The organism is Vibrio sp. S12_S33 (assembly GCF_963889785.1).
GTDB lineage: Bacteria > Pseudomonadota > Gammaproteobacteria > Enterobacterales > Vibrionaceae > Vibrio > Vibrio aestuarianus.
The window spans coordinates 1-57,671 of sequence record NZ_CAWPQZ010000019.1 but is presented as its reverse complement, the minus strand read 5'-3'; the positions used below and the strand labels follow the sequence as shown (position 1 = coordinate 57,671).

The window sequence follows — 57,671 nt, the reverse complement described above, 5'->3', positions numbered from 1 at the left end:
CACTGATAAGCAAACGTAGTGCTTGGTCTTTCTTGGTTTGGCTGACTTTACAATAGTCAATCACCTCATCAACCAGTAGCTGCCCTTCTCTATCTGGGTCACCGGCATGAATGATTTGTGTGGCATCTTTTAGCAGCTTACGAATAACCGTCAGTTGTTTGCTCGATGTTTTACGCGGCCGAAGTTGCCATTGTGCCGGAATAATCGGTAGATCGAGCATATTCCATTTTTTGAAGCGTTGATCGTAAGCGTCTGGCTCAACTTGTTCTAGTAAATGCCCGATGCACCAAGTTACGATATCGCCATTGGCGCAACGAATAAAACCTTGATCTTTTTTATGCGGCTTAGGCAGGGCATCAGCAATCGCTCGCCCTAAGCTTGGCTTTTCGGCAATAAATAAACGAGTCATAAACACATTCGGCAAATACAATTAAGGCCACATTAACCAATGTGGCCTTAAAAAATCAAGAAAAACTGTGATTTTGTACAGTGTTATTCTTCATTTCCTGCACGTGCTGCTGCTTCTTTGATCAATGGCTGCAATTCGCCTTTTTGGAACATCTCTAGAATGATGTCACAACCACCGATAAGCTCGCCTTCGATCCACAACTGTGGAAACGTTGGCCACTGTGCATATACAGGAAGTTCAGCACGGATATCTGGGTTTTGTAGAATATCTACATAAGCAAACTTTTCGCCACACGCCATTAAAGCTTGTGCCGCTTGCGAAGAAAATCCACAACTTGGTAATTTTGGAGAACCTTTCATATACAGAAGGATAGTATTTTCTTCAAGTTGCTGTTTGATTTTGTCGATAGTTTCCATTGCTTCCTCTTCATGGATGGAGATTGTCTCTACGCCATTCTAAATCATTAGTGGAGAATATAAAGCACATATTATTTGTGGATATGTGGGGTATTTTCGTTGAAATAGCCACATTCACCAGTTTTGCTCATAAGCCAAACTTAAAAATATGAAAACTATCAATAGCAACTTAACCGTGACGCCAAACTTTTATACTCACGATAATGCAACAATTTTTAAAAATTAGGGTTTTAATAAAGTAAAAAGTTGCTAAAATGATTTGCAAGTCAGTCATATCGACGAATATCACAATAACATTGGAAGCAACCGAAAGAGAAAGCTCTTTCTATACTATGGAGAATCGAGCAATGGCATTTGAATTACCAGCTCTTCCTTACGCTAAAGACGCTCTAGAACCACATATCTCAGCTGAAACTCTAGATTTCCACCACGGTAAGCACCATAACACTTACGTTGTTAAGCTAAATGGTCTTATTCCTGGAACTGAATTCGAAGGCAAATCTCTAGAAGAAATCATCAAAACTTCTACTGGTGGTGTTTTCAATAACGCAGCTCAAATCTGGAACCACACTTTCTATTGGCACTGTCTAGCGCCAAACGCAGGCGGTGAACCAACTGGCGCTGTTGCTGACGCAATTAATGCTGCATTTGGTTCTTTTGAAGCATTCAAAACAAAATTCACAGACTCTGCAATCAACAACTTTGGTTCTTCTTGGACTTGGTTGGTTAAAAAAGCAGATGGTTCTCTAGATATCGTTAACACTTCAAACGCAGCGACACCGCTAACTGAAGAAGGTGTAACACCACTGCTGACGGTTGACCTATGGGAACACGCCTACTACATTGATTACCGCAACCTACGTCCTGATTACATGAACGGTTTCTGGGCACTGGTAAACTGGGCATTCGTAGCAGAAAACCTAGCAAAATAATCCTTTCCCTAGGATTTACATTTAGTCATATGATAAGCCTGCTTCCCCGCAGGCTTTTTTATTATTTAATCTAAAGTTATCTGCATCCTAGCCGTTAAAAGTGCATCGGTTGGAGAGGCAAATGCAAGTACATACATTAGATAAAGCCAGTATTATTAACGAGCTTCAATTCGGCACAGGCCTCAGTCATGCCGTACAGCAAGGGCGTCGGGCTGATTTTGCTCTCATCTTGTCAATGTTCTCTAACGATGTTCGTGATAATACCCCAGTGGAGCGAATAGAGAACCCGCCCACTAGCGATGAATTACTACGTAAAAGGTTTGAGCTCTGCGATCCTCAAGCCTTGCGCTCTGACTCTACGTCCTACACGGTTTCCGCAAAGCAAGCCGAATTGTTTCATCACGGTGGGCTAGCTAGTGCTAAGCTGAGTCATTACTTAAAGCCTGAAGTGCTCACTTATTTACCTGAAGATACACATAATTTCCCGGAAGAGGTTTATTTGAATTTGTCTGGGCATGAACGGCGCCATCTATCAGCACCTAAAACTGAATTGCTTGCTGCAGATTTATATGTCCAGTTAGCGGTCGCACATCGACACGATCAGATCCGTACTCAAGTTTAGTATCTTAGGTACAATACCAAACGACATTATCCATTGTAGAATGTGAGACCGAGCAAAAAAACAGCACACCATACCTCTTCAGAGCGCGTTATTTGATGCTATTCACATCGCGACCATAACTAATCAACCATCCTATACAGACGAAATCCATCGAGAACGACAACACAAATAATAGGGTGAGGCACCCAATGGATATAAAAAGTGCAATTGTATTAATCACTTCAGCGAGCTCAATACTAGGCAGTACTCTGGCTGTTCATTTTGCCCATTTAGGTGCAAAAATTATTTTATGTGACCAAGATGAAAATGGGCTAATAGAAACATTCACTCGTTGCCATGCGATATCGAATGATGTGCATTACTATCATACGCCGGACTACTCCTTAGATAGCATCAATCAACTTCTTGACTATATTAATGATACGTACCAAAGTGCACCAGATGTTCTGGTCAATAACTGGCCAAATGCCCCTTTACCATCTCTGATAGGGGAACAGCATGCCGAGCTGTTCATCCAGAAACTGGCCATGATGGCATCAACGCTGTTTATCTTTGGTCAAGTCAGTGCTGAGCGAATGCGCCAAAGCAATAAACATGGGGTAATTGTTAATGTGGTTTCACAAAATGAAGAGTATGACTTGTCGGGGATTGAAAATGCGAAATCAATGGTGTCTGGCTTTACCCAAAGTTGGGCCAAAGAGCTAACCCCGTTCAATATAAGAGTTGGAGGCGTGGTAGCTACATCAAACAGCAATCTTGGTGAGCAAATTCATTGGGCTGAAATGCAAGACGAATTAATTCGTAATACAGAATATATTGTTGCTAATGAATATTTCAGCGGTAGAGTGATGTCGGCATAGTTGTATGGTTGTATGCCATGCCGACATCGAATATACGGACAATCAAAAACCTTCTTCTAAATAATCATCAAGGTAATCTTCTTCTGATTCATCAAAGGTTTGGTTGTCAATCTCGGCTTTGAAATCTTGTCTTTGTAGATAGACATCACGTGTCAACGAGTAAGGATCTGGTGAATTCTCAAGTGTCGATTCTTGTGATACGAGCAACGCCCGTTTTTCCATTCCCTCAAATGCCCATTTGCCTAAGCTTGCCCATATATTCAGATAGGATAACGGGACATACATACCGTCTACGACATCCGTTATTTCACGGATAGTATAGGGACCATAAGCAGGTATCATTACATAGGGGCCATTCCCTACCCCATAGTGCCCTACTGCGTCACTGAATGCTTTCTCATTGTGTTTAGTGATACCTGCTTCAGAAGCGATATCTATCATACCAAGTAAGCCAAGTGTACTGTTCAGCCAAAAGCGATTTAAGTGGTCAACGGCTTTTTCACCATTACCCATTAGTAAATTATTGATAATGCTTGATGGCTCATCAAGGTTAGATAACACGTTGGCAATGACATTCCTTATTGGTACCGGAATGTAACCTACATAAGCAATGGAGATCGGACGAACAATATAAGGATCGAGGTAATCGTGGTTAATAGTCCACATTGAACGATTAAAACTTTCGAATGGATCTTCAAGGCTGGATTCACTTAATTGCGGTGAATTTGAATCTGGCGCACTAGCACATCCTACTAGAAGGAAAAATAGTAGAGTAATATATGTGGCTCGGCCTATTCGGCTTATCATATTCAATTTCCATGTCAAAAGGCCGATGACTGCATCGGCCTATCCTGTTCTAAGTATATTCGGTTGTAGTTAATATTGCTTATTAATTACAACTTCGACGGACTGCCCCATCTCAACAACCGCACTCTCGCCAAACCAATCGCCAGTTTTTGTGCTGACATTACCGTCACTATCAACACGAACTCGAACAATAAATTGTGCTAAATCGGACAACTGACGTCCTTGCACCATGCTGTTACTATTATCCAACGCCACTTTAAGTGGAAATTGCGAAAGAGGATAACGTGCAGCGGCAACTGGCATAGGTGCGCCATCAACACTATGTACTGAAACAATTAAGACAGCATTTTGCGGCAAGGTTACTGAACTGTCCAATGCAATAGTGACTGGCACGGAAACAGCGTCAGTATCAGGTTGCTGCATTTTGCCTTGAGCACTTTCAATACTGCGCGCCAACATTTCATAACGACTATCTTGGGGACCGATCATCTTCTGCATTAAGCTCCAGTATTTGATCGCTGCTGGGTAATCCTGACGCTCAAAGGCATCAAATGCAAGTAATGAAAAGACTCGCAAATCAACGTAATCTTGCTGAACTAGCCCTGTGAGTATTGAACGAGCTTGATTTTGATCAATTTCATCTTGAGACAACATCAATGCTTGCGCATAACCTAGTTTCACATCGGCGTCTTTAGGCTCTAAACGATACGCTTTTTTCATTGAACCAATCGCGGTTTCGATTTCTCTATTTGCCAATGCAATACGCCCAAGCAGCAACCAACCGGTTGCATCATCTGGTTGATAATGGAGACGTGTGCGCAGAGCCAACGTTAGATCTTCCATTTCATCATCAGTTAACGCTTCCCCATTGGGTGACATTAGCTTTTTCGATAATGCAGGTAAGTTAGCATTCACTTGCTGCCACTGCTCGACCTGATCAGCAGCACCTAATTTTATATAAACAGCGTAACTTAGCACCACCACCAGTAAAATTGATGGAATGAGTACCAACGCTGGTGAGATATAAGAAGAACCATTCACTTTAGACTCAGCCGGAATATCATCAAGCAAGGACTGTTTTAGATCTGAAATCAGTTCTTGTTCATTATCCACAAGCCCTTCTTCAGTTTCTACTTGCAGCTCAGATAGGCGATCTTTAAAAAGAGCTTTGTTCAGTTCATCGCGCAATGCCACATCATCATTAGATTTTTGTTTGATAATAGGCAGTATGATAAACACACAACCGATGAAGGTAAGAATGAGGGTCGATAACCAAAAAAACGCCATTATTGCTTGTCTCCATTCTTCTCATCAAGAGCTTCATTTTCTAGTAACTGCTTTAGTCTCGCTTCCTTTTGAGCATCCCAATTTTCAGCTTGCTCTGTGACAGAAGCTTTACTGCGACGGGTTCTTAAGACGATAAACCCAAAACCAAACACCACCACGGCCAATGGCCCCAACCATAAAATGGAGGTTGCTACCGTGAATGGTGGGTTATATGTCACAAAGTTACCGTAGCGTGCGATCATATAGTCAACGATTTCCTGCTCTGATTTGCCTTGTTTTGTCATTTCGTACACTTTATGGCGCAAGTCCTGAGCAAGCGCGGCATTCGAGTCGCCAATCGTATTATTTTGGCATTTAGGGCAGCGTAACGTGTTGCTTAAGTCTTTAAACTGCTGCTCTTGCTGCATATTATCAAATTCATACACCTCAATCGCAGCTTGAACGGATAAGACCAAGGCTAAACTGGCAAGGATTGATAGAACAAAGCGCTTCATCATTTTGCCTCCTCAAGCAGTTTTTGATACATCGGCTGCAAGGTATCTTTCCAGTTGGTTGGGTTAACATCACCCACATGGCGGTAACGAATCACACCATCAGAGTCAATTAAGAACGTTTCCGGTGCACCATATACGCCAAGATCGAGCCCTAACATACCATTACCATCAAATAAGCTAATCAAGTAAGGATTGCCCAGCTCATTTAACCATTTAACCGCTTTGTCACGTTGATCCTTATAGTTCAGACCGATGATTTTCACACCATCACTGGCTAACTTATTAAGGTATTGATGCTCGGCATAACAAGTTGGACACCAAGTCGCCCAAACATTAAGTAGCAGTGGCTCACCTTTAAAAACGGACTGATCATAAAGTTTGCCTGGTTCGGCCAGATCTTCCAAACGAAATTCTGGTACCTGCTTACCAATCAGGACTGACTCCAATTTGGTTGGATCATCCCCTTCGGTATTTTTCACTAATTGGGTGGTGAACACCGCAACCAAACCAAGAAAAGCAAGCAGTGGAATAAATAAAATCTTTTTGTTCATTTAGGCCTCCTGCTGGGTGTTTTTTCTAAAGCGGTAACGTTTATCACTGATCGCAATCGCGCCACCAAAAGACATCAACAATGCTCCAGCCCAAATCCAACGAACAAACGGCTTATAATAGATTCGAATTGCCCAAGAATGGCCATCTTCTAATCTTTCACCCATTGCGATGTAAAGATCGCGAGTAACACCACGATCGATGGCTGCTTCTGTCATCATCGATTTAGCAGTTCTGTAGAAACGCTTTTCAGCGTGCAATGTATTGACATATTTGCCATCTTGAGTGATTTCAAAGTCTGCAATATAACCGTCATAGTTCGGGCCATCTTTATCTCTTAAACCCTCAAAATAAAAATCGTATTGCTGAATTTTAAATGACTCCCCTGGAGCAAGACGCACATCACGTTCAATACTGTAGTTTTGTACCATCGCAATACCAATGACGGTAACAGCCAAGCCAATATGTCCTAGCATCATAGCCCAGTGACTGCGTTGCAACTTCTTCACACCGTCCCAGAAAGTATGGCGATGTGTCGCTCGCTCATACAGCTCTACACCATGTAGTAAAATAATCCACAGCGCCATCACCCAACCCATAAAGGCCATTAAGCTAAAGTGCTCGGACAATAAATAAACCATAGCGGCCGAAATAACGAGTGCAGCAGTTCCACACAGCAACATTGGCTTTAATAGCTTTGAGAAATTATCTCGCTTCCAACGGATAAGAGGGCCAATCCCCAATAAGAAGGCAAATGGCACCATTAACCACGCAAACAACATATTAAAGAAAGGCGCGCCGATAGAAACCGAACCAAGACCAATCTGTTTATGAACCAATGGCAGCAACGTTCCCACAAGCACTACAACCAGTGCAGCTATCAAGAGGATGTTGTTAGAAAGTAATGCATTTTCGCGCGAGACCAATTCGAAGTTGCCGCGAACCCGCACTGATGCCCCTTTCAATGCAAATAACAGCAGTGAGCCGCCGATAACAAAGACTAAGAACCCAAGAATAAACAACCCACGAGAAGGATCGGAGGCAAAGGCGTGTACCGACACTAAGATGCCGGAACGTACTAAAAAAGTGCCGAGCAAACTGAGTGAAAATGCGGAAATAGCCAGTAAAACGGTCCATGCTTTAAACGTGCCACGTTTTTCTGTCACCGCTAAAGAGTGCATTAAAGCCGTGCCAGCTAACCATGGCATAAACGATGCGTTTTCTACAGGATCCCAGAACCACCAGCCGCCCCAGCCAAGTTCATAGTAAGCCCACCATGAACCAAGAGCGATGCCAAGTGTTAGAAATAACCATGCAGCGGTTGTCCATGGGCGAGACCAACGAGCCCACGCTGTATCAAGGCGTCCAGTCATCAATGAAGCAATAGCAAATGAGAATGCAACCGAGAACCCAACATAACCCATGTAAAGCATCGGTGGGTGGATAATCAACCCAGGGTCTTGTAATAACGGGTTGAGATCGCGCCCATCAACAGGAAAGTAAGGCAGCGTGCGTAAAAAGGGGTTCGAGGTAACAATAATGAACAGTAAGAAGCCAACACTGATCAAGCCCATGACAGCAAGTACCCGTGCAACCGATTCTTGTGGCATACCACGGCTGAAAGAAGCCACGGCTACCGTCCAAATTGCTTGGATTAACACCCAAAGTAACAACGAACCTTCATGGGCTCCCCATACTGCAGTTAATCGGTAATACCACGGTAACTGGCTATTTGAATTACTGGCCACATATTGCACGGTGAAATCATTGACATAAAATGCCCACAATAAGACAGCGAACGAAAGCAGCAGTAATAGGAACATACCCCACGCTAGTGGACGCGCAGTATTCATCAGCATGGTATTGCTGCGAGACGCACCAACCAAAGGCAAGATACTCAATAAAATTGCAAGCCCTAAAGAGACAATAAGGGCAAAATGTCCAATTTCAACAATCATTGAGCGCTTCCTTGTTTCTGTTCCGCCGTATAGTCTAGCGGCTGATGTGTCTTTTTCATCGCCTCTGCTATTTCTGGTGGCATGTAATTTTCGTCATGCTTTGCTAGCACTTCAAAAGCTTCGACTGTGGTTGGGTCTTTAAGCACACCTTGAGCAACAATCCCCTGACCTTCACGGAATAAATCAGGCAAAATGCCTTCATATTCGACCGTTACATTCGGTCCAACATCGTGTAACTGAAAACTCACTCTTAATGATTCAGGGTCACGTGTCACTGACCCCACGACAACCATGCCACCAATGCGTAAACGTTGACCGACTTCAGGTTTCGTGCCGTCCGGTTTACCTTGAACTAGCTCTGTTGGCGTATAGAAAAGATCCATATTTTGATTTAGTGCGTACAGCATTAAGCCAATAGTGGCGCCAACCCCGATGAATAGTGCCAAAATAATCGTTAGCCTTTTTTTACGTCTTGGGGTCATAGTGTATTCTCCATATGCTTAGCGGCATCAATTCTTGCTTGACGATCCACTTTAGCTTGCACGTCTTGTAATAAGGTTTTTCCACGTTTCATACTAACGGCTAATAGAATTAGCATCGATAAAAAAGTGATACCAAAAGCACTCCAAACGTAACCGGCGTAGCCACCCATCGCTAAGAAATCACCAAATGAATCAAAATGCATATTAAATACCTTTCTTAATTTTGCTGGTTGCGAGTTCGATAACCCACGGGCGATGACTTTCTTTGCTAATGATTTCGTTACGCAAACGGATCATAGTAACGGCAGCAAAAAAGAAAGCGAAACCAAAGATATTGAGCAACAATGGCCACAACATGTCATTGGATATTGACGGTTTTTCAAATTTGGTAATGGTTGCACCTTGATGCAACGTATTCCACCATTCAACAGAAAAGTGGATGATTGGTAAGTTAATAACACCAACAATCGCCAATAAACCAGCAGCTTTCGCAGCAGTTTTTTGATCATCAAACGCGTGATAGAGCGCGATAACACCTAGGTAGAGAAACAGAAGAATAAGCTCTGAAGTCAAACGTGCATCCCATACCCACCACGTCCCCCACATTGGTTTTCCCCACACCGCACCAGTAATCAGAGCGATAAAGGTAAACACTGCACCAATCGGAGCCATGGCAGCAGCCGCCATATTAGACAGTTTCAATTGCCAAACAAGGCCGATAAACGCTGCAATTGCCATCGACATATAGATGCCCATAGACCAAATAGCAGCAGGAACATGGATATAAATGATCCTAAAACTGTCGCCTTGTTGATAATCAGCAGGGGCATAAGCTAAGCCTAAAACATTGCCGACCACTAAACATATCAACGCACTTATCGCAAACCAAGGTAGTAACTTACCGCAAAGTTGGTAAGCAGATTCAGGCTTAGCGTAGGGATGTAGCCATTTCCACATTATTATCTCACTCTCACTTCATTGCTCCTGAACATGTGTCTGCTCAGTTTATTGTTTGTACACTGAGCTGAAATTGGCCCAGATATGGTTAACTCAGATAAAATTAGTTGACGCTGACTCTTAATGCAGCGCTGATGGCAAAAGGAGTAAGTGTTATTGCCCCCATCAACATAGCTCCTAAAATCGCAAGTTGACCGTTATACGTCATTCCTAACGACGCGGCATCAATCGCCGATGTAGCAAAGATCAAAATTGGGATATACAACGGTAGAACCAATAAGCTTAGTAAAACACCACCTTTTTGTAGGCCGACCGTTAAAGCTACACCAATAGCCCCAATAAAACTTAACGTTGGCGTGCCTATGGCCAAGGTCATGACAACCGCAAGCCAGGTATTAAAGTCCAGTGAAAGTAGCACCGCAAGCAATGGACTGATCAAAATTAATGGCAGGCCTGTCAATAGCCAATGAGCCACCACTTTTGCTATGACAACAATAGGCAGAGGAACTGGCATCAACATCATTTGCTCTAGCGAGCCGTCCTGAAAGTCATCTCGAAACAGCCGTTCTAGCGATAACAGCGCAGATAACAATGCTGCTACCCATACGATACCAGCAGCAATGCGTGCTAATAAGCTGGGCTCAGGTCCAATACTCAACGGAAATAATGTAATCACGATAATGAAGAACCACAATGGATTAAAAACATCCGCTTGGCGACGAAACGCTATCAGTAACTCTCGACGAACGACCATACCTATGGCTGAGATCACAGTTAATCCCCCAACTTAATTTTGCGTAATTGCGGGTAGTCTGAAAACATATCTTGGTGAGTCGTTAAAATCACTATTCCGCCTTGCTGCGCATGCGTTAGGAATAATGTTTCTAGCACCTTAACGCCTTGTTTATCAATCGCTGTTAATGGTTCATCTAAAATCCATAACTTTTGTTCACTTAACCATAAACGAGCTAGTGCAACACGGCGTTGTTGTCCCGCAGAGAGTTGGGCAACCACAACATCTTCGCGACCGGCTAAACCCACTTGGGCTAACGCCTGATAAATATCATTTTTTTCTGCTTTTGAAGAATGTATTGATTGATAAAAATGAAGGTTTTCAAACGCGGTGAGATCGCGTTTAACGCCCGTTTGGTGACCAATGAAAAGTAGATCTTGATGGTACTCATCACGAGCCGATTCAATATGCTCGCCATTCCATAAAATAGAGCCTTCATCCCTATCACCTAAACCAGCAATAATGCGCAACAATGTCGTTTTCCCCGTACCATTGCGACCTTCAATTTGTACCAGTTCTCCTGCATCAATAACAAAGCTCAGTGTTTCAAATAGAACTCTGTCATCCCGAATGGCAGTTAGGTCATTTACTTCAAGCATGTGCATCTATGTCAAAAAATTTGAGTCGCTATATTACCACACAGCGCAAAAGACAAAATACAATAAGACCATTACGAATCACGAATCTAAGTAAGAAACTGTTAATTTTTAATTATTTTTTGTCTCATTTACTACTTTATGGCTACATTTTGATTTATCGAAAATCTTGTGTAGTAAAAACTAAAGAAGGAAGCCAATAGCTTCCTTCTTTAGTTTTTACTACCGACTATTTACGTACAGTACGTTTTTCATTGCGAACAGGTCGCCTACCTTCAGGAGAACGGCTGAGTGGTGGAACACTTTCTTGCCCTGCCAATTTTTTTTGTAGCGACATCATCAATTCAGCTTCAGCTTTTGGTAATTCACACTGCTCAATTAGCTCGTTAATATCAGCACCAAGCTGCACCATTTTTGTGGCTCGGCTGTATAAACGCCCATCGGTATCGACGTGCTCTAACTCAATAATGCGCTCATTTAAGTGCTGGATAACATCTTGTTGCTCTGTCACTCTCTGACCAAGACCAAGCACAACAGAACGAACCTCTAACAGCTGTTTGTTGCCTTTTTGTAATTCTTTCTCTAAAGAACGGGCATGCTGCCTCTGATGCTCTATTTGCCGAGTAAGACTGTACTTTACTCGCATGACCATAAGCAACAGCAGCAAAATAACTAATACCGCACCACCCACTAAAATAGGTGCACTGAACAGCATAGCTTCATTCATTATAGATGAGCCATCTCATCCCACTCGTCTTCTGTTAGCAGTTTATTCAGATCAACGAGAATCAGCAATTTACCATCGCGGTTGCTTACGCCTTGAATAAACTTCGCACTTTCGTCAGTACCAACGCTTGGCGTAGTATCGATTTCAGAAGAACGTAGATAAACAACTTCAGCAACGCTATCAACCAAAATACCAATCACTTGACGCTCAGACTCAATCACGATGATACGTGTATTATCAGTGATCTCACCTTGCATTAAGCCAAAGCGAGAGCGAGTATCGATAACGGTAACAACGTTACCTCGTAGGTTAATGATACCGAGAACATAATCTGGAGCTCCAGGAACAGGAGCAATTTCTGTATAGCGAAGTACTTCACGTACTTGCATTACATTAATTCCATATGTTTCCTCTTCTAGTTGGAACGTCACCCACTGAAGCACTTCGTCATTAGACTTATCTTTTCTTACTTCCACTTCGTTAGTCTGAGACATACCTTTTCCTCTCTAAGTCGATTCCGACATAAATGTATTATTTATCTAGTGCTTTTACATCAAGTCCTGCATTAAGCATAGCTATCAATGCTTCAACATGGATCAAAGCGCACATTTTTTCTTTTACCATACCAGCAAGCCACGGACGTTTCCCCGCTAATTCTCGCCAGCGAACCTTTTCCGTGCTCAGTAACTCAGTACCCATAAGTTGAGTACTTGCTAATCCCCACATGCTTTCACCAAGCATCACAATATATTGATAACCCTCTTTATAAGAATCATCATGCAGTTTTTCTGCCATCACCCATTTTGCGGTGTCAACAACATCTAGTTGGTTATCTTTATTGGTTTGTAATCCTAAATACCAAGCCGGTCGTCCGATAAGATGATTCAGCGAGCCCATGCGGTGAATGCCACCAAGCTCATCAAGTGGAACGGCAAATGTGACACCATTAACTTCAAAATAAAGTACTTGAAAGTCTTGTGTTCTCTGCGTACTTTGCCACGCAGCCACACCATCGGCCCCTGCTTGTGTCTTTAACGATAGCTCATGCTCAGTGGTATTATTTGGCTGAACAGTATCAATAGCTGAAGATTCGAGTTTAATATTAATCTCTGTCTCAACATCCGACTCAAGGTTAATAGCAGGTTTCGCACTCTCGGTATCCACTGTATCCCATTCTTGAATTTCTTCTATGGGTTCTACCACCGGCTCGACGATAACAGGCTCAGTTTTCAAAGAAATTTGTGCGGTGTTTTGCTCCATAATTTCTTCAAGATCTAACTCTGCTACAGGGTTACTAGATTCAAGCTGGCTCAGTAAGCGCTGTACATCATCTAAATTTGGTAATTCAAATTCTGCAACTTCAGAGTGAAAATGACTTTTTTCAGGCACAGATTGAATCGATGTCGATAATTCAGGCTCAACTTCGATGCAGATCGGCTCTTCTTGCTGTACATCTTGTACATCAAACTCTACAGCTTCTTCATCTAGCAAAGCGGTAAAGTAGTCATCAAGTGCTTGCTCGCTCGATAATAATGGCCCACTACTCATCTATAGCCAGCCTCTCTAAATATATTAGCAACTGTTTATAAGCAAACACACCACGACTTCCTTCTGCAAAATGAGAAGCGGGTAAGCGTTTCAAACTTGCGTCACGGAATTTAGTGTCAATCGGTACCGCAGAGCTCCATACCTGTTCTGGATAATCGTTTTTCAACTGATTCAAGGTTTGCAGAGAAGCTCGAGTCCGCTTGTCATACATGGTTGGCACGATCGTCACTTTAAATAAACGGCTGCGTGATTTTTGCATGATGGCCAAAGTGCGAATCATCCGCTCAAGCCCCTTCATCGCCAGAAACTCGGTTTGAACGGGAATAAGGATACGGTCACTCGCGGCTAGCGCATTGACCATCATCACGCCTAAAATTGGTGGGCAGTCTATCAGCACATAATCATAATTATTGCGTAACGCGAGAAGCGCGCGCTTTAAAATCAAGCCCATACCACTACGATTACCCATCACGCGATCAAGTGTCGCTAGAGACATATGCGCAGGAATAATATCAATGCCTTCAACATCAGTCTTCAGTATCAGAGGGGTAACACTCTTCTCGGTAAGTTCACGTTGTTGAAATAGATCGAATAAACTGGCAGGTACATCGTCAGAGTCATAACCTAAGTATGTGGTAAGCGAGGCATGAGGATCGGTATCAACCAACAACACTCTTTTTCCTTGCTGACTCAGCAAACCGGCAAGCGTAATCGTTGTGGTTGTTTTACCCACACCGCCCTTTTGATTTGCAACGCTCCATACAATCATTGAACTTCCTTTATGCAAGACCAACTTCAACCAACATACGTTCAGCAATACGCTCTAACGGTAAGTCTTCAGTCGAAATTCCTGCTTTAGCAACCGCTTGTGGCATACCATACACCACACAACTTTCTTCATCCTGAGCCCAGATTGTCGCACCAGCACTTTTCAACATACGAGCACCTTCACGGCCATCAGCCCCCATACCAGTTAATACCATCGATAACACCTTATCAGCGTAGATCTTCGCGGCAGAACCGAAGGTTACATCAACACAAGGCTTATAATTCATCCGTTCACCACCATCAAGAATACGCAGCTTTGCCGCACCCGGGCGTCCTTCGATCATCATTTGCTTACCACCAGGAGCCAAATAGGCAACTCCAGGTTTTAATGCGTCGCCATCTTGTGCTTCTTTCACTTCAATTTTACACAGAGAGTTCAACCGACTTGCAAAAGCGGCGGTAAACGTAGCTGGCATGTGCTGAATAAGCACAATTGGGTGTGGGTAATTAGCGGGTAACCTAGTGAGAATTTTTTGTAATGCAACAGGACCACCGGTAGACGTACCAATCGCTGTCAATTGATATTTTTTACCTGACGCTTTAAAACGAGCCAGTGCACTCGTTGATTTTGGCGTATGAGACGTTGTTGGTACTGGAGATCTACTCGATAAAGATGTCGCTGCCGACACTGTTGGACGTGAAACCAGCGGTCTTCTTAACAACCCTTTTTTAGATGCAATTTGGATAACACGCTGCTGTAACAAAGCAACGGCTTCATCTCTATTGCGTGCGATGTCTTCAAATTTTTTCGGTAAGAAATCTAATGCACCCGCATCTAACGCATCCAGAGTGGCTTTCGCCCCATCATGAGTAAGTGAAGAAAACATCAAAATTGGAATTGGGTTCTGTGCCATTATTTCACGAACAGCAGTGATGCCATCCATGATCGGCATCTCAATATCCATTGTGATGACATCTGGCTTTAAGCTTCTCGCCTTCTCAACAGCTTCTTTACCGTTGGTAGCGACATCAATGACTTCAAGACGAGTTTCTGAGTTAATAATCTCACTCACTCGACGTCTAAAAAAGCTTGAATCATCAACGACTAATACTCTAATCGCCATGGGTATCCTTATTCTTGAGTGCTCAAATTATATCCGCGAAGCCGCCGCATATTGCTTAAGCAAATCTGGCACATCTAATATCAGTGCAATGTGACCATCGCTAGTGATCGTGGCTCCCGCCATACCTGGCGTGCCTTGAAGCAGCTTATCTAAGGGCTTAATGACCACTTCTTCTTGACCAATTAGTGCATCAACAACAAAGCCGACTCGTTGGCTGCCAATTTGTACAATAACAACATGGCCATGACCTTTACGTAATTCGACTTTACCGGCTTGAGGAGCTAACCAGTTTTGCAGATAGAAAAGTGGTATCGATTTTTCACGCACAATGATAGTTAATTGACCATCAACAATATTGGTACGGCTAAGATCTAAATGGAAGATTTCATTAACGCTCGCCAAAGGAAGTGCAAACGGATGCCCAGCAACACCCACCATTAGAGTCGGCAGAATCGCTAACGTCAGAGGAACTTTAATGGTGATCTTTGTGCCTTTGCCCATTTCAGAATCGATATCAATGGAGCCGTTTAATGTATTAATTGCTGTTTTAACAACATCCATACCCACACCACGCCCAGAAATATCTGAAATTTTTTCTTTGCTTGAGAAACCAGGCATGAAGATAAGGTTGAAACACTCTTTGTTTGATAAGCGAGATGCCGCATCCTCATCCATCATACCGCGTTTCACCGCAATACCACGTAGAACGTCTGGGTTCATACCACCACCATCGTCAACGATAGCGAGTTCGATATGGTCACCCTCTTGAGAAGCAGACAAAATAACCTTACCAGTACGAGACTTACCAGCTTTTACGCGATCGTCTGGCATTTCAACACCGTGGTCAACTGAGTTACGCACTAAGTGGATCAATGGATCGGCAAGCGCTTCAACTAAATTTTTATCGAGATCCGTTTCTTCTCCTCGCATTTCCAACACGATGTCTTTGTTTAAACTACGTGCTAAGTCTCGAACAACTCGAGGAAAACGACCAAACACTTTTTTGATTGGCTGCATGCGGGTCTTCATTACCGCACCTTGTAAATCAGCAGTCACAACATCAAGATTAGAGACGGCTTTGGCCATTTCTTCATCATTACTGTTCAGGCCAAGGCTAAGCAAACGATTACGAACCAATACTAACTCACCAACCATGTTCATGATGATATCAAGTGTCGAGGTATCAACTCGGACAGTTGCTTCCGCTTGTTGCGCTTTTTTAGCAGCGGCCGGTACGACTTCTTTTTTATCTGTAACGACAGCAGTTGCAGCTTTCGCAGGTTCTGAGATAACTTTAGGTGCTGGCTCGGCTGGTTTTGCAACTTGTACTTTTGGCTTTACAGGCTCTGTAGGCTGCACATTCGCAGCGGCAGGCTTGGTCGCTATTTCCAGTTCTTCCACAGAAGGCCCTTTACCAGAACCATGTAGCTCATCGAGTAGTTTTTCAAACTCAGCATCGCTCATCAAATCATCACTAGCGCCTTGCGTTGGCTTGGCATCTGGTGTTGTAGGAGTTACTGGGGTTTCAGAAACAGTTTTAGGCTCATCTACCGATGGCCCTTTTCCTGCACCGTGCAGCTCATCAAGCAATTTCTCAAACTCATCATCGGTGATGTCACCGCTTGCCGTGCTTACACTTGATGTTTTTACTTCAGGTATTGCTACCGGAGCAGAGCTAACTGCGTTAGGTGCCGTGCCCTTACCATGTAATTCATCCAGTAATTTCTCAAATTCGTCTTGAGTAATTTCATCGATAGAATTTGAATCGACAATATTAGCTGAAGCTGTGGTTTCCGGTTGTGACTCTTCAATGACTGGCTCGTCTTCAACAACAGCATCAGCAACGACTTGTTCGACTTCATCTTCAGATTCAGGTCGGCAAAGTTTGTGCAGTTCATCGAGTAAAACAGGATCTGCGGCTTCAAGGGGTTCCCCTTCTTGAACTGCACTGAACTGCGCATTAACGGTATCCAAAGCACGCAACATCGTATCCATTAAGCTAGATGTCACACTTCTTTGACCATTACGCAAGATATCAAATACGTTTTCAGCACCATGGCAAGTTTCAACCAACTCAGTTAAAGCAAGAAACCCTGCGCCCCCTTTCACGGTATGAAAGCCGCGGAAAATTGCATTTAATAAATCTTTGTCTTCAGGGTTGTTTTCAAGTTCAACCAATTGCTCTGACAGCAATTCTAGAATTTCACCTGCTTCAACCAAAAAGTCTTGAAGAATGTCTTCGTCTAATTCGTAGCTCATACGTTACCCCTAAAAACCAAGACTCGATAACAAGTCATCGACTTCGTCTTGAGATGAAACCGCGTCTTCTCTTTCGTGAGGGTTCAGTATTGGACCTTCAGGATCGATTGAAGCGTTCTTCTTATCCGATTCTTGTTCTATTTGGTTAGTACCAAAGGCTGTGAGGATTTCAACAAGACGACCCTCAACCTCATTAACCAAAGTAATTACACGTCTAATTATTTGACCTGTCAGATCTTGAAAGTCTTGCGCCATCAAAATCTCAGTTAGCTGACCACGTAATTCGCTGCTATTGCCTTCAACTTGTGACAACAATGCATCAATACGGTGACAAAGCGCTTTGAACTCATTGAGATCAATGCGTCCATGCATTAATTCGTTCCACTGAGGACGGACTTGAAGCAAACCTTCATGGAGGTTGTCGGCTATCGGCATGCATCTGTCCACTGCATCCATTGTCTTATTCGCTGCCACTTCTGTTTTATCAATGACGTATTGAAGGCGGTCCCTTGCATCTGGGATTTCGTCATTGGCAATTTGCGTCATTCGCTCATCAATACTGAACTGTTTCAAAGAATCATGCAGTTCCCTAGTTAAAGCCCCTATTTCTTGCAGCATTGGATTGCTTGCATTGTCATAGATGTCTTTAAGTAGCAGATCTGCCTGTTCTTGCTGTTCATTTTCTAGTAGCTGAACGAGCTCTTTTGCTTGTTCTAATGAAATCATCCGATTAGCCTTTTCGCGCGTAAAATGAATAGAATACCTTTTGCCTATGGCAAAAAAAGCTTTATAAACGCTCGAAAATTTTGTCTAGCTTTTCTTTAAGCGTAGCAGCCGTAAATGGTTTGACGATATAGCCATTAACACCAGCTTGCGCAGCCTCGATGATCTGTTCACGTTTTGCTTCTGCCGTAATCATAAGTACAGGTAAGTGCTTTAGCCCTGCATCAGCTCGAATGCTTTTCAGCAAATCGATGCCTTGCATACCTGGCATATTCCAGTCAGTCACAACAAAGTCAAAATCACCTTTCTTAAGCATAGGCAACGCTGTCAGGCCATCGTCTGCTTCTTGGGTATTATTGAAGCCCAAATCTCGAAGTAGATTCTTAACAATACGGCGCATTGTTGAAAAGTCATCAACAATAAGGATCTTCATGTTTTTATTCAAAATTGCCTCCACTGAGCTCGAAATCAGTGATATTAGTCATTTTGCGTCCAAGAACTTAACTTTACTCTTAGTCGCTGCATAGATTGGCTTAGTATTTGGCTAACGCGAGATTCGCTAACCCCAAGTACTTCACCAATTTCTTTTAAGTTTAGCTCTTCATCATAATAGAGCGAAAGTACTAAAGCTTCACGTTCTGGAAGTGATTTTATTGATTCAACCAATGCTTTACGAAACGATTCATCTGCAACTCCCTTAAATGGCGAGTTATCTTCATCGTCATCTAAAGGGGATATTGCATCATCTGAAATGCCCAAGTCTTCAATACCGACAATTCGTGAGCAATTAATATCAGTCAATACAGTATGGTACTGATCTAATGGCATACCCAAAAACTTTGCAACTTCGGTATCAGATGGCTCTCGATTCAGCTCACCTTCCAGTACTGAAATAGCTTGGGTAATTTCTCGATTATGTTTATGAACCGAGCGTGGTACCCAATCACCACGTCGAATATCGTCAAGCATTGCCCCACGAATTCGAATCCCTGCATAGGTTTCAAAGCTTGCACCTTTGGTCCCATCATAATTTTTCTGTGCTTCAAGTAGGCCGATCATACCCGCTTGTATCAAGTCTTCGACTAATACGTTGGGCGGCAGGCGTCCAATTAGGTGGTGTGCAATACGCTTTACCAATACAGAGTATTTTTCCAAAAATGCTTGTTGGCTATTAAGGTTTCCGTGTTGGTCATAAGTAAGCGCTTTATTCACCGAATGGTTCCTCTACACTTTCTGTTCTATTGATTAAACGCTCTACAAAAAACTCTAGATGTCCACTTGGCGTTCTAGGAATCGGCCAAGTTAATGCTTTGTTCGCCAGTGAGCTAATTGCAAGTGCCGCTGGCGAGCGTGGATATGCATCGACGACAATCTTTTGTCTTTTAACGGCTTGGCGTACTTTATCATCTAAAGGTATACAAGCGACAAGCTCAAGACTCACATTTAAGAATCTTTCTGTCACTAAAGTTAATTTAGCGAACAATTCCCTACCCTCACGATAACTTCTGACCATGTTAGCGACAATCTTAAAACGTTGAACTTGATGCTCTCTGCTCAAAAGTTTGATCAGCGCATATGCATCAGTGATCGAAGTTGGTTCATCACACACTACAACAACCACATCTTGTGCTGCACGAGAGAAACTCACCACCATATCAGAGATACCGGCTGCAGTATCAATGAGTAAGATATCCATTTCATCTTCTAAGCTACCAAAAGCGCGTATTAAACCAACATGTTGCGCATGTGACAACTCTGTCATTGATTGTGTACCCGATGTCGCTGGGATAATTCGAATACCAAAAGGGCCATCGACAATAGCATCTTTTAATTCACACTCACCCGCGAGTACATGCCCTAAATTCCGCTTCGGTCGGATACCAAGCATGACATCCACATTAGCAAGACCTAAATCAGCATCCAAAACCATGACTTTCTTACCCTGACGAGCCATACAGATCGCCATACCGAGTGTCACGTGAGATTTACCAACACCACCTTTACCACCCGTCACAGAGATGACTTTGGTAAGTGACGGTTGAGTTAAGCGGCGTAAACCGCTCGCTTGGTCATATATCATATTATTCGCCATATCTGTCCGCCGCCTAGAATCTCTCGGAGTCGCTGATCCAGTAATGAGGTTCATTTTCTGTCGACTTCTCTAGCAGTTCATTTGCCTTTGCAACTATGTATTTCGGCTGTGCAATCACAATATCCTCGGGGACACGTTGACCATTCGCGATATAAGCGACGGGTAACGCATTTTGAACGACAACACTCACAAATTCACCCAAACTCAATGATTCATCCAGTTTAGTCATAATGCACCCAGAAAGGGGTATCCTTCTGAAGTGCTCAATGGTTTCTTGTAGTACTTTTCTTTGAGCCGTAGCCGGCAATACAAGATAGCTATGAATCACTTCACTACTCTCTTGCATTAAGGTATCGAGCTGTTCGGATAATCGAACATCACGTTGCCCCATACCAGCGGTATCAACTAAAATTAGGCGACGATTACGTAGCTGATATATTACATCGGCTAATTCATTGGAATCTTTAGCAACTCTTACAGGGCATCCCATAATTCTTCCATAAATGGAAAGTTGTTCATGTGCACCAATACGATAAGTATCAGTGGTAACAAGTGCTACATTGTCTGCTCCATATTCCATCGCTGCGCGAGCCGCCAGTTTTGCTATTGTAGTGGTTTTACCCACCCCCGTAGGCCCCAGCAGTGCTACCACACCACCACGTTTTAAAATATCTTGTTTAGAAACAGGGACTTGATCAGCCACTAAACCAAGTAACGCTTTCCACGCTTTTGGTGGTGGTGTGTCTTCTGGGATATAACAAGCCAGTTGATCTGCTAACTCTTGTGAAACTCCCATTCGCTCAAGTCTTTTTATCAACATTGCTCGAAGTGGCTCACGGCGTTCGACTTCTTGCCACATGAGACCAGACACTTGATGCTCTAATAAGCGTCGAATCGACGTCATTTCTTCACGCATGTTTTCAAGCTCAGGGTTTGCAGCATTCTGCTCTTTAACTTGCTGGCGATCATAGCGGGATGGATCTAATTTTGGTGCTGGTCGAGATGCCGATCTTCTGTCTTCAGCAATCAATTTCGCCAGCGGTGAATCAGCATTCAGCTCTGGGCTATTTCGACCGGTATTAGAATGCTTAAAACCCGACTGACGTTGCAGCAATGCTGACAAGGAATCTTCATTCTCTGAACGATATTCTGAATCAGAGCTTCCCGGAGTACTGTATTGCTTGAGCATATTCGCGAAACGTCTGGTCATTGATCGTCCAGTATCAGCACTATTTTTCAGGCTGACACGATCATCATCGAGTTCACGAGGTGCATTAGCATTATTCAATGACGGGGTGACCTGGGTATATCCCTGCTGCCTAGGCTGAAAACTGTAACGCTTGTTACTGTTTTGCTGCGCTGGCTGCTCACCATCAACAGCGGCGACAATTTCTACGCCACCCGCGACTTTTTTATTCGACATGATCACCGCTTCTGCACCAAGTTCTTCTTTCACTTGAAGCAGTGCGGTACGCATGTCTTTGGCAAAAAATCGTTTTATTTTCAAAGCAGATATCCGTGTTTAAGGGGCAAAGCCTTATGTATCAGTTGGCGGCTGTTCCGTTAGTTTCCGACGGCTTGAACAATTCGAATTTGTTTCTCGTCAGGTATTTCTTGGTAAGAGAGCACACGCAAATTCGGTATTGTGTTTTTCACAAACTTCGCCAATGTCGAACGAAGTACGCCTGAGGTTAGTAACACCGCAGGTTCACCTTTTAATTCCTGTTCTTGCGTTGCATGGCTGAGTGCAGCTTGTAAGCGTTCCGCTAAACCAGGTTCAATACCCGCAGACTCTCCGCCCGATGCTTGCATTGTCTGATGCAATATTTGTTCCAGCTCAGGAATGAGTGTAATCACTGGCAGCTCAGGCTCTATTCCATTGATTTCTTGGACAATTAAACGTTTTAATGAGATCCGAACTGCTGCGGTTAATATGTCAGGTTCTTGACTCTTACCTGAGTACTCAGCCAATGTTTGAATAATGGTTCTGATATCTCGGATAGGAATAGCTTCATTGAGTAAGTTTTGCAGTACTTTTACGACGGTACCAAGTGGCAGTTGGTCAGGGACAAAGTTTTCCACCAATCTCGGTGCTGATCGCCCAAGCATTTCGATGAGATTTTGCACTTCCTCATGACCGATAAGTTGTGAAGCATTATTTGTGAGAAGTTGGCTAAGGTGTGTAGCGAGAACGGTTGAAGAGTCAACAACGGTGTAACCTAACGCTTGAGCATGTTCGCGTTGATCTTCTCTGATCCACACGGCTTCAAGGCCAAAAGCAGGGTCAACCGTACGCTCGCCATCAATGACGCCGTACACTTGCCCTGGGTTAATCGCAAGTTCTTGATCGGGACGAATTTCTGCTTCGCCAACGGCTACGCCCATCAATGTTATCCGATAGCTGTTTGGAGTTAACTCTAAGTTATCGCGAATGTGCACCGCGGGAATCAAAAAACCAAAGTCCTGAGACAGCTTTTTACGGACACCTTTTACTCGCTCTAACAACTCGCCACCTTGGTCCCTGTCGACCAGTGGGATCAAACGGTAACCGACTTCTAAGCCAATCACATCAACGGGTTGAACATCATCCCACGACAACTCTTTTTGTGTAGGCGTATCGCTATCAACTTTAGCTGGCAATTGTTTCTCTTCTGCCGCTTTCTTCTGTTTGCGCTGCATTAAATAGGCACCGCCACCTGCCAAGGCTGCCAATAGTAAAAACGCAAAGTGTGGCATTCCCGGGACAATACCCATTACACCCAAAATACCTGCGGTGATGGTCAAAGCTTTAGGGTTGTCGAACAACTGGAAAATAACCTGCTCACCCATGTCCTCATCAGTATTTTGACGAGTCACCATGATAGCGGCCCCGATCGACAATAGTAACGATGGGATTTGAGCAACCAAACCATCACCAATGGTCAACAAGGTATAAATTTCAATGGCTTCTTTAAAGCCCAGCCCATACTGAGCCATACCGATGGATAACCCACCAATAATGTTAATAAATAAAATAAGGATACCAGCAATCGCATCCCCTTTAACAAACTTTGACGCACCATCCATCGAACCGTAGAAGTCAGCTTCTTTGGTGACTTCAAAACGGCGTACACGTGCTTGCTCTTGATCGATTAACCCCGCATTCAAGTCAGCGTCTATTGCCATTTGCTTACCTGGCAATGCATCCAAGGTAAAGCGAGCACTTACTTCTGAAATACGGCCCGCACCTTTAGTCACAACCATAAAGTTGATGATCATCAGAATTAAGAAGACAACTAGGCCAACTGCATAATTACCACCAATAACCACATTACCAAATGCTTCAATCACATTACCCGCCGCACCTGAACCTTCATGACCGTACAGTAAAACAACTCGAGTGGAAGCAACGTTCAGTGCTAGTCTCAACAAAGTGGCAATAAGAAGTACCGAAGGGAACGCAGCAAAATCTAATGGTCTACGGGTATAAACCGTCACCAATAGCACTACCATAGATAGGGCAATGTTAAACGTGAAAAACAGATCCAACAAAAATGCGGGGATCGGTAATACAACCATCGCCAACGTCGCCAAAACCATAATCGGCGCACCGATAGCAGGCATACTACGTTGTGGTATTGACGGTAATCTATCCGCAAATGGGAGTGTGAATTTCATAGGCTAGCAAGCAATCTATTGATGAATATTGATATATATGACAATGAGTTGGCATTGTGATGCAATTTTCAGTCCAGCAACAAAGTCAAAATAATGGCTACATATGATAAATGTTACTCTCATTGATCAAACGTAGCCTAGTTATTCATCTTATGGGAGTTTTTTACCCGCCCTCACTAAGGGTGGATACTCCACATCTGCTTTCCTTGCATAGTGTGCGGATCATAGTCGATGCCGATCAGTCCCGAGGTTGGAAACATCGGTGGTACAAGATCGGTGACAAATTCTGCGGCCAAATAACCGACTAATGGTAAGTGAGAGACCAATAAAACTGACTCTAACTGCTCGATATCCACTAACGCTGAAACATAGTCAAAGACCGTATCGGCTTGTCCATAGGGTGTAATATCATCATAAGTAACCACATCATCAGATTCAAAATATGACGCAATAGATGCCCATGTTTGTTGCGCCCTTAGGTAAGGGCTAACAAGCACCTTATCAAAGTGACGAAGACCTTGTTTCTCACAAGCAACGGCCACAGCTACTGACTCGCGCTGCCCTCTTTCGGTTAAGGCTCTTTCTGCGTCACTCGCGGCATAATGCTCAGCTTCTCCGTGGCGCATAATAAAAATCTTCATTACTCATTCCTAGTGATTATCATGTTGGCAGTCTACGCTGCATTATTTTCAATTATATCAGGAGACCTAGCAAAGACTTCGACCTTGTTAACAGTCTATTAAAGTTGATCAAAGACTTAAAATGACATTTTGTTCATAAAATCGCGGCTTACTGTTTGCACCAAACTGTTTCAACGCCATAATTAGAATAGCATTTTCTGTGGAGATTCACCGTGCATTTAAGCCCAAACGACACTCACCATTATCGCTATGTAACATTGACCAACGGGTTGAGAACGTTACTAATTCAAGCCGATGATGCACAAAAATCAGCGGCAGCCTTAGCGGTCAATGTCGGCCATTTTGATGACCCATCAGATAGAGAAGGCCTTGCACACTACCTCGAACACATGTTGTTTTTGGGCACAGAAAAATACCCGAAAGTAGGCGAATTTCAAAGTTTTATTAGTCAACATGGTGGCAGCAATAATGCGTGGACAGGAACAGAACATACTTGTTTCTTCTTCGATGTCAGCCCGAATACGTTCGAAAAAGCCCTCGACCGCTTCAGCCAATTTTTCTGTGCTCCCCTGTTTAATGAAGAAGCCTTAGATAAAGAAAGGCAAGCCGTCGATTCTGAATTTAAACTCAAACTCAACGACGACTCTCGCCGCTTGTACCAGGTGCAAAAAGAAACCATCAACCCTGCGCACCCCTTTGCGAAATTCTCGGTGGGTAATTTAGATACTCTGTGTGACAGAAATGACGTTTCTATTCGCGAAGAAATCGTCCAGTTCCATAATCAACACTACTCTGCCGATTTAATGACGCTTGCTTTATTGGGCCCACATAGTCTAGATGAACTTGAACAGCTAGCAGAAGAAAAGTTCTCTTCAATATTGAATCAGCAGCTTGGGCATAAATCTGTCTCGGAACCTTTTGTGTTGGAAGATCATACCGGGGTATTTATCCAAATCGAGCCATTAAAGGAACTTCGTAAACTGATACTAAGCTTCCCAACGCCAAACATGGATGATTTTTATGAAGTAAAACCATTGTCTTACTTCGCTCATTTACTCGGTTATGAGGGTGAAGGGAGCCTGATGCTAGCCCTAAAAGAAAAAGGTTGGATCACCTCTTTATCAGCAGGGGGAGGCGCTAACGGTAGTAACTATCGCGAGTTTTCGGTCAGTTTTAATCTCACCCGCGAGGGAGTAAATCATGTTGAGGTGATCATTCAAGCGCTCTTTACCCAAATTAACCTGATCGCCGAGCAAGGGCTAGATGAGTGGCGCTATAACGAAAAAAGAGCAGTGCTTGAATCAGCTTTTCGTTTTCAAGAAACCACTCGACCATTAGATATGGTGAGCCATTTAGTGGTGAATATGCAGCATTACAAGCCGCAAGACACCATCTATGGTGACTACATGATGGCGGGTTACGATGAACAACTTCTACGACAAATGCTTTCGTATCTAACGCCTCGCAACCTACGATCCACTTTAGTTGCCAAAGGTGGTGCTTATGGCAAACACGTAAAATGGTATTCAACCCCTTATTCTGTAACGCGATTTTCCGACTCACAGCTCGCACTATTTTCAACACCCATTGATATAGCGACCTCACTACCACCGAACAATCCATTCATTAGTTACGACTTAGACCCAAAAGATTTGGAACCGTCACAGTCAGAATATCCTGAAATTATTGAAGAGTTACCAGGTTTTCGTTTGTGGCACTTGCAAGATAGAGAATTTAGGGTACCTAAAGGGGTAATTTACATCGCCATTGATAGCCCGATTTCAGTTGCAAATCCGAGTAATATCGTCAAAACACGTCTATGCGTTGAAATGTTTTTAGATTCGCTTGCCAAAGAGACTTACCAAGCTGAAATCGCCGGCATGAACTACAACATGTACGCACACCAAGGTGGCGTTACATTAACTATTTCGGGCTTCAGTCAAAAACAACCTCAATTGATGGAAATGATTTTAGAGCGCTTCGCCAAACGTAATTTCAGCGAAAGTCGTTTTAAAACTATTAAACAACAACTTTTACGAAATTGGCGTAATACTACTAAAGATCGCCCAATATCGCAGATTTTTAATGCCATGACAGGGATTTTGCAACCCAACAACCCTCCTCACCCCGTACTACTCGAGGCGTTAAAAGACATCAAGTTAGAAGAGTTACGTGACTTTGTTGATCAAATTTTAGCTCAGCTGCATGTTGAAATGTTCGTGTATGGAGACTGGTTACGAAAAGATGCACAAGCGATGGCCGAGACATTGAAGAATGCATTGCGAGTGAAAGACCAACAATATGAAGAGTCACTGCGCCCACTGATCATGCTTGGAAAAAATGGGACATTTCAAAGAGAGGTTCATTGCGATCAAGAAGACTCTGCAGTAGTGGTGTACTACCAATGTGATGATACCTCAGCGCGCAATATCGCCTTATATTCACTGGCAAACCATCTAATGTCAGCGACTTTCTTCCACGAGATCCGCACCAAGCAACAGCTTGGTTATATGGTCGGCACTGGCAATATGCCACTCAACCGACACCCAGGTATTGTGCTTTATGTACAATCGCCTAATGCGGCTCCTAGCGAGTTAATTATCGCTGTCGATGAATTTCTGAATGCTTTTTACATGGTGCTTCTTGAACTTAATGAATACCAATGGCACAGCAGTAAGCGCGGGCTGTGGAATCAAATTTCAGCGCCAGACCCAACCCTACGTAGCCGAGCACAACGATTGTGGGTCGCCATTGGTAATAAAGATGCCGGATTTGGTCAAAGGGAGCTGGTCTTGGAAGAACTTAAGTTACTCAGTCGCAGTGATATGATTCGCTTTATCGTTAATGAATTAAAACCAAGAACAGCAAACCGCTTGATTATGCACTCGCAAGGCAATGCTCATCACGATGCTGAAACGCTGAGTTTAGGCCAAGAAATCGGCTCAATTGAAGAATTTCAGCTTCGTCCTAAAGATTGCGATTTAGGTTAATATATTTAGCAGCAAAAATAGTCAGGGCAAGTTAGGCTTGCTCTGACGCTACGATATCTTTTAATGAATGCGGGTGTAACTTAATACATATCCCCTGCCACTTAAAGGCAACTGTCGGGTTATTCAACCGCTCCCCCTCTCCTTTTGGGCTCGATAATTTTACTTTAACCCCTTTTGACTCAAGCTTATTCCACTGCTCTTGCAGAGATGGATAACGCGACTGTATGTCATGCAGATATTCTTGAGCAGTTTGCGCATTGGACTGCACAACAAACTCGATGTGTTCCCAAGTTTGCTGTGGGTAAATTTTTCCAGGAACCGGATAAGGCAGTTCTAGACACTCAATTGACCAACCTAATACCTGTAATGGTGATGAAAATTCAAGCACAATAATAGGACGCCCGTTAATTTCAGCGTTCGAAATCTCTCTTCCTTCATTAAGCCAAGCTTTATGTGCCAATATTGCTAAGTCAGGATCATTAATACGCAACGCGATGTGATCGGCTTTATTGCTTGATAAATCAATATGCAAAATTTCCGTTAAGTATTGAATTTTATGCATAAATTGAATGATATTTTGTTTTAACTGCTCAGGGTGAAGTTGTGCATCAATGAGAGGTTCAAACATTTAAACGGTCCAAAATAATGATTTTCGCCCAATAGTACCAAGATCGGTTTGAAAAGTAGAAAATTTCCTAATTTAGTCCCTGTAAGCGCCTTAATAAAATTGGTATTATGTGCGCCAAATTATGAACAAAATCGAGATATGCATTCACCCAATGCGGTGAATAAAATGCATACCTTTGCAATTCCCAGAATTGAAGGACACGCGTGTGAATATCCAAGCACTTATTAATGACAAAGTATCTCAGGCTCTTGAAGCCGCTGGCGCACCAGCAGGCAGCCCTGCGGCTGTTCGCCAATCTGCAAAACCACAATTTGGTGACTACCAAGCAAATGGCGTTATGGGCGTTGCTAAACGACTAGGCACTAACCCTCGAGAATTTGCTCAGAAAGTATTGGACGTTCTAAACCTAGACGGTATCGCTTCTAAAGTTGAAATCGCAGGTCCGGGTTTCCTAAACATCTTCCTAGATGAAGCTTTCCTAGCAAAACAAGCAGACGCAGCATTGGCTGATTCTCGCCTTGGTGTAGCAACCGCTGAAACGCAAACCATCGTTGCAGATTACTCTGCACCAAACGTTGCGAAAGAAATGCACGTTGGTCATTTACGTTCTACCATCATCGGTGACGCTGTGGTTCGTACATTAGAATTTCTCGGTCATAAAGTGATCCGCGCTAACCATATCGGTGACTGGGGTACTCAGTTTGGTATGCTTATCGCCAACCTTGAACGAGTACAGCAAGAGTCAGGCGAAGTATCAATGGAACTGTCTGATCTTGAAGCCTTTTACCGCGAATCGAAAAAACTGTACGACGAAGATGAAGCGTTCGCAGCTAAAGCGCGTGGCTATGTGGTAAAACTGCAAAGTGGCGATGCGTACTGTGCTGAAATGTGGAAGAAACTGGTTGATGTCACCATGATCCAAAACCAGCGCAACTATGACCGCTTGAATGTATCTTTAACTCGTGATGATGTCATGGGGGAAAGTATGTACAACGACATGCTACCAACTATCGTTGCCGATCTGAAAGAGAAAGGCTTAGCTAAAGAAGACGATGGTGCACAAGTTGTATTCTTAGATGAATACAAAAATAAAGATGGCGAACCAATGGGCGTTATCGTTCAGAAGCGTGATGGTGGTTTCCTATACACCACAACCGATATCGCTTGTGCTAAGTACCGTTACGAAACCTTGGGCGCTGATCGCGTCTTGTACTTCATCGACTCTCGTCAACATCAGCACCTAATGCAAGCTTGGACCATTGTTCGCAAAGCAGGTTATGTTCCTGAAGAAGTCACTCTAGAGCACCACGCATTCGGTATGATGCTAGGTAAAGATGGCCGTCCATTTAAGACTCGTGCTGGCGGTACAGTACGCCTTACTGATCTTCTCGATGAAGCACAAGAGCGCGCTGCAAAACTAATTGAATCGAAAAACCCAGATCTCGCCGCAGATGAGAAAGCCAATATCGCAAATACAGTTGCGATGGCCTCTGTAAAATATGCCGATTTGTCTAAACACCGTACCACTGACTACGTATTTGACTGGGATAACATGTTAGCGTTTGAAGGAAATACTGCACCATACATGCAATATGCCTACACTCGAGTTGCATCTATTTTTGCAAAAGCTGGGGTATCAATGGATAACCTCACTGGCGAAATCAAAGTTACTGAAGAAAAAGAGAAAGCTCTCATTGCTAAACTACTTCAATTTGAAGAAGCGGTACAAACCGTTGCTCGTGAAGGCCAGCCACATGTTATGTGTAGCTACCTATTCGAACTTGCGGGTCAATTCTCTAGCTTCTATGAAGCCTGCCCGATCCTTGTAGCAGAAGATGAGAGCATCAAACAAAGCCGTCTAAAATTGGCTGCGCTTACTGCGAAAACCATCAAGCAAGGCTTATCACTGCTAGGTATAAATACGCTAGATCGTATGTAATTATTTGATGTGAAAAATATAAAAGGTTGGCAAACGCCAGCCTTTTATTTTATCTAGTAAAACACGACTTATATTGGATAGCGCTATGGATTTTGAACTTCACCCTCAACTGACTAAAGATACTTCGTTAATAGGTCAGTTTCCTCTTTGCTTAGCTTTATTACACAAAGATAACGCGGTTCCGTGGGTTATTCTCGTCCCTAAACGAGCAAACTTAAAAGAATTACACCACTTACCCATGCATGAACAACAGCAATTTTTGCTTGAATCACAAGCGGTTAGCCAAGCACTTGAAGCAACATTTTGCCCCGACAAATTGAACCTAGGTGCACTAGGTAATATGGTGCCTCAACTTCATATTCACCATATCGCTCGCTTCAAAAGTGATATTGCTTGGCCTGGTCCTATTTGGGGAAATACTCAAGGCGTAATGCGCACCGAGCAAGAACAGTGCGAACTATTGAGAATAATACAGAATGTACTTTCATTAAGTTCAATTTTTAATAAAGCTTAAACACAAAAGCCGCTGATAATTTAGCGGCTTTTAAAAATCGAACCATTAACGAAGTTACAAAGTTACCGTTAGTGATAAGCCATCATTGCGGTTCAGTGCATAACGCACCCTTGTCACATGATGTGCTTTATTGGTATCGATGGTGCGTGAAATAATCCCTTTTTTAATCCAGACATTCAGCATTGCATCTACCCCATCCTCACTCATTGAAAATTTCTTGGCGAGGTCAGCACGGCTGACAATACCATTCTCTTCAATGTAACCTTTTAACTCAGTCAATATCATGCGGCTTGTATCTCCAGTAACGATTGTAATTTACGCCCACGAATCTTCAGTGTTTGGTATATCAATAGACTCGTAATGACTATTACACCGATCCAAAGTGAACTTTTCACAGGTTGCTGCATAAAGTGGCTTGCTTGGTAATACAATGTCGCACTACCGTAGGCCAACCCCATGGTCCAAATCGCAATAAAACGGGCATATTTCATACCAAACTCACGAACATAAGCTCCCATTGCCGCGACACAAGGCGTATAAAGTAAGATAAAAATCAGATAAGCAAACGCCGCATGACCGGTCACAAAATGATGCTTTAGGTTGCCAAAAATTGAAGCATCTACCGCTTGCTCTTCTGCAATAGCGTTACTGTCCGTTAAGTCACCAACTTCAATACCTAGTGGATCAGAAAAACTTAACCCCATTAAGTTTTCAGGTATCGACATTACTGCTTCTTGCAGACTTGCTACAAGGTCATACTCACCCTCATCGCTGGTGGCTGATGTGTACAAGTTATTCAAAGTACCGACTACCGCTTCCTTGGCAAAAATACCCGTGATAATACCTACCGTTGCAGGCCAGTTGTCTTGATTAACACCTATAGGTGCAAATACTGGAGTCACAACTTGCGCCGCTTTAGACAATACTGAATTGTCACTGTCTTCATTGCCAAAGCTACCATCGATACCAATTGAGTTTAAGAAACTCAAAATGGTCACGACAACAACAATGGTTTTCCCTGCGCCTAAAACAAAACGCTTTAATTTTTGCCACGTTTTGATCAGCACGTTTTGGACGGTAGGGATCTCATAGTCAGGCATTTCCATCACTAAACTATCACTGGAACCAGGAAAAAGTGTGTGCTTCAAAATAAGCCCAGTGAAAACTGCCGCCAAGATACCCAATAAATAAAGCGCAAAGACCACATTCTGACCGCTTTCAGGAAAGAAGGCCGCGGCAAATAATGCATATACAGGTAAGCGTGCACCACAAGACATAAACGGTGCCATTGACGCGGCCAATTTACGCTCGCGCTCTTGATCTAATGTTCTGGTTGCCATAATCGCAGGAACATTACAACCAAAGCCTAGGACTAACGGCACAAAAGCTTTTCCTGGTAAACCGATACGCTGCATTACTTTATCCAGCACAAATGCGGCACGAGACATATAGCCCGAGCTCTCCAAAATAGCCAAGAAAAGATATAAACAAGCAATGACAGGAATAAAGGTGGCAACCGTTTGAATACCACCACCTAAACCATCAGCAAGCACAGTAACTAACCAAATTGGTAAATGGTCATCCAGTAGATAATGCCCACCATCAACCAATAATGCACCGACCCCGATATCAAAAAAGTCAATGAATGCGCTACCAATGTTGATAGAGAACATAAACATTAGATACATGACTACAAAGAAAAATGGTACGCCAATCCATTTATTTAAAATGAATTTATCGGCTTTTTCAGTGAAGTTATGGCTTAATTTTCCTTCGGTTTGACGAATTTTTTTACATTGCTCATGTAAAAAAGTGTATTTGGTATCAGCAACATGTAGGTCGATATCTAAACCACTTGATGTTTGCTCTCTACGAACAAGAGCACGCTGTGACTCAGGTAAACTATTAATCACCAACAAATCATTTTCTAAAGCACGAATAGCCAATGCACGCGCAACCACTTCTTGATGCTGAAAAGCTGCCGATATTTTTTCAATTGATCGTTCAAATGCAAAACCATAGTCAAGTACCAGTTCTTTAAGAGCAACGCCTTGCAGTAATAATTTGTGCAATTTCTCTTTGAAGCTATTGACCTGCTCTTTACTAGTAGCCGACAGCATGAATACCGGGCAACCCAATATCTTTTCAAGTCTTTTAATATCAAGGCGTTGTCGCTCTCGCTTCAAAGCATCCATTTTATTCAAAACGACAATCATCGGACGCCCTAATTCACGAAGTTGCAGCGTCATGTATAAGCTACGTTCAAGGCAAGTCGCGTCGACAACATTGATAATGAGATCCGCTGGATGAGTCAATACCGCTCTAGAAGCAATAGACTCATCGATACTATTGCTGTCATTGCCACTATCTAAAGCATAGATACCCGGCAGATCGGTTAATTTAAATTCATCGCCAGAGTGAGAATAGTAGCCTGTTTTTTTCTCTACGGTTACACCAGCCCAGTTACCAACTTGTTGTTTTGCACCTGTCAGGCCGTTAAATAATGTTGTTTTTCCACTATTGGGATTACCAACGGTTAGAATTTGATATTGCATTAGGCTTTCTCCACCTCAATACAAGCTGCGATTTTTTCACGCACAGCTAATGACACTCCTCTTACTTCAATTTGAAGTGGGTCTCCCATTGGAGCTCGTCGAACTAAAGTCACCGCAGTTTGAGGCAACAATCCCATCACCATCAATTTTTTGCGAACATCGTTTGGAAGTTGGTAAAACGCCGTAATATTTGCGCTTTCCCCTGCTTTTAATTGAGATAGTTTCATTTATAGCACTCTCAATGGTAGTGGTAATGAGAAATATTTTTATTAACATGAATAATACACGTTGATACGTCTAATGTTCTTGAGTGAAATCAAAGATTGCGCAAATCAAAACGTTGCTTTTGTTAAAACATATCACGTCAAAAACGTTAAATTGCCTTTTCATAAAATAACAAATAAACAAAAAAATGAACTCATGCTTACGACATTTCTATTTTTATATTTAAAATCATAATGTTATAAGAATATCGAACTATGTCGCTTTTCTTATGGCATCTTGTCGTTAATTTTATAAGTGAAATAAGTGATTAGTCATATAGTGAACCCATCGAAAGGAAACTTCTCCTTTGATATGAATCCAGAGGTGATGTGAGGCTAACTCATATCACTCCGGCAGCAAGCGAAGGCACCTTTGGTGCCCGTGGTATAGTCCCCCCGGCTATACCACGATATTTTTTTATCATCACATCAAAACTTTCTCTTCGAATAAGACAATTCAGTCAACATACTCTTAGGCATATCTATATCTATTTTCAGTCATCATGCTCGCTACAAAACGTTCTTGAGCTCGCTATAGCTTATGGGGTTAGTTTTTTTACTCGTTGTCATCAATAAACTGAGTCGGAGATAAACCAAAGTGATGTTTGAATCTTTGGCTAAAGTAGGAGGGATCATTAAAGCCACAGTCGAAAGCAACTTGAGATATTTTTTCACCAGCTAATAAACGCTGACATGCTTTTTCTAAGCGAACCTCCTTCAAATACTCTTTGAAGGTCTTTCCAGTAACAGCTTTAAAACGTCGTTGAAGGCTTCTCTCTGAAACAAATAAGAGCTTAGCGGCCGATGATGTACTGAATTCAGGGTCGGAATAGTATTGCTGTATCAGCAGTTCAACTTTTTTGAGCCACTCTTTCTCCAGCGGGTCAATCGTTACCTTCTCAGCGGCATCTTCCAGTTCAATGGCTTCAGACTCTTCTGTTAATAAATCCACACTAGGCCAAGACAGCTCTGTCAAGTTTCGCTCTGAAGAAGAAAAAATATGGATTTCACCACCTGAAGATCGCATTAATTGATGTAACCCTTCTTGTTCAAAACCGGAAGTAGAGCCGTCAACGCTTGAGTCCATCATTTGCTCACCACTATCAATAATAACAACAAATAAACGTCTTTCACGCTCATAGCAGTGGATCTGTAATGACTGATTTCGATATAGACGATTAACAGCATTAGACAGTAACATATTGAAAATTAAATCAAAATTAAAGCTTTCAGATTCAACATAAGATTGCTTGAGCTCATTATTTACGACTAATGTGATTTCGGCTTTATCGAATTCATCTCGCCAACTGTCGATTGATGAGTTGAGAATGATCGATAAATCATAAATTTGCTGAGTGGAAGCTTTATCACTTCTCACATTCCGTAATAGCGTAAGTTCTCGTTTCACTTTTTGTGCAAGACGCTCTAAGCGACCAAGTTGATTGAGTTGGGTGCGATAAATCAACTGATCTAGAGTAGGTGAAATTGAATCTAGCATCTGTTCCACAAAAACATGTCGAATTTGTAGCTGCTTACGTAATTGGTGGTTGTTAGTGAGTACAATTTTACTTTGATGGCGTAATTGTTCCGTCTTCAATGCCACTTGTAATTTCAATTCTCGGTTCGCCTTCGCCACCCAATGCGAACGCCATAAAGAGGCTACAGCAACACAGCCCAATACTATAATGCTGTAAAACAATATTGCCCATGATGAAAGATACCACGGCTTAGCAACAACAAATGATAAGCTGTTCATTGTGCTGTTTTGTGGATATTGAGTGTGGTCTCTAACTAAAATTCGGTAGTCACCAGGAAGTAAATGATCCAGCGTTAATTGCGAGCCCTCTAGCGGTTGCCACTGCCCATCACCTTCAATACGAAATTCAAGCGATTGGGTTCGGGCTTCAGGTAAAGAACCAAATAAAAAACTAATCGAGCTACCATATTTCAGTTCTAGAGGGTGAAAACGGCTACGACCAATCATCACTGGCGTATGATCGATACTTATTTGGCTAAAAATAATCGACGTATTTGGGGGGGGAGCCGTAACAAGTTTACCCGGTGAGACCTTAAGCAGACCAAAACGGGAACCAGACAACAACCACGCTTTATTATCAATAATACTTGATGTACAAACCCCACTTTGAAATTCATTATGAATAAGACCGTGAGGTGCAGCATAGTGTTTTTTTATATCGCCTTGTTGGTTATAAAGAGAGATACCATTCGATGAAGTCAGCCATATTCCTTCTTGTGATTCGGCTAAGCATTTAGGGCTGATATTATCCTCGGCCAAAGGGATTGAATTAAATTCATTCCTGTCATGAGAAAGGTTAAACAAACCGTAACTACTCGCAAACCAGATATCCCCATTGCTCCCTTCAAGTATATTGACACTGCGCCCATAACCACTTGTTGGCCGTCGAAAAACGATCTTACCTTGATTTAAGGTATAAACACCATGGTCTGTCCCGATAAACAGACCACGCTGAGTCGCTTTTAATAAGCTCACTTTAGCTGGCAGAAAGGCGTCAACAAACCAATCGATACCGTAATTAGTCAACGTATTAGCACCAACATCATAGGACCACAGTTGGTTCTCATTCGCTCCCCATAATAAACCGTTATTATCAAGGGTTAGATGTAGGATACCTGTCGTGCGTAGATTTAAGGGCAAATGAGAGGATTCCTCCGCCTCGGTTTCTAAGTTATAGACAACAAGACCTTCATGGGTGGCAAGCCATAGCGATGTGTTACTCAGTTGCACAAAATCATTTATTGACAAGTTAAACAAAAGCTTAATCTTGTTCCAATTACTATCGAATTGGTAGAGACCTTGATTGGTTAATACCCAGTAGCCTTTTTTATCTAACCGCGGAACAATTTTCTTAATTTGATTATGAATTAACTGCGGTTGCTGGTTGCGTTCAAAACGAAACCCAAAAAGCGAAAAATAGCGAATTCCTTTATCCGTTGCTATCCAAATACCGCCTTGTAAATCATTGACTAAAGAGTAAATTTGATTACCTGGTAAACCATTGCTGTCTTGATCATTACTTTCCAATTTAACTATATTGTTGGTCAGAAATGAGTAGACGAATAGACCATCTTCAGTGCCAACCCAATATTCGTTGTCGGTTTCGGCCAATGATAATACGTGTGAATATCCAATCCGTTTTGGTTGTTGGGAATTTGGATTTTTTATATCGATAATGAGCGCTCCGTTCAGCGTACCAACGATAAGCTCTCTGTTTTTTGTAGAAAAATAAAGCTTTTCAATAAAATGCTTCTTCGAGCTCAATACATGAGAAAAGCTTTCTCCATCAGATAAATAAACACCAGCATTGGTTGCTAGCACCCACTTTGACAATAGAAATTTAGCATCATTGATTGTCAATTGACTGACTTGGTTGAATTGATACATATCCGACAACGGATAAGTATCAATTCTTTTTGTCTGGATATTATAGGTGTAAAAATGTGCGTCATCGGTTAACCAAATAAAACCGTTAGAAGCACCTATATTTTTTATAACTGAACCAGCTGTAAGGCTAAAAACAAGCTCTCGGTGTTGGGCAGGGTAAGTACGGTAAACTTCATTCTCAACGTAAGACCAAAAAGCATTATCGAAATAAGCAATGTGACCACTGTCTTGTGCCAGTACTGAACCTCGACGAGGGAGGATATTTTGTCCATCAAAGAACACAACTTTACCGTGAACATCGTGTATCCATATTCCCCCTTCATCACCCAAGAATAAGTTTTGGGCCACAAAGACTTTGCCTTGAGCTTGGGTTGGCAAGGGGTAAAAAATCGAAGGGGCTTTGTCCAGAGCTTGGGCATACCACGCCAATAACAGAAGTAGTAAGCACAAAACCTGACTCAAATATTTGGAATACAAAAATGTTCCTTTCAACAGCAGAGCCTTAATCGAGGATACGCCTAATTATTAAACGTTTTTTTGCGACGATAATTATCAACTATTCTAGCTAAACTTATAATTTTTTGAAGTTAAGGCACAAATAAAACAATAATATTTAGTGAAAATGACCACAAGTAAATGCACAACAAACAATACAGCGTGCATCTATTCAGACAAGCAGCCATAAATGCTATTACTCAACTGGTTCAGCAACTCAAAATAGCTGCCACTTTTCACATCTATATCCATACCCAACGGGTCGAGCACACCGCTATTCACTTGGCTACCTCGAGTCACGGTATCGATAACAGCTGGAGTAAACTGTGGCTCTGAAAAAACACATTTAGCTTCATTTTTCGCAAGTGAATTTTTAATGTTGATCAGGGTCTTAGCCCCAGGTTTTCGATCTGGGCTAACGGTAAAGTGACCTATATTATTTAACTGATATTGTTGCTCAAAATATCCATAAGCATCATGAAAAACGTAATAACCTTTATGTTTAACCGAACTCAACTGCTGAACAATATTTCGGTTAGTGATAGCTATTTCATTTAAGAAATTTTCTAAGTTAGCTTGGTATAGCAGCGCATTATCTACATCAGTGCTCTTTAAGCGCTCTGTGATTGCACTAGCGACCTGTTTAGCTTGCTCAACCCCAAGCCAAAAATGAGGATCATGAGTTCCATGGTTATGTCCATCATGGTCATGGTGATCACCAGAGAATTCTCTTAACTTTAGTTCAGGTATTTGACTAATGGTTAAGACGTTATGGTGTGTTTGTAAGGTTTTACTTAAAAATGGCTCTAAATCTTCGCCATACCAAATCACTAAATCGGCTGCTCTTATCTTTTTTACATCAGACGGGCGCATTGCGTAATCATGAGGTGATGTGTTGGAACCAAGTAATACCGTTGGTTCTGTGACGCCTTTAGTCAGTTCAAAGGTGATCATTTGAATCGGTTTAATACTTGTCAAAACGGTATTAGCCCAAACCAGTGGTGATAAGGTAGCTAAGCATAAACAGTAGGCGATTTGACGCAACATGGTAGTTTTTCCATTCGGTATATAGCGTTAAAGAGAGCGAAATGTTACATTATAACACTTCCTAATTGCAAATAAGTTCCATTCATGTCCAGCTTAATTCAACTGCAAGATATTTGCGTAGACTTTAATGATCGTCGTGTTTTAGACAATATCAGCATTAGTCTGGAAAAAGGCAAAATTACAACGTTGATCGGTCCCAATGGTGCAGGTAAATCAACACTCGTCAAAGTTTTATTAGGGCTGCAAAAACAAAACAGCGGTACGATTACTCGGGCAAAAAAACTTAAAATTGGCTATGTTCCACAAAAACTAAAGCTCAATGACTCGTTACCCTTACCAGTTAAAGGTTTTTTAAGCTTGGCGGGCAATTTCAGTAAGCAAGAGTTATTAGATGCGCTGAGACTTGTTGGCGCTGAACATTTACTAAATAACGATATGCACAAGTTATCCGGGGGAGAAACTCAGCGAGTTTTAATTTCTCGCGCCCTTTTACAGCGACCTGCTGTGCTAATTTTGGATGAACCAGCCCAAGGCGTTGATGTTCAAGGCCAGATCGATCTCTATGACCTCATTGATGCTATACGCCACCGCTTTGGTTGCAGTGTGTTTATGGTTTCACACGATTTACATTTAGTGATGGCTAAAACTGATGATGTCATATGCTTACATCATCATATTTGCTGCTCTGGCTCTCCTGCAGCGATCACGCAGCACCCAAGTTACATAGCTCTGTTTGGTACAAGTAACCGTGAAACGCTTGCGTTTTACCACCATCAACATAAGCATCATCACCATGACTTAGCCGGTCAACCAGTAAAGGGCGATGCGACTTGCTGCCCTAATCATTCACACGGTCACCATCATGATTGAATTTCTTCTCCCATCAATACTTGCGGGTATCGGTATTGCCATTCTTGCAGGACCACTAGGTTCTTTCGTTGTTTGGCGTAAGATGGCCTACTTTGGCGATACATTAGCACACGCCTCTTTAATGGGACTGGCGCTTGGCTTTTTATTAGATATAAACCTTTATCTAGCGTTACTCGTTTGCTGCCTTGGTCTTGCCATCATTCTTGTTACGATGCAAAAACAGCAGTTAGTGGCAACTGATACATTACTTGGTATTTTGGCGCACAGCTCATTATCTGTTGGCTTAATTGCCGTGAGTTTTCTCGATAATGTACGCATTGATCTAATGAGTTATCTATTTGGTGACTTGCTCGCGGTTAATATCACAGACCTCATGTTTATTTGGTCAGGTGTCATTGCTGTCTGTATTTTATTATTGATTTTTTGGCGACCATTACTTTCAACCACAGTAAATGAAGAGCTAGCCTTTGTCGAAGGCATCAACGTGGATCTGATGCGACTTATTTTAATGCTGCTGATTGGTGTTGTTATAGCTTTGGGTATGAAATTTGTTGGTGCCTTGATCATGACATCGCTACTGATTATACCTGCAGCAACCGCCAGACGTTTGTCCACCACTCCAGAACAAATGGCTTTCATTGCTTCCGTTATTGGAGCATTAGCTGTACTAGGTGGTTTAACTCTTTCATGGCATTTTGATACACCAGCTGGTCCTTCCGTTGTGATCAGTGCAAGCTGTATGTTTATGTGTAGTCAATTTGTAAAACGCTAAAACCCTTACCTATAAAAATAATAAACCCCAGATTTTATCTGGGGTTTATTGCTCAGTCAGTAGTGAGAGAGCTACCAGCCAGTCACTTCACGAAGTGCTTTACCGATATCTGCCAAACTTTTTACTGTTTTAACGCCAGCCGCTTCAAGAGCAGCAAATTTATCTTCTGCCGTACCTTTACCACCAGAAATAATCGCGCCCGCATGGCCCATACGTTTACCTGGAGGAGCCGTTACACCAGCGATATAAGAAACAACCGGTTTAGTCACATTATCTTGAATAAATGCCGCCGCTTCTTCTTCCGCGGTACCACCAATTTCACCGATCATAACAATCGCTTCAGTTTCCGGATCTTCTTCAAACAGTTTAAGAATATCAATAAAGTTAGAGCCTGGAATTGGGTCACCACCGATACCAACACAGGTTGATTGGCCAAAGCCTTCATCCGTGGTTTGCTTTACTGCTTCATAAGTCAAAGTACCTGATCTAGATACAATACCGACCTTACCTTTCTTATGAATATGGCCTGGCATAATACCAATTTTACATTCATCCGGTGTAATAACACCTGGGCAGTTAGGGCCGATCATACGTACGCCAGATTCGTCCAGACGTACTTTTACATCAAGAAGATCAAGAGTTGGGATGCCTTCCGTGATAGTAACAATCAGTTTGATGCCTGCATCAATCGCTTCTAGGATCGCATCTTTACAAAAAGCAGCGGGAACATAGATAACAGAGGCTGTCGCGCCAGTTATTTCAACAGCTTCACGTACTGTATTAAATACTGGAAGACCTAAATGGGTTTGGCCACCTTTACCAGGAGAAACGCCACCGACCATTTGAGTACCGTAGGCAATCGCTTGTTCTGAGTGGAACGTACCTTGTCCACCAGTAAACCCTTGGCAGATAACTTTTGTATCTTTATTAATTAGTACCGACATTATTTGCCCTCCGCCGCAGCAACTACTTTTTCCGCAGCTTCAGTTAGAGAAGTCGCAGCAATGATGTTTAAACCACTTTCCGCCAGCTTTTGAGAGCCTAGCGGCGCGTTGTTACCTTCAAGGCGCACAACGACAGGAACCGTAACACCCACTTCTTCTACAGCGCCAATGATACCGTCAGCAATCAAGTCACAACGAACGATGCCACCGAAGATATTAACAAGCACGGCTTTAACGTTTGAATCAGAAAGAATGATCTTAAATGCTTCTGTTACACGCTCTTTTGTTGCGCCACCACCAACATCCAAGAAGTTTGCCGGTTTACCGCCATGCAGGTTAACGATGTCCATCGTTCCCATTGCCAGACCGGCGCCATTGACCATACAACCGATGTTGCCTTCAAGGGCGACATAGTTAAGTTCCCACTGAGCTGCATGAGCTTCACGTTCATCTTCTTGCGATGGATCATGCATCTCACGCAATTTCGGCTGGCGGTACATCGCGTTAGAGTCGATGTTAATTTTACCATCGAGACAAAGCAGATTACCTTCAGCGGTAATAACAAGCGGGTTAATCTCAAGCAGGGCAAGGTCATATTGTGCAAACATATTGCCAAGACCCATGAAGATTTTTACAAATTGCTTGATTTGATCACCTTCAAGCCCAAGTTTGAATGCCAGTTCACGGCCTTGGTAAGCCTGCGGTCCTACAAGTGGATCAATCGCGGCTTTATGAATCAGTTCAGGTGTCTCTTCTGCCACTTTTTCAATCTCGACACCACCTTCCGTAGATGCCATGAATACGATACGACGAGATGAACGGTCGACAACCGCTCCAAGGTAAAGTTCGTTCGCTATGTTTGAAGCTTCTTCTACCAAAATTTTAGATACAGGCTGACCATTTGCATCTGTTTGGTAAGTGACAAGATTCTTGCCTAGCCATTTCTGGGCAAAATCTTTAACACCATCTTTGGTGTCATGCAACTCAACGCCGCCCGCTTTACCGCGACCACCAGCGTGTACCTGACATTTGACGACTTTTTTGGCTGTACTAATACGACCCGCAGCTTCAAAAGCTTCTTGTGGCGTATCACAGGCATAACCTTCTGGTACAGGCAAACCGAATTCTGCAAACAGCTGTTTGGCTTGATATTCATGCAAATTCATTATGTTATTCCGTTTGTTTATCCCTTAAGGGATTTATTATTTCCATAAAGCGACAGCCTCTGCTGTGCTGTACGTCTGTAGGGTGCTTCTCAAATTAAGCGAAGGCATTGGTACTCTTGCTTAAATGAAGGCTAAACGTGAGCATGCTTAGCCTTAAGGTTACTGGCGACTGTTACAGACGCCAGTGTTGAAAACTCAACTTAAACGTCTAGTAATAGACGAGCTGGATCTTCAAGTAGTTCTTTGATTGTCACAAGGAAACCAACCGATTCACGTCCATCGATAAGGCGATGATCGTAAGATAGTGCTAGGTACATCATTGGCAAAATTTCCACTTTACCGTCGACAGCCATAGGACGATCTTGGATTTTGTGCATACCAAGAATTGCAGCTTGTGGCGGGTTAATGATTGGCGTCGACATCAACGAGCCAAACACACCGCCATTCGTGATAGTAAAATTACCACCAGTCAATTCTTCAACCGTTAACTTGCCGTCACGACCTTTGATTGCAAGCTCTTTGATGCCTTTTTCAATTTCAGCAAGGCTCAATGTATCACAATCTTTTAAGACTGGCGTCACAAGACCACGTGGTGTAGAAACAGCCATGCTGATATCGAAATAGTTATGATAAACAATTTCTTCACCATCAATAGAAGCATTCACTTCAGGGTAACGCTTGAGCGCTTCAGTCACCGCTTTGACATAAAACGACATAAAGCCAAGACGAATACCATGCTTCTCTTCAAACAAGCCTTGATACTGCTTGCGAAGATCCATGATCGGTTTCATGTTTACTTCGTTGAATGTCGTTAACATCGCGGTGCTATTTTTCGCTTCCAATAAGCGCTCAGCAACACGCTTACGCAAACGAGTCATTGGCACACGTTTTTGACTACGGGCGTCAGCTTGCACTGGAGCAGCTTCAACCATTGGAGCAGCCTTTTTCGCATTAGCCAGATGAGCGTCAATGTCTTCACGAGTGATGCGTCCACCAACCCCTGTACCTTTAACCTGACTAGCTTCCAAACCATGCTCAGCAAGCAAACGACGAACGGCTGGGCTTAAAGCGTCATTGCTCTCTTCGGTTAACGTTGCTTTGTGGCGCTTATCAGGTGAAGGCTCAGTATCACTCGTTGTATCTTTCGTTGGTTCACCAGCGACGGCACCCGGTTTCAACTTAGCTAACAACTGCTTAGAAAGTACTGTTGCACCTTCTTCTTCAACAATGACTTCAAGTACACCAGCTTCAGGAGCGGGAACTTCAAGTACAACTTTATCAGTTTCAATTTCAACAATAACTTCATCACGTTCAACCGCTTCGCCTGGCTTTTTGTGCCATGTTGCTACGGTTGCATCTGCAACTGATTCAGGTAGATCTGGAACCAGAATTTCAATTGTCATATCTGTATCTTCCTTTTACTTCTAGTTCTTTAAGCTAGGGTCAGAGCGTCTTCAACCAACGCTTTTTGTTGTTTCAAGTGTACTGACATATAACCAACCGCTGGTGAAGCAGATGCTGGACGCCCTGCATATTTCAAATCAGCACCTGCTGGAATGGCAGAACGGAAGTTATGTTGGCTACTGTACCAAGCACCTTGGTTTTGTGGCTCTTCTTGGCACCATACGTAATCAACAACATTAGTGTACTGAGCAATGGCTGCTTCCACTTCCTCTTTAGGGAATGGATACAACTGTTCTATCCGTACTATCGCAACATCATCTTGTTCGTTGTTACGACGTTGCTCAAGTAAGTCGTAGTAAACTTTACCTGAACAGAACACCACACGTTTTACTCTAGCTGCATCAAGGTTATCAATTTCACCAATTGCTGGTAAGAATGAACCTTCGGCTAAATCTTCAAGCGTTGATATACATAGCGGATGACGTAGCAAAGATTTCGGCGACATTACAATCAACGGTCGACGCATCGGACGAACCACTTGACGACGTAGCATGTGGTAAACCTGAGCTGGCGTTGATGGAACAATAACCTGCATGTTTTGTTCTGCACATAGCTGCAAGTAACGTTCTAAACGGGCTGATGAGTGCTCTGGACCTTGGCCTTCATAACCATGAGGTAAAAGCATAGTTAAGCCACACAAGCGCGCCCATTTTTGTTCGCCAGAAGAAATAAACTGGTCGATAACAACTTGAGCACCATTAGCAAAGTCACCAAACTGCGCTTCCCAAATCGTTAAGCCGCTTGGTTCTGCTGTTGCATAGCCATACTCAAATGCCAATACCGCTTCTTCAGAAAGAACAGAATCGAGCACTTCAAATGGACCTTGCTTGTCATGAATATTGGCTAAAGGAATATAGGTGCTTGCATCGCTTTGATTATGCAATACCGAATGACGATGGAAGAAAGTACCACGCCCAGAGTCTTGCCCAGAAATACGAATACGCTTGCCATCATCGACCAATGTCGCATAAGCAAGTGTTTCAGCCATCCCCCAGTCCAACGGCTTTTCACCACTTACCATCGCTTGACGATCATTGTATATTTTATCAACACGGCTTTGCAGCTTATGACTTTCTGGGTACTGACAAATTCTGTTACCTAAATCTTTTAAACGCCCCAGATCAATTTTGCTATTCCAAGGCATATCCCATTCATGGCCAATATACGGTGACCAATCAACAGAATGCAACGCCATTGGACGCCACTCTTTCACGACAACTTCGCCATGATCAAGAGCGTCACGATATTCATTGACTAATTGAGTAACCGTTTCTATATCAAATTCACCGCGTTCAATTAACACATCAGCATAAAGCTTACGTGGTGTTGGATGCTTTTTGATCTTTTGGTACATCAAAGGCTGCGTTGCATTAGGTTCATCAGCTTCGTTGTGACCATGGCGTCGGTAACAGACTAAATCAATAACCACATCACGTTTAAACTCATTGCGATAATCAAGCGCAATGCGCGTAACAAAAGCAACGGCTTCAGGGTCATCAGCATTCACATGGAAAATAGGTGCTTGGACCATTTTTGCGATGTCAGTACAGTACATAGTCGAACGCGTATCACGAGGATTCGAAGTCGTAAAACCAACTTGGTTATTAATGACGATACGTACCGTACCACCAACGCAGTAACCACGCGCCAAAGACATATTAAAGGTTTCAGCAACGACACCTTGTCCTGCGACCGCAGAATCTCCATGAATTGAAATCGGTAACACTGCTGAGCCATCATCATCACTTAAGCGATCTTGACGAGCTCTAACAGAACCAATAACAACAGGGTTAACGATCTCAAGGTGAGATGGGTTGAATGCTAGTGCTAAGTGCACATCACCACCTGGAGTGGCAAAATCAGCAGAGAAACCTTGGTGATATTTAACATCACCCGTCCCCCACGTTTCATCATGCTTACCAGCAAATTCATCGAATAAATCTTGAGGTTTTTTACCCAAGACATTGACTAGCATATTCAAACGACCACGGTGAGCCATTCCAATCACAACTTCCCTCATGCCATTATCGCCAGCATGTCGAATCAGTTCTTTCATCATTGGAATTAGCGCATCACCACCTTCGAGTGAGAAACGCTTAGCACCGGGAAATTTCGCACCAAGATAACGCTCAAGCCCTTCAGCCGCTGTAAGTTCTTCAAGGAATACTCGTTTTTCATCTTGAGTAAAGGATGGCTGACCAACCACAGACTCTAAACGCTGCTGAATCCAACGTTTTTGCTCAGTATCTGTCATGTGCATATATTCTGCACCGATAGATCCGCAATAGGTTTTATTCAGAGCTTGATGAATATCTTTCAACTTCATGGTTTCTTGCCCAATAGCAAAAGAACCGACGTTGAAAGTTTCTTCGAGATCATCTTCGTTGAGATTATGAAATGACGGGTCTAATTCAGCAACAGGTGGACGTTGCCAAAGACCGAGGGGATCAAGCTGGGCAGCTTCATGACCGCGGAAGCGGTAAGCATTAATTAGCTGCAAGACTTTTACTTGCTTTGCATCGACATCAGGATCACTAACTTGGACATTGTAATGCTTTGTTTCTTTAGCGAGTCGTCGGAAGTAGTCACGGACACGTGAATGTGGTTGTTCTACCACATTATCAGATTGCGCAGGCAATCCATCAAAAACACGTTTCCACTCCTCACTTACCAGATCGGGATCACTTAGATACAGTTCGTAGAGGTCCTCTACGTAAGTTGCATTGGCGCCAGCCAAGTGTGAAGACTCGAGCCATGCCTTCATCACGCCGTTGTGCATATTTTCCCTTAACCAGTAGTTTTCACGTTTGCTTCGGTCTATGCCGAGCTATTAAAGGCAGGTCCGAAGACCTGCAATTTTATTCATTTTAAACCGAGCGATTAACGAGCATAGATTTGATATGCCCTATTGCTTTCGTCGGGTTTAATCCCTTAGGACAAACACTTACACAATTCATGATGCCATGGCAACGAAAAACGCTAAATGCATCATCAAGATTAGATAAACGTTCATCTGTTGCAGTATCTCGGCTATCAATTAACCAACGATACGCCGCAAGCAAACCAGCAGGGCCGATAAATTTATCCGGGTTCCACCAAAAAGATGGGCACGATGTTGTACAGCATGCACACATAATGCATTCGTACAAACCATCTAGGTGGGCACGTTCGTCTGGTGACTGAAGATTCTCGCGTGCAGGCGGTAAGTTTCCATCCGTCACTAAATATGGCTTAACTTTTTCATAGTTCTCATAGAACTGAGCCATATCGACAATCAGGTCACGTACTACTGGTAAACCAGGCAGAGGACGAATGACAATGGTGTCTTTGTTTAACAACGCCGACAGCGGAGTAATACAAGCCAAACCATTTTTACCATTCATATTCAAACCATCAGAACCACAAACCCCTTCACGGCATGAACGGCGGAAAGCGATGGTTGGATCTTGCTCTTTAAGTAAGATCAACGCATCCAACACCATCATGTCAGAGCCTTCTTCCACTTCCAGCACATAATCCTTCATGTATGGCTTCTGATCGACATCTGGATTGTAGCGGTATATAGAGAATTTCAATTTCATAACAACGCCCTCTCCTTAGTACGTACGTGCTTTAGGTGGAAATGCATCACGGTAAATGGGTTCCATATTTACATTACGCTTCGACATAGTTTCTGTCTCAGGATTGTAAATTGAATGGCACAACCAATTTTGGTCATCACGATCTGGGTAATCGAAACGCGCATGAGCACCACGGCTTTCAGTACGATAGTTGGCAGCAACCGCAGTAGCGAATGCCGTCTCCATTAAGTTTTCTAGCTCTAAACACTCAATACGCTGAGTGTTGAACTCGGTTGACTTATCAGAAAGGTACGCATTATTTAATCGTTCGCGAATGACTTTAAGCTCTTCTAAACCTTTTGCCATCGCTTCACCTTCACGGAATACTGAGAAGTTATTCTGCATACATTGTTGAAGATCTTTACGAATTTGTGCAGGGTCTTCACCACCAGTACTATTTTCCCAACGATTATAGCGTTCAAGAGATTTTTGAATATCAGCTTCAGTAGCAGGTTTTGCGTCAGCTTGTTTCTTAAGCGTTTCACCTAAATGTAAGCCTGTCGCTCGACCAAAGACCACTAAATCAAGTAACGAGTTACCACCCAAACGGTTCGCACCATGAACAGAAACAGAAGCAATCTCGCCACACGCAAACAGACCTTGAACTTCTACATCTGCACCATTAACGTCTTGTTTGATAGCTTGACCTGACACTTGAGTCGGAACCCCCCCCATCATGTAATGACAAGTTGGGATGACTGGGATTGGTTCTTTGACCGGATCAACGTGAGCAAAAGTGCGTGATAATTCACAAACACCAGGTAAGCGAGACTCTAAGGTTTCTTTGCCTAAGTGATCGAGTTTCAATTTGATGTGTGGTCCCCATGGGCCATCGCAACCACGACCTTCACGGATCTCAATCATCATTGAACGAGCAACAACATCACGACCAGCCAAATCTTTAGCATTTGGTGCGTAACGTTCCATAAAACGTTCACCATCTTTATTTAGCAGGTAACCACCCTCACCACGGCAGCCTTCAGTTACAAGTACACCTGCGCCTGCGATACCTGTCGGGTGGAATTGCCACATTTCAATATCTTGCATTGGAACGCCAGCACGGATCGCCATACCCACGCCGTCACCGGTGTTGATGTGCGCGTTAGTTGTTGACGCATAAATACGGCCAGCACCGCCTGTCGCAAGGACTGTCGCTTTTGCTTTAAAGTAGCAAACTTCGCCCGTTTCCATACACAGTGCTGTACAGCCAAGCACTGCACCATCTTCATTTTTCACCAAATCAAGGGCGTACCATTCAGAGAAAATGGTCGTTTTATGTTTGATATTTTGTTGGTATAGAGTATGGAGCAAAGCGTGACCAGTACGGTCAGCCGCAGCGGCAGTACGAGCCGCTTGTTCACCACCGAAATTCTTCGACTGGCCACCAAACGGACGTTGATAAATAGTACCATTATCAAAACGAGAAAAAGGTAGTCCCATTTTCTCAAGTTCGATAACTGATTCTGGACCATTTTTACACATGTATTCGATAGCGTCTTGGTCTCCGATATAATCCGAGCCTTTCACTGTATCGTACATATGTTGTTCCCAGTGATCTTCATGCGCATTACCTAGCGCTACAGTAATGCCACCTTGAGCTGATACCGTATGAGAACGAGTTGGGAAAACTTTTGACAGCAAAGCACATGATAGGCCTTGCTCTGAAATTTGCAGTGCAGCACGCATGCCAGCACCACCTGCACCGATTACAACGGCATCAAATTCACGAACTGGAATAGTCACTTACGCACCCCACAATACAAATAAGCCAGAGAAGAAGTATCCAAATAGCACGGCGATAACCACAAGCTGCAAACCACCGCGTAACTTAGAACACTTGATATAATCCGTTAGTACTTGCCATAGGCCTATCCAGCCATGAATTAGGACTGAGACTAACGCTAGCATTGTGAAGACTTTAGTAAATGTACCACCAAAGAACTGCGTCCAAGAGACGTAAGAAATATCTCCTGAGAAAGCACAAAAGCTCACTAGGTAGACAGTATAAAGCGTCATGATGATCGCAGAGGCACGGATGAGTAAGTAATCATGCACCCCGTTGCGACCAACTGAAGAAACGTGTTTTACCATACCAAAACCCCCGCTAAAACTGATAACACTGCGGTTACGATAAACGTAACTTTTGCACTCATTGCACCAGACTCTAGCTCTTCAAAATGGCCGAGGTCCATCAGCAAATGGCGAATACCACCAGCAATGTGGTATGACAGTGCAGTTAATATTCCCCACAAGATAAATTTCACAAAAAAGCCGTTAACAATGTTGCTGGCTTCCATAAAACCTACAGGGGAGGCTAACGAGAGGGAGAGTAACCACAACAAAATTCCGACTGCAACAAACATGATCACCCCAGACACACGATGTAGGATAGATGCGATTGCGCTGATCGGAAAGTGGATGGTCTGTAAATCTAAATTAACAGGTCTTGACTTTCTTTCTTTCACGGGCTTGCTCACTCAGCTCCATTGAGCATTTATAGTTATAGATGAAATTTGGTTCCAAACCCACAAAAGTTAACATTAATTTAACAACAAACCGAAAAATTAGCGCGGTTAAATGTAAAAATATTGTTAACAACAAGACTAAGCACACTACCTCACAATTGTTTTTAGCCTTGAATTTATAAGGTTTTCACCAAAATTTGCAGTGCCACTATACGGCTGGCAACATTCTAATACAATTGATGTAACAATTTTTGCTACACAGAACAGATTTTTAACTTTATATGTCCAAAAAATCTAAACAAGTGCACACATCAGAGGAGAAAAATTGACTTTAACCCCGAACACACGTAAAAAAATGTCACACAAACATCCTGGACGGATTAAATAATAAACAAAGGAGATTGTTATGGCAGATAAGAAAGCTACCCTTCATATCGAAGGCAAAGCGCCAATCGAACTGCCGATTATGGATGGGACAGTAGGTCCTCAAGTAATCGACGTTCGCAAACTGGGGTCCAACGGATACTTCACTTTTGATCCTGGTTTCCTTGCCACTGCATCTTGTGAATCTCAAATCACTTATATTGATGGTGGTAAAGGGGTGTTATTGCACCGTGGTTTCCCTATCGATCAGTTAGCCAATAACGCCGATTACTTAGAAGTTTGTTACATTCTTCTTTATGGTGAAGCTCCAAATCGTGAACAATACGAAGAGTTTAAAAAGATCGTTACTCGCCATACGATGGTTCATGAACAAATTGCGAGTTTCTTTCACGGTTTCCGCCGTGACGCTCACCCAATGGCTGTTATGTGCGGTGTGGTTGGAGCGCTTGCGGCGTTCTACCACGATTCACTCGACATTAATAATGATACACACCGTGAGATAGCGGCTTACCGCCTGCTTTCTAAAATGCCAACACTTGCAGCCATGTGTTACAAGTACTCAACTGGTCAACCGTTTATTTACCCACGGAATGATCTAAACTATGCGGAAAACTTCCTGCACATGATGTTTGCAACACCATGTGAAGAATATGAAGTCAACCCTGTAGTGGCTCGTGCGATGGATAAAATTTTTACCCTGCACGCTGATCACGAGCAAAATGCGTCTACATCGACCGTACGTCTAGCGGGTTCTTCAGGTGCTAACCCATTTGCGTGTATTGCCGCTGGTATTGCTTCTTTATGGGGACCAGCTCATGGTGGTGCAAACGAAGCTTGTTTGCGCATGCTTGAAGAGATTGGCAGCGTAGATAACATTCCTGAGTATGTGGTGAGAGCAAAAGATAAGGATGATCCATTCCGCTTAATGGGCTTTGGTCACCGAGTGTATAAAAACTATGATCCACGAGCGACGGTAATGCGTGAAGCTTGTCATGAAGTTCTAAAAGAGTTGAACATCCAAGACCCATTATTGGATGTGGCGATGGAGCTTGAACGCATCGCACTTTCTGACGAATATTTTGTTGAGAAAAAACTCTACCCGAACGTTGATTTCTACTCAGGCATTATCCTAAAAGCTATCGGTATCCCAGTTTCTATGTTTACCGTTATCTTCGCCATGTCTCGTACTATTGGTTGGATTGCACACTGGAACGAAATGCACAGCGACCCTGACAATAAAATTGGCCGTCCTCGCCAACTTTACACAGGTCAAAAAATGCGTGATTTCAAACCATTGCACGAACGCGAATAACAAACCTAGTCAATATGGCTTAATTGAAAAGAGCGAGTATCCACTCGCTCTTTTTTATTTTATGCAACCACGCAACAAGCTGACTACACGGGATTATCGATATCGATAAACTCAACCTCAAAACCATATTCTCTCGCTAACCATTCTCCTAAAGCCTTAACACCATAACGCTCTGTTGCATGATGCCCGGCTGAAAAATAATGAATACCCTGCTCTCTTGCTAAATAGGTAGTTCGTTCTGATATTTCACCAGAAATAAATGCATCAAGTCCCTGTTGAACCGCAAGTTCGATGTAATCTTGCCCACCGCCCGTACACCAACCAACGGTTTCAATCATTTGCTCCGTCTGTGCTGGCGCGATATGCAAAGGCTGACGATTCAAAACTTGGTTGATTTTGGCTGCAAACTCAACACCTGACATCGGTTTGTTAAGACGCCCAAACATCGCAACAGATTGAGGGTGCCCTTCCATTCCACCTTCAACTTCAATGTCGAGCAAACGTGCAAGCTCGGCGTTATTTCCTAACTCTGGATGGATATCTAATGGTAAGTGGTAACCAAACAGGTTGATATCGTTTTTAATTAAAGTTCGGATACGTTTGCCCTTCATGCCTCGAATCGGTTCAGATTCACCTTTCCAAAAATAGCCATGGTGTACCAGTAAAGCATCGGCTTTAAGTTCAACAGCCTTGTCAATAAGTGCTTGAGAAGCGGTAACACCCGTAACAATCTTTTTGATTTCAGATCGACCCTCGACTTGTAATCCATTCGGGCAATAGTCTTTAATTAACTGAGGAGTAAGCTTTTGATTGATTAAAGCTTCAAGTTGTAAATTATCCATTATTCATCCCAAGATTGTATTTTTAACTAGCGTGGTTATAACAATTCCGAGCTAAGATGTCGAAAAATGAAGAAGGGAAATATCAATGAAGATGGACCTAAACTCACTGGCAAACTGGGTATCGACCACCCCTGCATTGTTTCATCACAAAGGTGTTGTTGCCGCGCAGCATCCATTCACGCAGGACATTCCGCAGCTTAAAGAGGGTTATGCTGGTAACCCAAGATTAGGCTTTATCTATCAGCATCTATGCTCTCTACTATTTAAACTCGACCCAACCTATTCAGCCGTTTCTGAGGAAATTCAGTTAAATGATGCAGGAACAACACTGGGGTCACTTGATTTCGTTGTAAAAAATAAACGGCAGCAACGCTATGAACATTGGGAAGTGGCGGTTAAATTTTACCTTCTCCATCAAGGGCTCTGGTATGGACCAAACTCACAAGATCGTCTTGATATAAAGCTCGACCATATGCTCCACCAGCAACTAACTCTATCTCAATCTGAATCGTTTCAAACCACCTACCCACTTTGGCGTAATATCAGCCGCCACTTGTTAATGCAAGGCCGTTTGTATACCAACCCCTTTGCCAACGAAACCATTCCAGCACAATGTTTAGGTTACTCAATTAATTCGTCACAAATTGCCGGGTATTGGTGCTATCAAAGCCAAGCAGAGCAAATAAACGAAACGCTATTCTTACTTGACAAGCCACAATGGATAAGTGGAAAAAGTACCACAAGCCCAGTGTTTACCTCAGCCCCAGAACACGGTTTTGTTCATTGCCAAAGTGAAAGTGGTCGATTTTGGTTTATCGTGCCAGATCAATGGCCACATCAAAGCGTTTAAATCATATATAACCGTTTTGATATCGGTTACAAACCTAGCTCAAAACAGAACGGGCGACCCATAAGGTCGCCCGTTTTCATTAATGATTTATATTATAAGCCTGCGTCAGCAAATACTTGATTAACGATATCCTGAGCTTCAGATTCAATCTGTTTCAAGTGTTCTTCGCCTTTAAAGCTTTCACAGTAAATTTTGTATATATCTTCCGTACCTGAAGGACGAGCGGCAAACCAACCAAAATCGGTCGTCACTTTAAGACCACCGATTGCCGCGCCATTACCCGGAGCATGCGTCAAACGAGCAGTAATTACGTCACCTGCTAATGTTTGCGCTGAGACCATTTCTGGTGATAGTTTGCTAAGTACTGCTTTTTGAGGGCCATTAGCGACAGCTTGGATACGGCTGTACTTTGATTCACCGTGTTTTGCAGCAAGCTCTTCATAATACTGTTGAGGATTTTTACCTGTCACTGCGGTGATCTCTGCAGCCAGTAAACAAAGAATGATGCCATCTTTATCTGTTGACCATGGCGTGCCATCTTTACGTAGGAACGATGCCCCCGCACTTTCTTCACCGCCAAAACCAAATTGACCGCTGTATAAGCCATCAACAAACCATTTAAAGCCGACGGGCACTTCACACAATTCTCGGCCAAGGTCAGCGACAACACGATCAATAAGAGCACTTGATACTAAGGTTTTGCCGACGGCAACGTCTTGACGCCATTGCTGACGATGACGATATAGGTAGTCAATACATACCGCTAAGAAATGGTTTGGGTTCATTAAACCTTTCGGTGTCACAATACCATGACGGTCATAATCAGGATCATTACCAAAAGCTAAGTCATACTCGTCTTTTAGTGCCAGCAGCCCTGCCATAGCATAAGGTGAAGAACAGTCCATACGCACCACGCCATCTTTATCTAATGACATAAATTGGAAAGTAGGATCAACCGCCTCGCTGACTAACGTTAAGTTCAGCTTGTAAGCTTTACCAATTTGACGCCAATAATCGATACCACTGCCGCCTAATGGATCAACGCCCAGCTTAAGATTGGCTTTTTGGATAGCTTGCATATCAATAACATTGACTAAGTCATCAATATACGGTTTGACGAGATCAACCTGTTTAAATAGTGGTGACTGTTTGGCTTGCGTAATCGCTACGCGTTTAACACCTTGCATACCCTCAGCAATAATTACATTCGCTCGGTCTTCTATCGCTTGCGTTAGTTCACCTTCGGCTGGGCCTCCGTGTGTTGGATTGTACTTAATTCCACCGTCTTGTGGTGGATTGTGCGATGGTGTAATAACAATACCATCGGCTTTCTGTTGATGAGTTAAGTTATAAGTCAGAATCGCGTGTGAGATGCCTGGCGTTGGTGTATAGCCATTATTCTCTTGGACAATGACTTCAATACCATTGCCAATCAGTACTTCAACAACGCTAGAAAATGCAGGTTCTGATAGCGCGTGCGTGTCTTTACCGACGAAAATAGGGCCTTGAGTTCCTTGTTCTGCACGTACTTCAGCCAATGCCTGAGTAATCGCTAAGATATGATTTTCGTTGAAGGTTGATTTATCTGCACTACCGCGATGACCTGACGTACCGAACTGTACTTTATGCTCGGGGCAAGCTGGATCGGGTTGAAGTAAGAAATAGTTTGCGACAAGCGCAGAGATATTATGTAGATCTTCCTGAAGCGCTTTCTGTCCTGCGCGTGGGTGCATAGCCATTTTGACATCCTTTCTTGAAATAACGACGAAACAAAAAGCCTCATAATACGAAATTTATTTCTCGCAGTATGAGGCTTAAATCAGATTTTTATCTTTGAATAACAAGCTAAAGAAAATGTTAGATAGCGTTTGTTACTTTCTCAATGATGTCTGACGGGAAATTCATCAGCGCCATCAATTGCTCAATCATCTGCTGTTTACGGCTGGTATTATTGTTAGTGATCACCCAAAACGGCGTATTTGGAATCGATTTTGGTTTCGTTGTTTGACCACTTTCAAGTAAGGTTTGCTCATTATCTGCAAAGTAAACGCGTTTACGCCCTTTGTTCACTAACGTCGCTTCGGAAAAACTTGCAGGATCAATGCGGTATAAAGTTGAAAGCACCAACATAAAGCGATCAATCGCTTTTTTCAGACCCGCAAATTCATCAGAAATCAGCAAAGAACGCATCTCTTTTACGCTATCAATCTGTGTATCTCGAACGGCATCTTTACTCACAATAATGCCTTTAGGTTCAACGTTTACTTGTGTCATTACCGTTGCAGCAGAAACCTTACCATCAACGTTCAGCAAGCGACGCAAAATGTCAGACGCGCTTTCACCAATATGCTGGGTTTGACTTGCAATGTAACGGTATAGATCCTCATCAACCTCAATTGTTTTCATTCGCTTTTCACAATCTCAATGTTTAAACTCTGAGAGATTATAGCGAGATCTTCACTGATACTCTACGTTAAACCAATCACTAATAAGATAAAATGTCAGCACTTCTTAATTATAAACTCGAAGGTGAAGGTCACACCGTTGTTTTGATCCATGGGTTATTTGGTAATCTCGACAACTTAGGCTTACTCGCCCGAGATCTTAAAACTGACCATCAAGTCCTGAGTATTGACTTGCGCAACCACGGTCAATCATTCCATTCACAGCAGCATGATTACGCCAGTATGGCGCAGGATGTCGCCAATCTACTTGAGTATCTAGCCGTTGACTCAGCGATAGTCATCGGACATTCAATGGGCGGTAAAGTCGCCATGAAACTGACTGAATTTGCACCGAATAAAATGAACAAGCTTATTGTTTTAGATATGGCACCGGTAAGCTATAGCCAACGGCGACATGACAATGTGCTTGCAGGGCTTAAGGCGGTTATCGACCAGCAACCGACCTCTCGCGCGCAAGTAATGTCGATTCTAGCCGAGCATATTGAACTCGAAGGTGTACGCCAGTTTTTGAGTAAATCAATCGTAAAACGTGATGATAACGTCATGGAATGGCGTTTCAATGTTGCAAGTATTGAAAACAATTATTGGCATATTTTAGAGTGGCAGACTATTCCGACTACCAACATTCCAACGCTATTTATTAAAGGCAGTGAGTCAGATTATTTAATGACTGAACATCAACCCTTGATTCAGCAACAATTTAGCCAAGCTAAAGCTCATATCATTGCCAATACTGGCCACTGGTTACATGCTGAAAAGCCCGTAGAAGTGTTGCGGGCTATCCGCAAGTTCACTTATTAAATCACCGCTTGTTGTTGAAACAAGTGTGAAATAGGTACTCATGCACGCATTAACTTTGACGAATAACAGTGGTATAGTGCGCGCAAGCAAATTGGCATAAAGGATTCCCATGCTGTACGACTACATGAACATGCTTGAGTCGATTGGACTCGATCTTCTTTTTGCGGCTATATTCTTTCTTATTGGTATGGCGATCAAAGATGTCCTTAAGCAGGGCAATGTTCCACCATTTGGACGTCGTATTGTATGGCTAGTTCTGTTTTTAGGGTGTGCTGGCTTTATCACTAAAGGGCTAATCCAACTCAGTTGGGAAGGCACTGGTCTTGGGTAAAGAGCAGGTTCATCCGCCAGAAAATGACAAATTAAAGGTAATGATTCTATGGCAAGTGTAGGTCTCTTCTTTGGTAGCGATACAGGCAATACTGAAGCGGTTGCGAAGATGATTCAAAAGCAACTGGGTAAGCAGCTCGTTCACGTTCAAGATATTGCTAAAAGTAGCAAAGAAGATATTGATAATTTCGATTTGTTGCTTCTTGGTATTCCGACTTGGTACTACGGTGAAGCACAGTGTGACTGGGATGACTTTTTCCCTGAATTAGAAGCGATCGACTTCTCAACCAAGCTGGTTGCTATTTTCGGTTGTGGTGACCAAGAAGATTACGCAGAGTATTTCTGCGATGCAATGGGTACCGTTCGCGACATTATCGAAAGTAAAGGCGCAACCATCATTGGCCATTGGCCAACCGAAGGTTACGAATTTGAAGCATCGAAAGCATTAGTAGCCGGTGATAACGATCACTTTGTCGGTCTGTGTATTGATGAAGACCGTCAGCCTGAGTTGACCGACCAACGGGTCAATAGCTGGGTTAAGCAAATTTACGATGAAATGTGCTTAGCTGAGCTGGAAGACTAAAAAAAAGCCCCCCTGCAAACGCTGGGGGGCTTTTTTGTATCAACCAATTAAATACTTAACCTGAGATCGGTTTAAGCCATCGCCATTAATCCTGATTTTTCAGTGGTTGTTATGTTCAATGATGGCTTTTCTGGTTTTAGGCAGTACGCAATTAACCCACCAAGTAAGTTCAACATGAATCCATGCAGACTCCTGTGTCTAGAATGCTCTATCTGAGAAATATTCTTTAGTTGGTCGTTGATGGTTT

55 protein-coding genes and 1 pseudogene (1 of these 56 running past the window's edge) are annotated in these 57,671 nt (G+C 42.8%); 13 read left to right on the top strand and 43 right to left on the bottom strand.

Annotation, left to right across the window (positions count from 1 at the left end):
* Both AACW06_RS10765 and grxD read right to left on the bottom strand, forming a co-directional pair.
* Positions 1-409 carry the start of a DNA topoisomerase III gene (locus AACW06_RS10765; protein ID WP_192075050.1) on the bottom strand. The gene continues 1,532 nt to the left of window position 1, outside the view, so the window shows 409 of its 1,941 coding nt (coding positions 1-409); the start codon lies at positions 407-409; its stop codon lies beyond the left edge, outside the window.
* 83 nt (positions 410-492) lie between these two features.
* Positions 493-825, bottom strand: coding sequence for a Grx4 family monothiol glutaredoxin (grxD, locus tag AACW06_RS10760; protein ID WP_053311780.1), 333 nt, complete (start codon positions 823-825; stop codon positions 493-495).
* A gap of 347 nt (positions 826-1,172) precedes the next feature.
* Between grxD and sodB the strand changes: the two genes are divergently transcribed.
* From sodB to AACW06_RS10745, 3 genes are all read left to right on the top strand, one after another.
* Complete coding sequence (sodB, locus tag AACW06_RS10755) at positions 1,173-1,757, top strand: superoxide dismutase [Fe] (protein WP_053311781.1); 585 nt, start codon at positions 1,173-1,175, stop codon at positions 1,755-1,757.
* A 121-nt stretch (positions 1,758-1,878) separates the two neighbouring features.
* Positions 1,879-2,379 carry a VC2046/SO_2500 family protein gene (locus AACW06_RS10750; RefSeq protein ID WP_168786603.1) on the top strand — a complete coding sequence of 167 codons (501 nt, stop codon included), beginning with the start codon at positions 1,879-1,881 and terminating at the stop codon, positions 2,377-2,379.
* Positions 2,380-2,567: 188 nt separating this feature from the next.
* Complete coding sequence (locus AACW06_RS10745) at positions 2,568-3,239, top strand: SDR family oxidoreductase (protein WP_192075049.1); 672 nt, start codon at positions 2,568-2,570, stop codon at positions 3,237-3,239.
* Between the two features lie 42 nt (positions 3,240-3,281).
* On the opposite strand, the gene AACW06_RS10740 is transcribed toward AACW06_RS10745, so the two are convergent.
* From AACW06_RS10740 to sixA, 23 genes are all read right to left on the bottom strand, one after another.
* On the bottom strand, positions 3,282-4,046 hold the full coding sequence (locus AACW06_RS10740) for an MlaA family lipoprotein (RefSeq protein ID WP_192075048.1): 765 nt from the start codon (positions 4,044-4,046) through the stop codon (positions 3,282-3,284).
* Positions 4,047-4,115: 69 nt separating this feature from the next.
* Entirely contained in the window at positions 4,116-5,333 is a 1,218-nt protein-coding gene (gene ccmI, locus AACW06_RS10735; RefSeq protein ID WP_192075047.1) for a c-type cytochrome biogenesis protein CcmI, read from the bottom strand.
* On the bottom strand, positions 5,333-5,827 hold the full coding sequence (locus tag AACW06_RS10730; RefSeq protein ID WP_192075054.1) for a cytochrome c-type biogenesis protein: 495 nt from the start codon (positions 5,825-5,827) through the stop codon (positions 5,333-5,335). Before AACW06_RS10730 ends, ccmI begins: the two co-directional genes overlap by 1 nt.
* Positions 5,827-6,378, bottom strand: coding sequence for a DsbE family thiol:disulfide interchange protein (locus AACW06_RS10725; RefSeq protein ID WP_053311786.1), 552 nt, complete (start codon positions 6,376-6,378; stop codon positions 5,827-5,829). Before AACW06_RS10725 ends, AACW06_RS10730 begins: the two co-directional genes overlap by 1 nt.
* The gene (locus AACW06_RS10720; protein ID WP_053311787.1) at positions 6,379-8,334 is read right to left on the bottom strand and encodes a heme lyase CcmF/NrfE family subunit; all 1,956 of its coding nucleotides are present in this window, start codon (positions 8,332-8,334) and stop codon (positions 6,379-6,381) included.
* Positions 8,331-8,816 carry a cytochrome c maturation protein CcmE gene (gene ccmE, locus AACW06_RS10715; RefSeq protein ID WP_053311788.1) on the bottom strand — a complete coding sequence of 162 codons (486 nt, stop codon included), beginning with the start codon at positions 8,814-8,816 and terminating at the stop codon, positions 8,331-8,333. The genes AACW06_RS10720 and ccmE overlap by 4 nt, the downstream gene beginning before the upstream one ends.
* A complete protein-coding gene (ccmD, locus tag AACW06_RS10710; protein WP_168521516.1) occupies positions 8,813-9,019 on the bottom strand; it encodes a heme exporter protein CcmD in 207 nt (68 codons plus the stop codon). Before ccmD ends, ccmE begins: the two co-directional genes overlap by 4 nt.
* Position 9,020: 1 nt before the next feature.
* A complete protein-coding gene (locus tag AACW06_RS10705) occupies positions 9,021-9,773 on the bottom strand; it encodes a heme ABC transporter permease (protein ID WP_168521513.1) in 753 nt (250 codons plus the stop codon).
* A gap of 103 nt (positions 9,774-9,876) precedes the next feature.
* Positions 9,877-10,545: a heme exporter protein CcmB gene (gene ccmB, locus AACW06_RS10700; protein WP_192075046.1), complete on the bottom strand. Its 669-nt coding sequence runs from the start codon at positions 10,543-10,545 to the stop codon at positions 9,877-9,879.
* Between the two features lie 2 nt (positions 10,546-10,547).
* Entirely contained in the window at positions 10,548-11,165 is a 618-nt protein-coding gene (ccmA, locus tag AACW06_RS10695; protein WP_192075045.1) for a cytochrome c biogenesis heme-transporting ATPase CcmA, read from the bottom strand.
* A 226-nt stretch (positions 11,166-11,391) separates the two neighbouring features.
* Positions 11,392-11,889, bottom strand: coding sequence for a DUF2802 domain-containing protein (locus tag AACW06_RS10690; protein ID WP_192075044.1), 498 nt, complete (start codon positions 11,887-11,889; stop codon positions 11,392-11,394).
* A complete protein-coding gene (locus AACW06_RS10685) occupies positions 11,889-12,383 on the bottom strand; it encodes a chemotaxis protein CheW (RefSeq protein ID WP_053311794.1) in 495 nt (164 codons plus the stop codon). Before AACW06_RS10685 ends, AACW06_RS10690 begins: the two co-directional genes overlap by 1 nt.
* Before the next feature lie 37 nt (positions 12,384-12,420).
* Positions 12,421-13,437: a chemotaxis protein CheW gene (locus AACW06_RS10680; protein WP_192075043.1), complete on the bottom strand. Its 1,017-nt coding sequence runs from the start codon at positions 13,435-13,437 to the stop codon at positions 12,421-12,423.
* A complete protein-coding gene (locus AACW06_RS10675; protein ID WP_192075042.1) occupies positions 13,430-14,206 on the bottom strand; it encodes a ParA family protein in 777 nt (258 codons plus the stop codon). Before AACW06_RS10675 ends, AACW06_RS10680 begins: the two co-directional genes overlap by 8 nt.
* Before the next feature lie 10 nt (positions 14,207-14,216).
* Positions 14,217-15,329, bottom strand: coding sequence for a protein-glutamate methylesterase/protein-glutamine glutaminase (locus AACW06_RS10670; RefSeq protein ID WP_192075041.1), 1,113 nt, complete (start codon positions 15,327-15,329; stop codon positions 14,217-14,219).
* Positions 15,330-15,356: 27 nt separating this feature from the next.
* On the bottom strand, positions 15,357-17,588 hold the full coding sequence (locus AACW06_RS10665; protein ID WP_192075040.1) for a chemotaxis protein CheA: 2,232 nt from the start codon (positions 17,586-17,588) through the stop codon (positions 15,357-15,359).
* A 9-nt stretch (positions 17,589-17,597) separates the two neighbouring features.
* Positions 17,598-18,314: a protein phosphatase CheZ gene (locus AACW06_RS10660; protein ID WP_192075039.1), complete on the bottom strand. Its 717-nt coding sequence runs from the start codon at positions 18,312-18,314 to the stop codon at positions 17,598-17,600.
* Between the two features lie 61 nt (positions 18,315-18,375).
* Positions 18,376-18,744 carry a chemotaxis response regulator CheY gene (gene cheY / locus AACW06_RS10655; RefSeq protein WP_202884036.1) on the bottom strand — a complete coding sequence of 123 codons (369 nt, stop codon included), beginning with the start codon at positions 18,742-18,744 and terminating at the stop codon, positions 18,376-18,378.
* Between the two features lie 44 nt (positions 18,745-18,788).
* Positions 18,789-19,523: an RNA polymerase sigma factor FliA gene (locus tag AACW06_RS10650; RefSeq protein WP_192075037.1), complete on the bottom strand. Its 735-nt coding sequence runs from the start codon at positions 19,521-19,523 to the stop codon at positions 18,789-18,791.
* On the bottom strand, positions 19,516-20,403 hold the full coding sequence (locus tag AACW06_RS10645) for a MinD/ParA family protein (protein ID WP_192075036.1): 888 nt from the start codon (positions 20,401-20,403) through the stop codon (positions 19,516-19,518). Before AACW06_RS10645 ends, AACW06_RS10650 begins: the two co-directional genes overlap by 8 nt.
* 13 nt (positions 20,404-20,416) lie before the next feature.
* Positions 20,417-21,910, bottom strand: coding sequence for a flagellar biosynthesis protein FlhF (gene flhF / locus AACW06_RS10640; protein ID WP_192075035.1), 1,494 nt, complete (start codon positions 21,908-21,910; stop codon positions 20,417-20,419).
* Positions 21,911-21,966: 56 nt separating this feature from the next.
* Positions 21,967-24,060, bottom strand: coding sequence for a flagellar biosynthesis protein FlhA (gene flhA, locus AACW06_RS10635; protein WP_192075034.1), 2,094 nt, complete (start codon positions 24,058-24,060; stop codon positions 21,967-21,969).
* Positions 24,061-24,236: 176 nt separating this feature from the next.
* Entirely contained in the window at positions 24,237-24,701 is a 465-nt protein-coding gene (sixA, locus tag AACW06_RS10630) for a phosphohistidine phosphatase SixA (RefSeq protein ID WP_192075033.1), read from the bottom strand.
* Between the two features lie 212 nt (positions 24,702-24,913).
* Here sixA and AACW06_RS10625 point away from each other — a divergent pair, with 212 nt between their 5' ends.
* A complete protein-coding gene (locus AACW06_RS10625) occupies positions 24,914-27,691 on the top strand; it encodes an insulinase family protein (RefSeq protein WP_192075032.1) in 2,778 nt (925 codons plus the stop codon).
* A 31-nt stretch (positions 27,692-27,722) separates the two neighbouring features.
* On the opposite strand, the gene AACW06_RS10620 is transcribed toward AACW06_RS10625, so the two are convergent.
* On the bottom strand, positions 27,723-28,319 hold the full coding sequence (locus AACW06_RS10620; protein WP_192075031.1) for a VOC family protein: 597 nt from the start codon (positions 28,317-28,319) through the stop codon (positions 27,723-27,725).
* Between the two features lie 205 nt (positions 28,320-28,524).
* Here AACW06_RS10620 and argS point away from each other — a divergent pair, with 205 nt between their 5' ends.
* Together argS and AACW06_RS10610 are read left to right on the top strand one after the other, a co-directional pair.
* Positions 28,525-30,258: an arginine--tRNA ligase gene (argS, locus tag AACW06_RS10615; protein ID WP_192075030.1), complete on the top strand. Its 1,734-nt coding sequence runs from the start codon at positions 28,525-28,527 to the stop codon at positions 30,256-30,258.
* A gap of 85 nt (positions 30,259-30,343) precedes the next feature.
* Positions 30,344-30,772 carry an HIT family protein gene (locus AACW06_RS10610; RefSeq protein WP_192075029.1) on the top strand — a complete coding sequence of 143 codons (429 nt, stop codon included), beginning with the start codon at positions 30,344-30,346 and terminating at the stop codon, positions 30,770-30,772.
* 54 nt (positions 30,773-30,826) lie between these two features.
* On the opposite strand, the gene AACW06_RS10605 is transcribed toward AACW06_RS10610, so the two are convergent.
* From AACW06_RS10605 to znuA, 5 genes are all read right to left on the bottom strand, one after another.
* Complete coding sequence (locus AACW06_RS10605) at positions 30,827-31,057, bottom strand: FeoC-like transcriptional regulator (protein ID WP_053311809.1); 231 nt, start codon at positions 31,055-31,057, stop codon at positions 30,827-30,829.
* Positions 31,054-33,327: a Fe(2+) transporter permease subunit FeoB gene (feoB, locus tag AACW06_RS10600; RefSeq protein ID WP_192075028.1), complete on the bottom strand. Its 2,274-nt coding sequence runs from the start codon at positions 33,325-33,327 to the stop codon at positions 31,054-31,056. Before feoB ends, AACW06_RS10605 begins: the two co-directional genes overlap by 4 nt.
* Positions 33,327-33,554, bottom strand: a complete 228-nt coding sequence (locus AACW06_RS10595; RefSeq protein ID WP_053311811.1) for a FeoA family protein — start codon at positions 33,552-33,554, stop codon at positions 33,327-33,329. Before AACW06_RS10595 ends, feoB begins: the two co-directional genes overlap by 1 nt.
* Positions 33,555-34,146: 592 nt before the next feature.
* Positions 34,147-37,506 (bottom strand): helix-turn-helix domain-containing protein, encoded by a 3,360-nt coding sequence (locus tag AACW06_RS10590; protein WP_443263272.1) that lies wholly within the window; start codon positions 37,504-37,506, stop codon positions 34,147-34,149.
* 171 nt (positions 37,507-37,677) lie between these two features.
* A complete protein-coding gene (gene znuA, locus AACW06_RS10585; protein WP_192075027.1) occupies positions 37,678-38,556 on the bottom strand; it encodes a zinc ABC transporter substrate-binding protein ZnuA in 879 nt (292 codons plus the stop codon).
* An 84-nt stretch (positions 38,557-38,640) separates the two neighbouring features.
* Here znuA and znuC point away from each other — a divergent pair, with 84 nt between their 5' ends.
* Together znuC and znuB are read left to right on the top strand one after the other, a co-directional pair.
* Positions 38,641-39,426: a zinc ABC transporter ATP-binding protein ZnuC gene (znuC, locus tag AACW06_RS10580; RefSeq protein ID WP_192075026.1), complete on the top strand. Its 786-nt coding sequence runs from the start codon at positions 38,641-38,643 to the stop codon at positions 39,424-39,426.
* Positions 39,419-40,198 (top strand): zinc ABC transporter permease subunit ZnuB, encoded by a 780-nt coding sequence (gene znuB / locus AACW06_RS10575; protein WP_192075025.1) that lies wholly within the window; start codon positions 39,419-39,421, stop codon positions 40,196-40,198. Before znuC ends, znuB begins: the two co-directional genes overlap by 8 nt.
* A 71-nt stretch (positions 40,199-40,269) precedes the next feature.
* On the opposite strand, the gene sucD is transcribed toward znuB, so the two are convergent.
* The 8 genes from sucD to sdhC form a co-directional block, all read right to left on the bottom strand.
* Positions 40,270-41,142 carry a succinate--CoA ligase subunit alpha gene (gene sucD / locus AACW06_RS10570; protein WP_192075024.1) on the bottom strand — a complete coding sequence of 291 codons (873 nt, stop codon included), beginning with the start codon at positions 41,140-41,142 and terminating at the stop codon, positions 40,270-40,272.
* Complete coding sequence (sucC, locus tag AACW06_RS10565; RefSeq protein WP_053311817.1) at positions 41,142-42,308, bottom strand: ADP-forming succinate--CoA ligase subunit beta; 1,167 nt, start codon at positions 42,306-42,308, stop codon at positions 41,142-41,144. Before sucC ends, sucD begins: the two co-directional genes overlap by 1 nt.
* 200 nt (positions 42,309-42,508) lie before the next feature.
* Positions 42,509-43,711 carry a 2-oxoglutarate dehydrogenase complex dihydrolipoyllysine-residue succinyltransferase gene (odhB, locus tag AACW06_RS10560; RefSeq protein ID WP_192075023.1) on the bottom strand — a complete coding sequence of 401 codons (1,203 nt, stop codon included), beginning with the start codon at positions 43,709-43,711 and terminating at the stop codon, positions 42,509-42,511.
* Between the two features lie 29 nt (positions 43,712-43,740).
* The gene (gene sucA / locus AACW06_RS10555; RefSeq protein WP_192075022.1) at positions 43,741-46,551 is read right to left on the bottom strand and encodes a 2-oxoglutarate dehydrogenase E1 component; all 2,811 of its coding nucleotides are present in this window, start codon (positions 46,549-46,551) and stop codon (positions 43,741-43,743) included.
* 88 nt (positions 46,552-46,639) lie between these two features.
* Positions 46,640-47,353: a succinate dehydrogenase iron-sulfur subunit gene (locus AACW06_RS10550; RefSeq protein WP_053311820.1), complete on the bottom strand. Its 714-nt coding sequence runs from the start codon at positions 47,351-47,353 to the stop codon at positions 46,640-46,642.
* Positions 47,354-47,368: 15 nt separating this feature from the next.
* Positions 47,369-49,135: a succinate dehydrogenase flavoprotein subunit gene (sdhA, locus tag AACW06_RS10545; RefSeq protein ID WP_192075021.1), complete on the bottom strand. Its 1,767-nt coding sequence runs from the start codon at positions 49,133-49,135 to the stop codon at positions 47,369-47,371.
* Positions 49,136-49,483 (bottom strand): succinate dehydrogenase, hydrophobic membrane anchor protein, encoded by a 348-nt coding sequence (sdhD, locus tag AACW06_RS10540; protein ID WP_168521481.1) that lies wholly within the window; start codon positions 49,481-49,483, stop codon positions 49,136-49,138.
* The gene (gene sdhC, locus AACW06_RS10535) at positions 49,477-49,869 is read right to left on the bottom strand and encodes a succinate dehydrogenase cytochrome b556 subunit (RefSeq protein ID WP_053311823.1); all 393 of its coding nucleotides are present in this window, start codon (positions 49,867-49,869) and stop codon (positions 49,477-49,479) included. The genes sdhD and sdhC overlap by 7 nt, the downstream gene beginning before the upstream one ends.
* Positions 49,870-50,263: 394 nt before the next feature.
* On the opposite strand from sdhC, the gene AACW06_RS10530 reads away from it, so the two are divergent.
* Positions 50,264-51,553 carry a citrate synthase gene (locus tag AACW06_RS10530; RefSeq protein ID WP_053311824.1) on the top strand — a complete coding sequence of 430 codons (1,290 nt, stop codon included), beginning with the start codon at positions 50,264-50,266 and terminating at the stop codon, positions 51,551-51,553.
* 83 nt (positions 51,554-51,636) lie between these two features.
* On the opposite strand, the gene AACW06_RS10525 is transcribed toward AACW06_RS10530, so the two are convergent.
* Complete coding sequence (locus tag AACW06_RS10525; RefSeq protein WP_192075020.1) at positions 51,637-52,395, bottom strand: Nif3-like dinuclear metal center hexameric protein; 759 nt, start codon at positions 52,393-52,395, stop codon at positions 51,637-51,639.
* 85 nt (positions 52,396-52,480) lie between these two features.
* On the opposite strand from AACW06_RS10525, the gene AACW06_RS10520 reads away from it, so the two are divergent.
* Positions 52,481-53,245: a DUF1853 family protein gene (locus tag AACW06_RS10520; RefSeq protein ID WP_192075019.1), complete on the top strand. Its 765-nt coding sequence runs from the start codon at positions 52,481-52,483 to the stop codon at positions 53,243-53,245.
* A 92-nt stretch (positions 53,246-53,337) separates the two neighbouring features.
* Here AACW06_RS10520 and pgm read toward each other — a convergent pair whose 3' ends face one another.
* Both pgm and seqA read right to left on the bottom strand, forming a co-directional pair.
* Positions 53,338-54,984 (bottom strand): phosphoglucomutase (alpha-D-glucose-1,6-bisphosphate-dependent), encoded by a 1,647-nt coding sequence (gene pgm / locus AACW06_RS10515; RefSeq protein WP_192075018.1) that lies wholly within the window; start codon positions 54,982-54,984, stop codon positions 53,338-53,340.
* Between the two features lie 118 nt (positions 54,985-55,102).
* Positions 55,103-55,651 (bottom strand): replication initiation negative regulator SeqA, encoded by a 549-nt coding sequence (gene seqA / locus AACW06_RS10510; protein WP_192075017.1) that lies wholly within the window; start codon positions 55,649-55,651, stop codon positions 55,103-55,105.
* Positions 55,652-55,743: 92 nt separating this feature from the next.
* Between seqA and AACW06_RS10505 the strand changes: the two genes are divergently transcribed.
* From AACW06_RS10505 to fldA, 3 genes are all read left to right on the top strand, one after another.
* A complete protein-coding gene (locus AACW06_RS10505) occupies positions 55,744-56,511 on the top strand; it encodes an alpha/beta fold hydrolase (protein ID WP_192075016.1) in 768 nt (255 codons plus the stop codon).
* A gap of 109 nt (positions 56,512-56,620) precedes the next feature.
* The gene (locus AACW06_RS10500; protein WP_053311830.1) at positions 56,621-56,842 is read left to right on the top strand and encodes a DUF2788 domain-containing protein; all 222 of its coding nucleotides are present in this window, start codon (positions 56,621-56,623) and stop codon (positions 56,840-56,842) included.
* A gap of 48 nt (positions 56,843-56,890) precedes the next feature.
* Positions 56,891-57,424: a flavodoxin FldA gene (fldA, locus tag AACW06_RS10495; RefSeq protein ID WP_053311831.1), complete on the top strand. Its 534-nt coding sequence runs from the start codon at positions 56,891-56,893 to the stop codon at positions 57,422-57,424.
* A 71-nt stretch (positions 57,425-57,495) separates the two neighbouring features.
* Here fldA and AACW06_RS10490 read toward each other — a convergent pair.
* Positions 57,496-57,671 (bottom strand): annotated as a pseudogene (locus tag AACW06_RS10490) (IS982 family transposase); the annotation flags it as partial.

Excerpts from the sequence above, each read along its gene's own strand:
- ccmI (WP_192075047.1), bottom strand. The coding sequence starts at position 5,333 with ATGGCGTTTTTTTGGTTATCGACCCTCATTCTTACCTTCATCGGTTGT.
- feoB (WP_192075028.1), bottom strand. The coding sequence starts at position 33,327 with ATGCAATATCAAATTCTAACCGTTGGTAATCCCAATAGTGGAAAAACA.
- znuA (WP_192075027.1), bottom strand. The coding sequence starts at position 38,556 with ATGTTGCGTCAAATCGCCTACTGTTTATGCTTAGCTACCTTATCACCA.
- sixA (WP_192075033.1), bottom strand. The coding sequence starts at position 24,701 with ATGAAGATTTTTATTATGCGCCACGGAGAAGCTGAGCATTATGCCGCG.
- AACW06_RS10505 (WP_192075016.1), top strand. The coding sequence starts at position 55,744 with ATGTCAGCACTTCTTAATTATAAACTCGAAGGTGAAGGTCACACCGTT.
- ccmE (WP_053311788.1), bottom strand. The coding sequence starts at position 8,816 with ATGACCCCAAGACGTAAAAAAAGGCTAACGATTATTTTGGCACTATTC.
- sucC (WP_053311817.1), bottom strand. The coding sequence starts at position 42,308 with ATGAATTTGCATGAATATCAAGCCAAACAGCTGTTTGCAGAATTCGGT.
- AACW06_RS10520 (WP_192075019.1), top strand. The coding sequence starts at position 52,481 with ATGAAGATGGACCTAAACTCACTGGCAAACTGGGTATCGACCACCCCT.
- AACW06_RS10690 (WP_192075044.1), bottom strand. The coding sequence starts at position 11,889 with ATGAATGAAGCTATGCTGTTCAGTGCACCTATTTTAGTGGGTGGTGCG.
- flhA (WP_192075034.1), bottom strand. The coding sequence starts at position 24,060 with ATGAAATTCACACTCCCATTTGCGGATAGATTACCGTCAATACCACAA.
- AACW06_RS10730 (WP_192075054.1), bottom strand. The coding sequence starts at position 5,827 with ATGAAGCGCTTTGTTCTATCAATCCTTGCCAGTTTAGCCTTGGTCTTA.
- znuC (WP_192075026.1), top strand. The coding sequence starts at position 38,641 with ATGTCCAGCTTAATTCAACTGCAAGATATTTGCGTAGACTTTAATGAT.
- AACW06_RS10620 (WP_192075031.1), bottom strand. The coding sequence starts at position 28,319 with ATGTTTGAACCTCTCATTGATGCACAACTTCACCCTGAGCAGTTAAAA.
- AACW06_RS10595 (WP_053311811.1), bottom strand. The coding sequence starts at position 33,554 with ATGAAACTATCTCAATTAAAAGCAGGGGAAAGCGCAAATATTACGGCG.
- fldA (WP_053311831.1), top strand. The coding sequence starts at position 56,891 with ATGGCAAGTGTAGGTCTCTTCTTTGGTAGCGATACAGGCAATACTGAA.
- ccmD (WP_168521516.1), bottom strand. The coding sequence starts at position 9,019 with ATGCATTTTGATTCATTTGGTGATTTCTTAGCGATGGGTGGCTACGCC.
- odhB (WP_192075023.1), bottom strand. The coding sequence starts at position 43,711 with ATGACAATTGAAATTCTGGTTCCAGATCTACCTGAATCAGTTGCAGAT.
- AACW06_RS10740 (WP_192075048.1), bottom strand. The coding sequence starts at position 4,046 with ATGATAAGCCGAATAGGCCGAGCCACATATATTACTCTACTATTTTTC.
- AACW06_RS10530 (WP_053311824.1), top strand. The coding sequence starts at position 50,264 with ATGGCAGATAAGAAAGCTACCCTTCATATCGAAGGCAAAGCGCCAATC.
- ccmA (WP_192075045.1), bottom strand. The coding sequence starts at position 11,165 with ATGCTTGAAGTAAATGACCTAACTGCCATTCGGGATGACAGAGTTCTA.
- znuB (WP_192075025.1), top strand. The coding sequence starts at position 39,419 with ATGATTGAATTTCTTCTCCCATCAATACTTGCGGGTATCGGTATTGCC.
- grxD (WP_053311780.1), bottom strand. The coding sequence starts at position 825 with ATGGAAACTATCGACAAAATCAAACAGCAACTTGAAGAAAATACTATC.
- AACW06_RS10750 (WP_168786603.1), top strand. The coding sequence starts at position 1,879 with ATGCAAGTACATACATTAGATAAAGCCAGTATTATTAACGAGCTTCAA.
- AACW06_RS10720 (WP_053311787.1), bottom strand. The coding sequence starts at position 8,334 with ATGATTGTTGAAATTGGACATTTTGCCCTTATTGTCTCTTTAGGGCTT.
- AACW06_RS10680 (WP_192075043.1), bottom strand. The coding sequence starts at position 13,437 with ATGAGTAGTGGGCCATTATTATCGAGCGAGCAAGCACTTGATGACTAC.
- seqA (WP_192075017.1), bottom strand. The coding sequence starts at position 55,651 with ATGAAAACAATTGAGGTTGATGAGGATCTATACCGTTACATTGCAAGT.
- AACW06_RS10670 (WP_192075041.1), bottom strand. The coding sequence starts at position 15,329 with ATGGCGATTAGAGTATTAGTCGTTGATGATTCAAGCTTTTTTAGACGT.
- AACW06_RS10605 (WP_053311809.1), bottom strand. The coding sequence starts at position 31,057 with ATGATATTGACTGAGTTAAAAGGTTACATTGAAGAGAATGGTATTGTC.
- AACW06_RS10660 (WP_192075039.1), bottom strand. The coding sequence starts at position 18,314 with ATGATTTCATTAGAACAAGCAAAAGAGCTCGTTCAGCTACTAGAAAAT.
- AACW06_RS10610 (WP_192075029.1), top strand. The coding sequence starts at position 30,344 with ATGGATTTTGAACTTCACCCTCAACTGACTAAAGATACTTCGTTAATA.
- AACW06_RS10525 (WP_192075020.1), bottom strand. The coding sequence starts at position 52,395 with ATGGATAATTTACAACTTGAAGCTTTAATCAATCAAAAGCTTACTCCT.
- sdhD (WP_168521481.1), bottom strand. The coding sequence starts at position 49,483 with ATGGTAAAACACGTTTCTTCAGTTGGTCGCAACGGGGTGCATGATTAC.
- pgm (WP_192075018.1), bottom strand. The coding sequence starts at position 54,984 with ATGGCTATGCACCCACGCGCAGGACAGAAAGCGCTTCAGGAAGATCTA.
- AACW06_RS10685 (WP_053311794.1), bottom strand. The coding sequence starts at position 12,383 with ATGTCTCAGACTAACGAAGTGGAAGTAAGAAAAGATAAGTCTAATGAC.
- AACW06_RS10745 (WP_192075049.1), top strand. The coding sequence starts at position 2,568 with ATGGATATAAAAAGTGCAATTGTATTAATCACTTCAGCGAGCTCAATA.
- AACW06_RS10550 (WP_053311820.1), bottom strand. The coding sequence starts at position 47,353 with ATGAAATTGAAATTCTCTATATACCGCTACAATCCAGATGTCGATCAG.
- sodB (WP_053311781.1), top strand. The coding sequence starts at position 1,173 with ATGGCATTTGAATTACCAGCTCTTCCTTACGCTAAAGACGCTCTAGAA.
- sucD (WP_192075024.1), bottom strand. The coding sequence starts at position 41,142 with ATGTCGGTACTAATTAATAAAGATACAAAAGTTATCTGCCAAGGGTTT.
- sucA (WP_192075022.1), bottom strand. The coding sequence starts at position 46,551 with ATGCACAACGGCGTGATGAAGGCATGGCTCGAGTCTTCACACTTGGCT.
- AACW06_RS10725 (WP_053311786.1), bottom strand. The coding sequence starts at position 6,378 with ATGAACAAAAAGATTTTATTTATTCCACTGCTTGCTTTTCTTGGTTTG.
- AACW06_RS10675 (WP_192075042.1), bottom strand. The coding sequence starts at position 14,206 with ATGATTGTATGGAGCGTTGCAAATCAAAAGGGCGGTGTGGGTAAAACA.
- cheY (WP_202884036.1), bottom strand. The coding sequence starts at position 18,744 with ATGAAGATCCTTATTGTTGATGACTTTTCAACAATGCGCCGTATTGTT.
- AACW06_RS10500 (WP_053311830.1), top strand. The coding sequence starts at position 56,621 with ATGCTGTACGACTACATGAACATGCTTGAGTCGATTGGACTCGATCTT.
- AACW06_RS10645 (WP_192075036.1), bottom strand. The coding sequence starts at position 20,403 with ATGGCGAATAATATGATATATGACCAAGCGAGCGGTTTACGCCGCTTA.
- AACW06_RS10705 (WP_168521513.1), bottom strand. The coding sequence starts at position 9,773 with ATGTGGAAATGGCTACATCCCTACGCTAAGCCTGAATCTGCTTACCAA.
- AACW06_RS10665 (WP_192075040.1), bottom strand. The coding sequence starts at position 17,588 with ATGAGCTACGAATTAGACGAAGACATTCTTCAAGACTTTTTGGTTGAA.